The organism is Pseudonocardia sp. (genome assembly GCF_050246655.1).
Classification (GTDB): domain Bacteria; phylum Actinomycetota; class Actinomycetes; order Mycobacteriales; family Pseudonocardiaceae; genus Pseudonocardia.
Window position 1 is genome coordinate 1 of sequence record NZ_JBFWVQ010000040.1, and the last position, 49,685, is coordinate 49,685.

The 49,685-nt window shown below is 75.3% G+C and carries 46 protein-coding genes; 20 read left to right on the top strand and 26 right to left on the bottom strand.

Annotated features, from left to right (window positions below; all coding sequences use genetic code 11):
- From AB7J25_RS14880 to mraZ, 10 genes are all read right to left on the bottom strand, one after another.
- Window positions 1-577 (bottom strand): glycosyltransferase (locus AB7J25_RS14880; protein ID WP_428509386.1); only part of this gene is annotated, 577 nt, incomplete at its 3' end.
- Entirely contained in the window at window positions 505-1,797 is a 1,293-nt protein-coding gene (gene ftsW, locus AB7J25_RS14885) for a putative lipid II flippase FtsW (protein WP_428509296.1), read from the bottom strand. The genes AB7J25_RS14880 and ftsW, both read right to left, overlap by 73 nt.
- Window positions 1,791-3,266: a UDP-N-acetylmuramoyl-L-alanine--D-glutamate ligase gene (gene murD / locus AB7J25_RS14890; protein WP_428509298.1), complete on the bottom strand. Its 1,476-nt coding sequence runs from the start codon at window positions 3,264-3,266 to the stop codon at window positions 1,791-1,793. The genes ftsW and murD overlap by 7 nt, the downstream gene beginning before the upstream one ends.
- A gap of 76 nt (window positions 3,267-3,342) precedes the next feature.
- Window positions 3,343-4,413, bottom strand: a complete 1,071-nt coding sequence (gene mraY, locus AB7J25_RS14895; RefSeq protein WP_428509300.1) for a phospho-N-acetylmuramoyl-pentapeptide-transferase — start codon at window positions 4,411-4,413, stop codon at window positions 3,343-3,345.
- The gene (locus AB7J25_RS14900) at window positions 4,410-5,825 is read right to left on the bottom strand and encodes a UDP-N-acetylmuramoyl-tripeptide--D-alanyl-D-alanine ligase (protein WP_428509302.1); all 1,416 of its coding nucleotides are present in this window, start codon (window positions 5,823-5,825) and stop codon (window positions 4,410-4,412) included. Before AB7J25_RS14900 ends, mraY begins: the two co-directional genes overlap by 4 nt.
- Window positions 5,826-5,896: 71 nt before the next feature.
- Window positions 5,897-7,450: a UDP-N-acetylmuramoyl-L-alanyl-D-glutamate--2,6-diaminopimelate ligase gene (locus tag AB7J25_RS14905; protein WP_428509304.1), complete on the bottom strand. Its 1,554-nt coding sequence runs from the start codon at window positions 7,448-7,450 to the stop codon at window positions 5,897-5,899.
- Between the two features lie 170 nt (window positions 7,451-7,620).
- Window positions 7,621-9,468, bottom strand: a complete 1,848-nt coding sequence (locus AB7J25_RS14910) for a peptidoglycan D,D-transpeptidase FtsI family protein (RefSeq protein WP_428509306.1) — start codon at window positions 9,466-9,468, stop codon at window positions 7,621-7,623.
- Window positions 9,468-10,574 carry a hypothetical protein gene (locus tag AB7J25_RS14915; RefSeq protein WP_428509308.1) on the bottom strand — a complete coding sequence of 369 codons (1,107 nt, stop codon included), beginning with the start codon at window positions 10,572-10,574 and terminating at the stop codon, window positions 9,468-9,470. The genes AB7J25_RS14910 and AB7J25_RS14915 overlap by 1 nt, the downstream gene beginning before the upstream one ends.
- A gap of 109 nt (window positions 10,575-10,683) precedes the next feature.
- Window positions 10,684-11,682, bottom strand: coding sequence for a 16S rRNA (cytosine(1402)-N(4))-methyltransferase RsmH (gene rsmH / locus AB7J25_RS14920; protein WP_428509310.1), 999 nt, complete (start codon window positions 11,680-11,682; stop codon window positions 10,684-10,686).
- 172 nt (window positions 11,683-11,854) lie between these two features.
- Window positions 11,855-12,286 carry a division/cell wall cluster transcriptional repressor MraZ gene (gene mraZ / locus AB7J25_RS14925; protein WP_428509312.1) on the bottom strand — a complete coding sequence of 144 codons (432 nt, stop codon included), beginning with the start codon at window positions 12,284-12,286 and terminating at the stop codon, window positions 11,855-11,857.
- A gap of 404 nt (window positions 12,287-12,690) precedes the next feature.
- On the opposite strand from mraZ, the gene AB7J25_RS14930 reads away from it, so the two are divergent.
- The 3 genes from AB7J25_RS14930 to AB7J25_RS14940 are packed head-to-tail and all read left to right on the top strand — an operon-like array spanning window position 12,691 to window position 17,218.
- Window positions 12,691-13,701 carry an AAA family ATPase gene (locus tag AB7J25_RS14930; RefSeq protein WP_428509314.1) on the top strand — a complete coding sequence of 337 codons (1,011 nt, stop codon included), beginning with the start codon at window positions 12,691-12,693 and terminating at the stop codon, window positions 13,699-13,701.
- 5 nt (window positions 13,702-13,706) lie between these two features.
- Window positions 13,707-14,960 carry a DUF58 domain-containing protein gene (locus AB7J25_RS14935; protein WP_428509316.1) on the top strand — a complete coding sequence of 418 codons (1,254 nt, stop codon included), beginning with the start codon at window positions 13,707-13,709 and terminating at the stop codon, window positions 14,958-14,960.
- A gap of 2 nt (window positions 14,961-14,962) precedes the next feature.
- Window positions 14,963-17,218: a transglutaminase TgpA family protein gene (locus tag AB7J25_RS14940; RefSeq protein WP_428509318.1), complete on the top strand. Its 2,256-nt coding sequence runs from the start codon at window positions 14,963-14,965 to the stop codon at window positions 17,216-17,218.
- A gap of 464 nt (window positions 17,219-17,682) precedes the next feature.
- On the opposite strand, the gene AB7J25_RS14945 is transcribed toward AB7J25_RS14940, so the two are convergent.
- A complete protein-coding gene (locus AB7J25_RS14945) occupies window positions 17,683-18,066 on the bottom strand; it encodes a DUF3040 domain-containing protein (protein WP_428509320.1) in 384 nt (127 codons plus the stop codon).
- 323 nt (window positions 18,067-18,389) lie between these two features.
- On the opposite strand from AB7J25_RS14945, the gene AB7J25_RS14950 reads away from it, so the two are divergent.
- Window positions 18,390-19,328 carry a ParA family protein gene (locus tag AB7J25_RS14950; RefSeq protein ID WP_428509322.1) on the top strand — a complete coding sequence of 313 codons (939 nt, stop codon included), beginning with the start codon at window positions 18,390-18,392 and terminating at the stop codon, window positions 19,326-19,328.
- Between the two features lie 21 nt (window positions 19,329-19,349).
- On the opposite strand, the gene AB7J25_RS14955 is transcribed toward AB7J25_RS14950, so the two are convergent.
- Together AB7J25_RS14955 and AB7J25_RS14960 are read right to left on the bottom strand one after the other, a co-directional pair.
- Complete coding sequence (locus tag AB7J25_RS14955; RefSeq protein WP_428509324.1) at window positions 19,350-19,754, bottom strand: SAV_6107 family HEPN domain-containing protein; 405 nt, start codon at window positions 19,752-19,754, stop codon at window positions 19,350-19,352.
- A 66-nt stretch (window positions 19,755-19,820) separates the two neighbouring features.
- Window positions 19,821-20,234 (bottom strand): hypothetical protein, encoded by a 414-nt coding sequence (locus AB7J25_RS14960; protein WP_428509326.1) that lies wholly within the window; start codon window positions 20,232-20,234, stop codon window positions 19,821-19,823.
- An 86-nt stretch (window positions 20,235-20,320) separates the two neighbouring features.
- Here AB7J25_RS14960 and AB7J25_RS14965 point away from each other — a divergent pair, with 86 nt between their 5' ends.
- The 6 genes from AB7J25_RS14965 (at window position 20,321) to AB7J25_RS14990 (ending at window position 27,093) form a co-directional block, all read left to right on the top strand.
- A complete protein-coding gene (locus AB7J25_RS14965) occupies window positions 20,321-20,941 on the top strand; it encodes a GNAT family N-acetyltransferase (RefSeq protein ID WP_428509328.1) in 621 nt (206 codons plus the stop codon).
- A 103-nt stretch (window positions 20,942-21,044) separates the two neighbouring features.
- A complete protein-coding gene (locus AB7J25_RS14970; protein WP_428509330.1) occupies window positions 21,045-21,743 on the top strand; it encodes an LppM family (lipo)protein in 699 nt (232 codons plus the stop codon).
- 51 nt (window positions 21,744-21,794) lie between these two features.
- Window positions 21,795-22,901: a polyprenyl synthetase family protein gene (locus AB7J25_RS14975; protein ID WP_428509332.1), complete on the top strand. Its 1,107-nt coding sequence runs from the start codon at window positions 21,795-21,797 to the stop codon at window positions 22,899-22,901.
- A gap of 88 nt (window positions 22,902-22,989) precedes the next feature.
- Window positions 22,990-24,510, top strand: a complete 1,521-nt coding sequence (gene crtI, locus AB7J25_RS14980) for a phytoene desaturase family protein (protein WP_428509334.1) — start codon at window positions 22,990-22,992, stop codon at window positions 24,508-24,510.
- Window positions 24,511-24,587: 77 nt separating this feature from the next.
- The gene (gene mptB / locus AB7J25_RS14985; RefSeq protein ID WP_428509336.1) at window positions 24,588-26,153 is read left to right on the top strand and encodes a polyprenol phosphomannose-dependent alpha 1,6 mannosyltransferase MptB; all 1,566 of its coding nucleotides are present in this window, start codon (window positions 24,588-24,590) and stop codon (window positions 26,151-26,153) included.
- Complete coding sequence (locus AB7J25_RS14990; RefSeq protein WP_428509338.1) at window positions 26,131-27,093, top strand: phytoene/squalene synthase family protein; 963 nt, start codon at window positions 26,131-26,133, stop codon at window positions 27,091-27,093. Before mptB ends, AB7J25_RS14990 begins: the two co-directional genes overlap by 23 nt.
- Here the strand turns inward: AB7J25_RS14990 and AB7J25_RS14995 are convergent.
- Window positions 27,062-27,427 carry an Rv2175c family DNA-binding protein gene (locus tag AB7J25_RS14995; protein ID WP_428509340.1) on the bottom strand — a complete coding sequence of 122 codons (366 nt, stop codon included), beginning with the start codon at window positions 27,425-27,427 and terminating at the stop codon, window positions 27,062-27,064. The genes AB7J25_RS14990 and AB7J25_RS14995 overlap by 32 nt on opposite strands.
- A gap of 81 nt (window positions 27,428-27,508) precedes the next feature.
- Between AB7J25_RS14995 and pknB the strand changes: the two genes are divergently transcribed.
- From pknB to AB7J25_RS15025, 6 genes are all read left to right on the top strand, one after another.
- Window positions 27,509-29,221 (top strand): Stk1 family PASTA domain-containing Ser/Thr kinase, encoded by a 1,713-nt coding sequence (gene pknB, locus AB7J25_RS15000; RefSeq protein ID WP_428509342.1) that lies wholly within the window; start codon window positions 27,509-27,511, stop codon window positions 29,219-29,221.
- 7 nt (window positions 29,222-29,228) lie between these two features.
- Window positions 29,229-30,428 carry an SLC13 family permease gene (locus AB7J25_RS15005; protein WP_428509344.1) on the top strand — a complete coding sequence of 400 codons (1,200 nt, stop codon included), beginning with the start codon at window positions 29,229-29,231 and terminating at the stop codon, window positions 30,426-30,428.
- A 106-nt stretch (window positions 30,429-30,534) separates the two neighbouring features.
- The gene (locus AB7J25_RS15010) at window positions 30,535-31,596 is read left to right on the top strand and encodes an alpha/beta fold hydrolase (RefSeq protein ID WP_428509346.1); all 1,062 of its coding nucleotides are present in this window, start codon (window positions 30,535-30,537) and stop codon (window positions 31,594-31,596) included.
- A 228-nt stretch (window positions 31,597-31,824) separates the two neighbouring features.
- Entirely contained in the window at window positions 31,825-32,538 is a 714-nt protein-coding gene (locus AB7J25_RS15015) for an AzlC family ABC transporter permease (RefSeq protein WP_428509348.1), read from the top strand.
- Entirely contained in the window at window positions 32,535-32,834 is a 300-nt protein-coding gene (locus AB7J25_RS15020; RefSeq protein ID WP_428509350.1) for an AzlD domain-containing protein, read from the top strand. Before AB7J25_RS15015 ends, AB7J25_RS15020 begins: the two co-directional genes overlap by 4 nt.
- 1,101 nt (window positions 32,835-33,935) lie before the next feature.
- A complete protein-coding gene (locus AB7J25_RS15025) occupies window positions 33,936-34,874 on the top strand; it encodes a helix-turn-helix transcriptional regulator (protein ID WP_428509352.1) in 939 nt (312 codons plus the stop codon).
- Here AB7J25_RS15025 and AB7J25_RS15030 read toward each other — a convergent pair.
- Window positions 34,822-35,655 carry a 1-aminocyclopropane-1-carboxylate deaminase/D-cysteine desulfhydrase gene (locus tag AB7J25_RS15030; protein WP_428509354.1) on the bottom strand — a complete coding sequence of 278 codons (834 nt, stop codon included), beginning with the start codon at window positions 35,653-35,655 and terminating at the stop codon, window positions 34,822-34,824. The two genes, AB7J25_RS15025 and AB7J25_RS15030, sit on opposite strands and share 53 nt — an antisense overlap.
- Window positions 35,656-35,770: 115 nt before the next feature.
- Complete coding sequence (locus tag AB7J25_RS15035) at window positions 35,771-37,159, bottom strand: class II 3-deoxy-7-phosphoheptulonate synthase (RefSeq protein ID WP_428509356.1); 1,389 nt, start codon at window positions 37,157-37,159, stop codon at window positions 35,771-35,773.
- A gap of 160 nt (window positions 37,160-37,319) precedes the next feature.
- On the opposite strand from AB7J25_RS15035, the gene AB7J25_RS15040 reads away from it, so the two are divergent.
- Window positions 37,320-37,463, top strand: coding sequence for a GPGG-motif small membrane protein (locus tag AB7J25_RS15040; protein WP_428509358.1), 144 nt, complete (start codon window positions 37,320-37,322; stop codon window positions 37,461-37,463).
- Here the strand turns inward: AB7J25_RS15040 and AB7J25_RS15045 are convergent.
- Entirely contained in the window at window positions 37,456-37,959 is a 504-nt protein-coding gene (locus AB7J25_RS15045) for a polyadenylate-specific 3'-exoribonuclease AS (protein ID WP_428509360.1), read from the bottom strand. The two genes, AB7J25_RS15040 and AB7J25_RS15045, sit on opposite strands and share 8 nt — an antisense overlap.
- A 27-nt stretch (window positions 37,960-37,986) precedes the next feature.
- Window positions 37,987-38,709, bottom strand: coding sequence for a lysophospholipid acyltransferase family protein (locus AB7J25_RS15050; protein ID WP_428509362.1), 723 nt, complete (start codon window positions 38,707-38,709; stop codon window positions 37,987-37,989).
- 146 nt (window positions 38,710-38,855) lie between these two features.
- Here AB7J25_RS15050 and AB7J25_RS15055 point away from each other — a divergent pair, with 146 nt between their 5' ends.
- Entirely contained in the window at window positions 38,856-39,386 is a 531-nt protein-coding gene (locus AB7J25_RS15055; RefSeq protein WP_428509364.1) for a hypothetical protein, read from the top strand.
- Window positions 39,387-39,523: 137 nt separating this feature from the next.
- On the opposite strand, the gene AB7J25_RS15060 is transcribed toward AB7J25_RS15055, so the two are convergent.
- The 5 genes from AB7J25_RS15060 to AB7J25_RS15080 are packed head-to-tail and all read right to left on the bottom strand — an operon-like array spanning window position 39,524 to window position 42,905.
- Window positions 39,524-39,940 carry a hypothetical protein gene (locus tag AB7J25_RS15060; protein ID WP_428509366.1) on the bottom strand — a complete coding sequence of 139 codons (417 nt, stop codon included), beginning with the start codon at window positions 39,938-39,940 and terminating at the stop codon, window positions 39,524-39,526.
- Window positions 39,937-41,184: an ArsA family ATPase gene (locus AB7J25_RS15065; RefSeq protein ID WP_428509368.1), complete on the bottom strand. Its 1,248-nt coding sequence runs from the start codon at window positions 41,182-41,184 to the stop codon at window positions 39,937-39,939. The genes AB7J25_RS15060 and AB7J25_RS15065 overlap by 4 nt, the downstream gene beginning before the upstream one ends.
- Before the next feature lie 31 nt (window positions 41,185-41,215).
- Window positions 41,216-41,659 carry an SRPBCC family protein gene (locus AB7J25_RS15070; RefSeq protein WP_428509370.1) on the bottom strand — a complete coding sequence of 148 codons (444 nt, stop codon included), beginning with the start codon at window positions 41,657-41,659 and terminating at the stop codon, window positions 41,216-41,218.
- A 13-nt stretch (window positions 41,660-41,672) separates the two neighbouring features.
- Window positions 41,673-42,458 carry a metallophosphoesterase family protein gene (locus AB7J25_RS15075; protein WP_428509372.1) on the bottom strand — a complete coding sequence of 262 codons (786 nt, stop codon included), beginning with the start codon at window positions 42,456-42,458 and terminating at the stop codon, window positions 41,673-41,675.
- A gap of 9 nt (window positions 42,459-42,467) precedes the next feature.
- Window positions 42,468-42,905 (bottom strand): polyketide cyclase / dehydrase and lipid transport, encoded by a 438-nt coding sequence (locus AB7J25_RS15080; RefSeq protein ID WP_428509374.1) that lies wholly within the window; start codon window positions 42,903-42,905, stop codon window positions 42,468-42,470.
- 133 nt (window positions 42,906-43,038) lie between these two features.
- Between AB7J25_RS15080 and AB7J25_RS15085 the strand changes: the two genes are divergently transcribed.
- Window positions 43,039-44,877: an AMP-dependent synthetase/ligase gene (locus tag AB7J25_RS15085; protein ID WP_428509376.1), complete on the top strand. Its 1,839-nt coding sequence runs from the start codon at window positions 43,039-43,041 to the stop codon at window positions 44,875-44,877.
- Window positions 44,878-44,910: 33 nt separating this feature from the next.
- On the opposite strand, the gene AB7J25_RS15090 is transcribed toward AB7J25_RS15085, so the two are convergent.
- The 3 genes from AB7J25_RS15090 to AB7J25_RS15100 all read right to left on the bottom strand — a co-directional run bounded on the left by AB7J25_RS15090 (window position 44,911) and on the right by AB7J25_RS15100 (window position 47,787).
- Window positions 44,911-46,065: a glycosyltransferase family 4 protein gene (locus tag AB7J25_RS15090; protein ID WP_428509378.1), complete on the bottom strand. Its 1,155-nt coding sequence runs from the start codon at window positions 46,063-46,065 to the stop codon at window positions 44,911-44,913.
- 74 nt (window positions 46,066-46,139) lie between these two features.
- Window positions 46,140-46,406, bottom strand: coding sequence for a hypothetical protein (locus AB7J25_RS15095; protein ID WP_428509380.1), 267 nt, complete (start codon window positions 46,404-46,406; stop codon window positions 46,140-46,142).
- Window positions 46,407-46,497: 91 nt separating this feature from the next.
- Complete coding sequence (locus tag AB7J25_RS15100; RefSeq protein WP_428509382.1) at window positions 46,498-47,787, bottom strand: NYN domain-containing protein; 1,290 nt, start codon at window positions 47,785-47,787, stop codon at window positions 46,498-46,500.
- A 96-nt stretch (window positions 47,788-47,883) separates the two neighbouring features.
- Here AB7J25_RS15100 and AB7J25_RS15105 point away from each other — a divergent pair, with 96 nt between their 5' ends.
- A complete protein-coding gene (locus AB7J25_RS15105; RefSeq protein ID WP_428509384.1) occupies window positions 47,884-49,590 on the top strand; it encodes a DEDD exonuclease domain-containing protein in 1,707 nt (568 codons plus the stop codon).
- Window positions 49,591-49,685 lie beyond the last annotated feature (95 nt).

Consider the following 49,685-nt stretch of genomic DNA (forward strand, 5'->3'; position numbering starts at 1 on the left):
GGTCCAGGGTGGTGACGGCGCGGCGCAGCGGGATGCCGAGCACCTCGGCGTTCGCGAGGCCGCTGCCGGGCACGGCCGCGACGACCCGCCGCGCGAACCGGGCGCCCACCTTGTTCGCCAGGCCCGCCCGCGCGTTCGCCTCGTGCACGACGATCGGGACGCGCCCCCGGGCGCCGAGGTAGGCGGGCAGCGCGACGTACCCCCCGAACCCGACGACGACGTCCGCACCCACGTCGTCGAGCACCCGCCGGACCCGGCCGACCGCGGCCCGCACCTTCCCGGGCAGGCGCAGCAGATCGACCGAGGGCTTGCGCGGCAGCGGGACGGGCGGGATGAGCTCCAGCGGGTAGCCGCGGGCCGGGACGAGCGTGGTGTCGAGCCCGCGTTCGGTTCCGAGCGCGGTGACGCGGGCGTCCGGGACCAGGCGGCGGACGGCGTCGGCGAGGGCGAGGGCCGGTTCGATGTGCCCGGCGCTGCCCCCGCCCGCCACGACGACCGAGAGCGTCACCGGCGCACCCCCCTGCCCTTCGACGGCACGCGGTACGGCCGGGGCGGGCGGATGCCGAGACGGCGCCAGACGCGCTGCTCGCCGGCCTTGTCGGCGCGGCGCAGCACCGCGACGGCCTCGGGCTCGTGGCGCGCGGCGTTGGCGAGCAATCCGAACACGAACATGGTGACCACCAGCGAGGTGCCTCCGGAGGAGATCAGCGGCAGCTGCAGGCCGGTGACCGGCAGCAGCCCCACGACGTACCCGATGTTGATCCCCGCCTGGACGACCAGCCACGTGGTGGACGTCGCGACGACGATCTTGAGCCAGGGATCGGTCGAGCGGGCGGCGATCCGGTAGCCCGTGTAGGCCAGCGTGGCGAACAGGCCGAGGACGGCCAGCGCGCCGACGAAACCCAGCTCCTCTCCGATGATGGCGAAGATGAAGTCGTTGTGCGCGTTGGGCAGGTAGCTCCACTTCGCGCGGCCCTGGCCGAGGCCGACGCCGAACAGGCCCCCGTCGGCGAGCGAGTAGAGGGCCTGGCGGGCCTGGAAGCCCGCGGCGAGCGGGTCCGCGGAGTCCGGGTCGAGGAACGCGGCGATGCGGCTGGCCCGGTAGCCGGCCGTGAGACCGAGCACGACGGCGCCGGCCATGCCGCCGACCGTGATCGCGGCGATGAGCCGCATCGGGGCGCCGCCGAAGTACAGCAGCGCGACGAGCACGATGCCCACGGAGACCGTCATGCCGAGGTCGGGCTGCAGGACGAGCAGCGTGAAGATCAGGACCGTGACCGGGACGACCGGGCTGAGCGCGTACCGCCAGTTGTGGATCACCGCCTGGCGGGACGCCAGGATGTGTGCCCCCCACAGGGTGAGCGCCACCTTCACCGCCTCGGACGGCTGCACCGAGAACGCGCCGAGCGCGAACCACGCCTTGGAGCCGTTGCGCTCGACCCCGACGACGAGCACCGCGACCAGCGCGACGATGCCGACGACCATCAGTGCCGGCGCCGCCTTCCGCAGCGCCTTGGGGCTGATCCGCAGGCCCAGCCAGAACATCGCGAGCCCGGGCACGCAGAACATCAGCTGGCGCGCGAACACCGAGTACGACGAGCCGTCCGCGGTGTAGGAGGTGACCGACGACGCGGACAGCACCATGACCAGGCCGAAGAGCGTGAGGAGCCCGAACACCCCGAACACGAGGTGCAGCGACGTGAGCGGGCGGCGCAGGTACTGCTGCAGGCCCACGACGGCGCGGCCGACGGCCATGCGCAGCCCGCCGGGCGGCGGCGGCTTCACGGACCTCACCACCCGGCCTCCTGCGCCGACCCGGGAAGCCGCCCGACCGCGGCGGCGAACGCGCGGCCGCGCTCCCCGTAGTCGGTGAACTGGTCCATGGACGCGGCCGCGGGAGCGAGGAGCACGACGTCGCCGGGGCGCGCGAGCGCCGCCGCTCGGCGCACCGCCTGCTCCATCACGCCCACCCCGGGTCCGTCCACCGTGCCCTCCACACCGGCATCCTCGCCCGCGACGACCTCCGCCACGGGGACGTCGGGCGCGTGTCGCGCGAGTGCGGCGACGATCTCCCGGCGCTCGGTGCCGATCACCACGGCGGCCCGCAGGCGTCCCGCGTGGCGGGCGACGAGGCCGTCCACGTCAGCGCCCTTCAGCAGCCCTCCCGCGATCCACACGATCCGCCCCGGGGGTTGGGCGGCCAGGGACGCGTCCGCGGCGTGCGGGTTCGTGGCCTTCGAGTCGTCGACGTAGCGGACGCCCGCGACGGTGCCCGCGTCCGCGCAGCGGTGTGCGCCCGGCCGGAAGCCCCCGAGTCCTGCCGCGACCGCCCCGGGCGCCACCCCGTACGCGCGGGCGAGGGCAGCGGCCGCGAGCGCGTCGGTGAGCCCGGGCGGGCCCGCGGGGTGGACGTCCTCGACCGGGCAGAGATCGACCCCGTGCCCGGTGGGATCGAAGGCCCGGTCGACGAGCACGCCGTCGGCGATCCCGAGCCGGCCCGGCAGGGGCGGGGCGAGCGTGATCCCGACCTTGCGCGGCGCCGGTGCCGCCTCCAGCAGCGCGGCCGCGGCGGGATCGTCGATCCCGGCGACGGCGACGGGCGCGTCCAGCACGCGGGCCTTCGCGGCGGCGTAGGCGGCCATCGAGCCGTGCCAGTCCAGGTGGTCCTCGGCGACGTTGAGCACGCAGCCCGCGGCCGGGCGCAGCGACGGCGACCAGTGCAGCTGGAAGCTCGACAGCTCCACCGCCAGCACACCGTGCCCTGCCCGCACGGCGTCCACCAGCGGGTAGCCGATGTTCCCGCAGGCCAAGGCGTCGTGGCCGGCGGCGCGCAGGATCGTGGCGAGCATCCCGACGGTGGTGGTCTTGCCGTTGGTGCCCGTGACGGCGAGCCAGACGGGCGGCACCGGCCGGGCGGCACCGATCCACCACGCGAGCTCCGGCTCACCGACCATGGCGACGCCCGCGGCGGCCGCCGCGGCGACGAGCGGGTGATCCGGGCGGCGACCGGGGCCCGTGACGACGAGGGTCGTGCCGGCGGGGATCTCGCCGTCGCGACCCTCCTCGACGCCCGGCGGCAGGTCCGCGAGCCGCTCCGGGACGGCATCGGACAGGGTGACCCGCGCCCCCAGCTCGACGAGCGCGGCCGCCGCGGCGAGCCCGGACACCCCGGCGCCCGCGACGAGCACCCGCCGCCCCCGCAGGACGTCGAGGTCCAGGGCGGGCAGCGTCCCTTCCGGGGCGTTCGGGATCGGGTTCGCGTGCATCGCCGAAATCCTCCCAGCGCGCGCACCGGAACGGCCGTGCGGCTCCGGCGTACGGGTGATGATCCGCGCCGGGCCGTCAGAACCCGGCCGGGGCGTTCAGCCACTCGCTGTAGAACAGTCCCAGCCCGAGCGCGGCACACATGGCCGCGAGCAGCCAGAACCGGATGATCACCGTCGTCTCCGCCCATCCCGCGAGCTCGAAGTGGTGATGGAACGGGGCCATCCGGAACAGCCGCCTTCGCGTCGAGCGGAACACGGCGATCTGCAGCGCCACCGACAGCGCCTCCACCACGAACACCCCGCCGATGACGACGAGCAGCAGCTCCGTGTGCGTGACGATCGACAGCCCCGCGATCAACCCGCCGAGGGCGAGCGAGCCGGTGTCACCCATGAAGATCCGGGCGGGCGCGGCGTTCCACCACAGGAACCCGATGCAGCCGCCCATCGCCGCGGCGGCGACGAACGCCACGTCCAGCGGGTCCCGCACCTGGTAGCAGCCGGGCAGGTTCGCCAGGGCGCACGAGTTGCGGAACTGCCAGAACCCGATGATCACGTACGTGCCGAGCACCATCGCCGCCGTGCCCGCGGCGAGCCCGTCCAGCCCGTCGGTGAGGTTCACGGCGTTCGACCAGGCCGCGATGACGAGGTAGGCGAACAGGATGAACCCCAGGGCACCGAAGGAGAGCACCGCGATGTCGCGGACGAACGACAGGTTGTCCGAGGCCGGGGAGAGCCCACGTGCGTTGACGAACCGCAGCGCGAGGATCCCGAAGATCACCGACGTGACGAACTGGCCGACCAGCTTCGAGGTCTTGTTCAGCCCGAGGTTGCGCCTGCGGCGCAGCTTGAGGAAGTCGTCGAGGAACCCGACGACGCCCAGCGCCGTGGTGAGGAACAGCACCAGCAGCGCCGATGCGGTGATGTCCTCCTCCGCGACGAGATGCGCGAGGAGGTAGCCCACCCAGATCGCGACGAGGATCGCGACGCCGCCCATCGTCGGGGTGCCCCGCTTGGACTGGTGGCTCTGCGGGCCCTCCGCCCGGATCTCCTGCCCGAAGCCCTGGCGGGCGAAGAACCGGATCAGGTAGGGCGTGAGCAGGATCGACACGGCCAGGGCGACGCCCGCGGCGACGAAGACGCCCCTCACCGGGTCGCTCCGCCGGCCAGCAGGGCCTCTGCGACCCGCTCCAGCCCGGCCGCGCGCGACGCCTTGACCAGCACGACGTCACCGGGCCGCAGCTCCGCCGCCAGCACCTCGGCGGCCGCGGCGGCGTCGGGCACCGTGCGGGCGCCGTACTCGGGCGCGCCGACCGCGAGCACGTGCGCGACCCGCAGCTCCCGCGCGGCGTCCGCGACGGCCGCGTGCGCGGCCGGGGCGAGCGCGCCCAGCTCCGCCATCCGTCCGAGGACGGCCCACGTCCGGCGCGGACCCGCGAGCCCGACCAGCGCTTCCAGCGCCGCGCGCATGGACTCGGGGTTCGCGTTGTAGGCGTCGTTCACGACCGTGACGCCGTCCGCGCGCTCCGCGACCTCCATCCGCCACCGCGACACCGGCGACGCCGCCGACAGCGACCCGGCCACGCCCTCGGGCGTGGCACCGAGCTCCAGCGCGACCGCCGCGACCGCCAGCGCGTTGCCCACGTGGTGCGGGCCGACGAGCTGCAGCGCCACGTCGGCCTCCCCCGCCGGTGCGACGAGCCGGAACCGCGCCCGCCCCCGCTCCAGCCGGACGTCGCTCGCGCGGACGTCGGCCGCGGCGACGCGGCCCACCGTGACGACGCGGGCGGCGGTCCTCGACGCCATCGCGGCGACGAGCGGGTCGTCGGCGTTGAGGACGGCGACCCCGCCCTGGTCAGCGTCGGGCAGCGCCTCGACCAGCTCGCCCTTGGCCGCCGCGATCGCCTCGCGGGACCCGAACTCGCCCACGTGCGCGGAGCCCACGTTGAGCACCACCCCGATCCGCGGCGGCGCCACCGCGCACAGCGCCGCGATGTGGCCCGGGCCGCGCGAGGACATCTCCAGCACCAGGTGGCGGGTGCCCGCGTCCACCCGCAGGGCCGTCATCGGCAGCCCCAGCTCGTTGTTGAACGACCCGGCGGGGGCGACCGTCGGACCCAGCGGCGCGAGCACGGCCGCGAGCAGGTCCTTCGTCGACGTCTTCCCCGAGCTGCCGGTGATCCCGACGACGGCGAGGCCCGCGACGCGCTCGACCGTGGCGCGGGCGAGCGCCGCCAGCGCCGCGAGCACCGCCGCACCCGAGCCGTCCCGGTCGCTCGCGGCGAGGTAGCTGCCGGCGGCCAGCGACCCGGGTGGGGCGGGCGGCACCACGACCGCGGGGGCGTCCACGTCCCGGCCAGCGAGCACCACCGCGCCCTGTGCTGCGGCGGCCGCGGCGAAGTCGTGGCCGTCGACCCGCTCACCGGGAAGCGCCGCGAACAGCCCGCCCGGCCCGACGGCGCGCGAGTCGAACGCGACGGCGGCGACCCGCTCGTCCCCGGTGGCCCGGTGCAGGCGGCCCCCGGTCACCGCGGCGACCTCGGCCAGCCGCATCTCGATCATGTCGTCCTCTCGGTGCTGATGGTCGATTCCGGACTCGCTCCGCTCCTCCCTCGCCAGAGCTCGGTCGATGCTCACTCGCCCTTCATCTCCGTGCTGATGGTCGATTCCGGACTCGCCGCCGTGATCGCCGCGGCGAGCTCGCGGGCGTCGTCGAACGGGTGGCGCACCCCGCCGACGTCCTGTCCGGTCTCGTGTCCCTTGCCCGCCACCACCACGGCGTCGCCCGGCTCGGCGCGGGCGACGGCCGCCATGATCGCCGACCGCCGGTCGCCGATCTCCAGCACCTCACCCACGGCCACCGGGCGGGCCCCGGCGAGCATCGCGGCCCGGATCGCGGCGGGCTCCTCGCTGCGGGGGTTGTCGTCGGTGACGACGAGCAGCTCGGCGCGGCTCGCCGCCGCCGCGCCCATCAGCGGGCGCTTGCCGGCGTCCCGGTCGCCACCGCAGCCCAGCACCACGAGCAGCCGCCCCGGCACCTGCGCGCGCAGCGCGTCCAGCAACGCGGCGACGGCCGCCGGCTTGTGGGCGTAGTCGACGACCGCGAGGTAGGCCTGCCCGGCGTCGATCCGCTGCATCCGGCCGGGGACCTCCGCCGTGGCGAACCCGGCGGCCGCCGCAGCGGGCGCGACCCCGACGAGATCCAGGCAGGCGAGCGCCACCAGCGCGTTCGTCACGTTGTAGGCGCCCGGCAGGCGCAGCCGCACCGGCACCGGGCCGTCCGGGCCCCGGGCGGTGAACGACTGGGCGCCGTCCGCCGCGGTGCGGACTCCGGCCGCGGACCAGACGCCCCCGTCACCGACGGTCACCGCGCCCGGGACCCGGGCCGCCAGCCGCCTGCCCCAGCCGTCCTCGGTGCAGATCACCGCGCGCTCCGCGATCCCGAACAGGCGGGCCTTCGTGGCGAAGTAGTCCTCCATGTCCGGGTGGAAGTCCAGGTGGTCCTGCGACAGGTTGGTGAAGGCGCCGACCGCGAAGCGCGTGCCGTCCACCCGGCCCATCGCCAGCGCGTGGCTCGACACCTCCATCGCCACGTGGGTGACCCCGGCCTCGCGCATCAGCGCGAACGCGGCCTGCAGGTCCGGCGCCTCCGGCGTGGTGAGGCCGCCCGGCAACGGCTCCCCGGCGATCCGGGTGCCGACCGTGCCGACCAGCCCCGGGACACGGCCCGCCGCGGCGAGCCCCGCCTCCACGAGGTGCGCGACCGTCGTCTTTCCGCTGGTCCCGGTGATCCCGACGACCGAAAGCGCTTGCGTCGGGTCCCCGTACACCCGCGCGCTGACCCGGCCGAGGACCTGCCGCGGCGCGGGATGCACGAGCGCCGGCACCCCGTCGTCCAGCCGGGCCGCCCCCGCGGGGTCGGTGAGGATCGCGACCGCCCCCGCCGCGAGGGCGTCGGCGGCGAAGTCCGCGCCGTGGTGGCGCGCACCGGGAAGGGCGGCGAACAGGTCGCCGGGACGGGCGTCGGCGGCGCGCAACGTGATCCCGGTCACCGGCGGCCCGGTGACGGGCGTGATCCCCGCGACGGCGGCCAGCGTGTCCAGGCCGACGGGCGCGACCCCGGCCGGCCGGGGCGTCCCGGACGGAGCCCCTGAGGGGCTGGACGCGGTGGAGCGGGCGGCCGGCACGGTGCGGGAGGTTACCGGCCCTCCCGACGCCCCCCGCGCGCGCCGCGGAGCACCGCGACTGCGGTCGCCGACCGGTCCGAACGGTCCGATCGACGGTCCACTGCGGCGACGGGAACCGCAGGTCAGTGCCTGCAGGGCCGGCCAGCCCCGCCCGGTGCCCCTGCCGCCGATCAGTGCGGCGGCAGCAGCAGGAGCGGCGGCGGCTGCTCGGTGCTCACCGGAAGCCGCTCGCGCTGCGCGAGATAGGCGGCGATGTCCTGGAACAGCGGACCCGCGTGCTCGGCCCCCGGCGGGGCGTCGTACATGACCACGACGACGTAGCGCGGGTGATCCGCGGGCAGGATGCCGCCGAACGTGATCCAGTAGCGGCCCCGGACGTAGCAGCCGCAGCCCGGGTCGACCTGCTGTGCCGTACCCGTCTTGCCGGCCACCTGGTAGCCCGGCACCGCCGCCTCGGGCGCGGTGCCGGTCTGCCCCGGCGCATCCTGGGTGACGCCCGTCATCATCGTCCGCAGCTCGGTGGCCGCCTGCGCCGATACCACCCGCACCGGTGCGGGCGGCGGCGTCTCCGAGCGCACCCCACCTGGCGCGATCGTCGCGGCCACGATCCGCGGCGGAACCCGCACCCCGTCGTTCGCGATCGTCTGGAACATCCCCGCCACCTGCAGCGGCGTCATCGACAGGCCCTGGCCGATCGGCAGGTTGCCGAACGTCGAGCCCGACCACGAGTCGCGCGGCGGCACGCGGCCCGCGCTCTCGCCGGGCAGGCCCACGCCGGTGCGGCTGCCGAGCCCGAACCGCGTGACGATGTCGGACCACCGGTCCTCGCCCAGCCGCTGCGCCAGCATGATCGTGCCCACGTTCGACGACTTCGAGAGGATGCCCGTCACCGTGAACGGCTGGGTGCCGTGGTCCCACGCGTCGTTGATCGTGCGGTCAGCGACCCTGATGTTGCCCGGGACCTCGAGGATCTCGTCCGGGCGCGCCAGGCCGTACTCCAGCACGCCGGCCATCGTCATGACCTTCGCGACGGAGCCCGGCTCGTACGGCGTCGTCACCGCCTCGTTGCCGAGCTGGTCGCCGCTGATGGACGCGGGATCGCGCGGATCGAACGCGTGCTTGTTCGCCATCGCGAGGACCTCGCCCGACCGTGCGTCCAGCACGACGACCGAGGCGCCCTTCGGGTTGATCCGCGCGACCTCCTGGGACAGCAGCCGCTGCACCGTGTACTGCAGGTCGGCGTCCAGGGTGAGCTGGATGTCCGAGCCGGGCACCGCCGGGCGCTCGAAGCGGGTGCTGCCGGGAATGACCGTCGTGCCGTCCTCTGCGGTGTCGACCACCTGCACGCCGTCCGCACCCGCCAGGAGCTTGTCCTGCGCGCTCTCCAGGCCGACGAGCCCCGAGAGCTGGTGGGCGTCGGCGTTCCACGAGGCCATCCCCACGACGCTCGACGCGAGCGTGCCGCCGGGGTACTGCCGCGACTCGCGCTGCTCGATCGCGATCTCCGGGAAGCGCTCGCGCAGCGCGCGCGCCACGTCCGGGTCGACGAGCTTCGCGAGCACCACGTAGCCGCGGTCCGAGGTGAGCTGGGCCAGCAGGTCCGCCTGGTTCTGGCCCGTGGCCAGCGCGATCGCCGCCGCCATCTCCGCCGCGTAGGCCGCCGCGTCCGGGCCCCTGTTCCGCGCGATCATCCGCGGGTTGGCCACGAGGGCCCGCGCCTCGACGCTGAAGGCCAGCGGCGCTCCGGTGCGATCCAGGATCGCGCCCCGTTCCGCCGGGATGCTGATCTCCGTGGTGCGCTGGCGGGCGGAGTCCGCGCGCAGCTCGCCCGACTCCAGCGCCTGCACCACGACGAGCTTGAGCCCCGCCACGGCCAGCATCGCCGCCACCAGTAGGTGCGCGAGGCGCAGCCGCAGCGTCGGCCCGTCGGGGCGTCGCGCCGTACGACCTGCCCGCGCCGCCGGGGCGGCGGGTCCGCGGGTGCCGGACGGCCGCGGGCGGGGTGGGGCGGACGGCATCAGCCGTCACCCGGGGCGGGGGCGCCCGCCCCGGCCCCGGCGGGCCCGGGGGTGTTCGGGGTGCCCGAGCCGGCACCGGACGGGGCGGACCCGGTCGCGCCCGCCGTGGACGTGGCCGTGGTCGATGTCGCCGTGGTCGCCGTGGTCGCCGTGGTCGCCGTGGTCGCGGTGGTCGCAGTGGGCCCGTCCGCGGTGCTGGTGGCGCCGCCCGGCGAGCGGGGCCCGGCGAACGGCACGGCGCCCGGCGTGATCAGCGTGTCCGCATTCTCGCCTGTCGCGCCGGTCGCGCCGGTCGCGCCGGTCGCGCCGTTCTCACTGTTCTCGCCGGTCTCGCCGGTGCCGTCCGCCGTGCCCTCCGCGGTGCCTTCGCCTGCCTGCCCCCCGGCCTCGCAGGTGGACGCGGTGTTGCCCTCGTCCGCCGGTGCCGGGCAGGTGCCGGGATCCGCCGGGACGGGACGGGCGGGCGCCGACCCGGCGGGCGGCGCGACCGGAGCGGGCACGGTGGCGGCCGTGGGCTCGCCGACCACCTCGACCTCACCGCTCGGCTCGACGACGAGCCTCGCGGAATCCTGCACCGCGACCATGCCCAGCTGCCCGGCCCGCTCGGCCAGCGATGTCGGCGAGGCGAGGGAGGCGACCTCGCGGTGCAGCCGCTCGGACTGCTCGGCCATCTCGCGGGCCTTGGTGCGGGCCTCGTCGAGACGGTAGGAGTCCGCCGCGGCCGCCGTGGACAGCCACAGGGTGGCCACCAGGCCCGTGCCGAGCAGCACCATCATGACGAGCACGTAGCGGGACCGGCCCGCCGCGGCCGCCCGCTCGGCGCGGGCGGCGCTGCCCCGGGCGGCGGCCCGGCGCGGCGTGGCGCGCGGGGTGCTCCCGCCCGCCCGTCGCTGCGGGGTGGACGACGGGGCGAGCCCGGTCGACGCGCGCTGCGCCGGAACCGTGGCGGTGCGGGTCGCGCGCGCACGGTCCGCGACGAGGTCGGAGACCCGCTGCTGCCGCCCCGAGCCCGCGGACCCGCGGGTGGAGGTGCGCGTGCCGCCCGTCCGCCCACGCCGTGCCGTCCGGGTGCGCTCGGTCGCCCGCTCGCTCAGCACCGCGCCCATGTGTCCTCCTCGCCGCCGCCCGCCGGGCGGATCTGCCACCGGCCGCGCGGCGTGGCCGCACGTCCGGGATGACTGCCGAGGGCCGCAGGGCCCACGTCCTGGCCGTGGGTCACGCCGCGTCCCCGATCCGCTCCGCGGCCCGCAGCCGCACGGAGGCCGCGCGCGGGTTGTCCGCGATCTCCTCGGGCGTGGCCGGCTCGCCGCCACGGGTGAGCAGCCGCAGCGCCGCGCCGTGCCCCGGCAGCTCCACCGGCAGGTCCACCGGGGTGCGCGACCGGGCGCGCTCGGCCAGCTCGCGCTTGACGATGCGGTCCTCGAGCGAGTGGTAGGACAGGACGACGATCCGCCCACCCGCGCCCAGCGCGTCGAGCGCGGCGGGCAGGGCGGTGCGCAACGCCTCCAGCTCGCCGTTGACCTCGATGCGCAGCGCCTGGAAGGTGCGCTTGGCCGGGTGGCCGCCGGTGCGCCGGGAGGCCGCGGGCACCACCGCGTAGAGCAGGTCGACGAGCTCCCCGCTGCGCGCCCAGGGCGCCGACGCCCGCCTGCGGACGACGGCGGCGGCGATCCGGCCCGCGAACCGCTCCTCGCCGTACTCGCGCAGGATGCGGGCGAGGTCGGCCACCGGGTAGGTGTTGAGCACGTCGGCCGCGGTCGGACCGGTGGTCGGGTCCATCCGCATGTCGAGCTCGGCGTCGCGGGAGTAGGCGAAGCCGCGCTCGTCCGCGTCGAGCTGCAGTGAGGAGACGCCGAGGTCGAACAGCACACCGTCCACCCGGACGATGTCCAGGTCCGCGAGGACGTCCGCGATCCGGTCGTACACCGCGTGGACCAGGTGCGTGCGGTCGGCGAACGCGACGAGCCTGCGTCCGGCGACGGCCAGTGCCTGCTGGTCGCGGTCGAGCCCGACGAGCGTGAGCTGCGGGTGCTCGGCCAGCAGGGCCGCCGCGTGTCCGCCCAGCCCCAGCGTGGCGTCCACGAGCACGGCGGGCCTGCCGGCCAGCGCCGGAGCGAGCAGCTCCGCGACCCGGGGAAGGAGGACCGGGACGTGCCTGGCCCCAGCCGGCGCGCCCTGCACCCCGTCCACCGGGTGCTGAGGGTGTTGCCCCATTCCTCACCTCCGACCCCGCGTCCCCCGAACCGGTCCGCGCTCCCCAGCCGGACCGCCCGTACCCCGTCGATGACCCCTTCGATGACACCGCCCGGCGAACCTGACACCGGGGAAGTGCGCCAGGGTCGCCGGGCGGTGGCACCGGCGGCGAATCGGTTGTTGCTCGGCCCGGCTAGAGCAGCCCGGGCAGTACCTCCTCCTGCGCCTTCGCGTAGGTCTCCTCGTGCTCGTCCTGATAGCGCTGCCAGGCCTGCGCGTCCCAGATCTCGGCCCGGGTGAAGGCGCCGATCACCACGCAGTCCTTGGACAGCCCCGCATACCGGCGCAGCTCAGGGGTGATGGCGATCCGCCCCTGGGCGTCCGGGTGCTGCTCGTCCGTGCCCGAGAAGAGATTGCGCTGGAAGACGCGGGCGGACTCGCTGGTCAGCGGTGCGGAGGCGACCTTCTGGGCCATCTCCGTGAAGGCTTCCCTGGTGAAGACGTAGAGGCAGTGGTCCTGCCCCTTCGTGATCATCAGGCCACCTCGCAGCTCGTCGCGGAACTTCGCCGGCAGCGTGAGCCGCCCTTTGTCGTCCAGCTTGGGGGTGTAGGTGCCGAGGAACATGCCCTCACCTCCACCCGGCCGGGGCCCAACGTCCGCCGCTGCGCCCCAGTGGTCACCACATTACCCCACTTCCACCCACCGTCAACCGGAACGGCGGCGTGATTTCCGCCTGCGAATGTGCATCCGGCCAGGTCAGGGCCGGTGGGGCCGAGTGGGGGGCGGATGGCCTCCACTCCCCCGGGGTACGTCACATCCCGCTTCGACGGCGACGGTTCACCCGTCCGGCCGTCGATATCCGCACGACGGGCGGTGGTTTCGGCACGCCGGACGGCCGGCTGCGGCCCCGGTGGGGCGGTGTGGGGACAGCGGTGGAGCGGTGTGGGGAGGGCGGTGGGGCGGTGTGGGGGCACCGGTGGGGCGACCGAGCGCAGGCACTGTACGTACCGTTTGACAGACTGGCGGCCATGACGACGACGAGCGGGCCCGCGGGCGCGCGCAGCCTGGACGGCGGCCCCGCCGGGCTCGCCGACGTGGCCGACTTCTCCCACCGCGTCGCCGCGAACGTGCAGCGCGTGCTCGTCGGCAAGCCGGAGGTCGTGCGCATCGCGCTGGTGACGCTGCTCTCCGAGGGCCACCTGCTCGTCGAGGACGTCCCCGGTGTCGGCAAGACGTCGCTGGCCAAGGCCCTGGCCCGGTCCATCGACTGTTCGGTGAGCCGCATCCAGTTCACGCCGGACCTGCTGCCGGGAGACGTCACCGGCGTCTCGATCTACAACCGGCAGTCGATGCAGTTCGAGTTCCGGCCCGGCCCGGTGTTCGCGAACGTCATCGTCGCCGACGAGATCAACCGGGCGTCGCCGAAGACGCAGTCCGCGCTCCTGGAGTGCATGGCCGAGCACCAGGTCACGGTGGACGGCGTGACGTACGCGCTGGCCGAGCCGTTCATGGTGGTCGCCACGCAGAACCCGATCGAGATGGACGGCACCTACCCGCTGCCCGAGGCGCAGCGCGACCGGTTCACCGCCCGGGTCAGCGTCGGCTACCCGGACGCGGTGGCCGAGCTGGCCATCGTGGACGAGCACTCGGCCGCGGACCCGCTCGCCACCCTGCGCTCCGTCGTCGACGTGCAGCGGGTGCGGCTGGCCATCGAGGCGGTGCGCCACGTGCACGTGGGCCAGGAGGTGCGCCAGTACTGCGTGGACCTCGTGGCCTCCACCCGCAGGCTCGCCGAGCTGCGGCTCGGGGCGTCACCGCGCGCCACCCTGCACCTCGTCCGGGCGGCGCGGGCCCAGGCGGCGCTCTCCGGGCGGGGGTTCGTCGTGCCCGACGACGTCCACGCGATCGCGGTCCCGGTGCTCGCCCACCGCCTGCTGCTCACCTCGGACGCCCAGGCCGCCCGCCGCTCCGCGGCCGACCTCGTGCGTGCCCTGCTCGCCCGGCTGCCGGCGCCCACCGCGCCGGGCGGCGGGGCCTGACGGGCGTGCAGCAGGGCGCGCCCGGACTGTTCTCCGGCATCACGGGGCGCGGGCGCTGCCTGCTGGCCGGCGGGATCGCGACGATCGGCTGCGCGGTCGTGCTGAACGAGCGCGACCTGGTCCGGGTCGGGGTGTTCGTCGCGGCGCTACCGCTGCTCGCGCTCGCGCTCACCGCATGGACGCGGCGCGCGATCGAGGTGCAGCGGCAGGTCACGCCCGAACGGCTGCCCGTGGGTACGGACTCCGGCGTCGCGCTGCGGTTGTCCGGTGGCCCGCTCATCGGCTCGATGCAGCTGATCGACACCGTCCCGGACTCCGCGGGGCCCCAGGCCGACGCCCCACCCCGGTTCACCGTCCACCGCCTGTCCCCGCGCACGGGCGTCGAGCTGCGCTATCCGCTGCGGCCGGTGCGCCGTGGCGTGCACCGGGTCGGACCGCTCACCACACGCGTCACGGACCCCCTGGGGCTCACCGAGCTCGAACGCGAGGTCCGCGGCACCCGGGGGCTGCTCGTGCTGCCGCGGGTGACACCGCTGCAGGGCACTCCCCCGGCGCTCGGCGCCGGCGAGGGCACGCCAGGGGCGTCGCTGTCGCACCAGGGCATGGGCCAGTCGGACGTCCTCGTGCGTGAGTACCGGCTCGGCGACGAGCTGCGTCGCGTGCACTGGCGCAGCACCGCCCGCCACGACGAGCTCATGGTGCGCCTCGAGGAGCGGCCGTGGCGCGGCGCGATCACCGTGCTGCTGGACCGGCGCGACATCGCGCACCGCGGGCGCGGCACGGGGTCCAGCCTGGAGTTCGCCGTCGAGCTGACCGCGAGCATCTGCGTGCATCTCATCCGCCGCGGCGAGCCCGTCACGCTCGTCTTCGAGGACGGCAGCTTCCCCACGGGCACCGAGCCGTCCTCCGGCGCGGCCGCCGCGGACGCGATCCTGGACGTGCTCGCCGCCCTGCGGCCGTCGGCCCGAAGCGAGCTCGGCGGCCCCGCGCTCGCGCACGGCGACGTCCTCGCCGTCCTCGGCGCGGCCGAGCCTGCTCAGCTGGACGCCCTGGTCGCGTCCTGCCCCGGCGCCGGGCACGCGGTGCTCCTCGACGTCGCCACCTGGGATCCGGCCACCACGACGGCGGCGCCGCCGGTCGACCCGGCCGCGTCGGCGCTGCGGCGCGCGGACTGGCACGTCACCGTGGCCGGTGCGGACAGCACGCCGGGCCGGGCGTGGGAGGACCTGCTGCACACCGCCGTCCGCGCGGGGGGCTGACGATGGCCCTCTCCGCTCCCGCCCGTCCCCGCAGGGCCCCGGCCCCGGAGTCCGTGCGGCCCGAGCTGCCGTGGCTGCCGTCGCTCGCGGTGGCACTCGCCGTGCTGCTCGCGTCCTCCCCGATCGCGGCCGTCGTCCAGGGCGTCGGCTGGATCGGCTACGCCGCCGCCGCAGTGCTCCTGGTGGCCGCGATCGGCACGGTCGTCGCGGGGCTGGGCGCCCCCGTCGTCGTGATCGGGCAGGTGGCGGGCCTTCTGCTGCTGGTCACGGGCCTGTTCTGCGACGAGGCCGTGCTCGGGGTCCTCCCCGGCCCCGAGGCGTTCGGGGAGATGGCCGCGCTCGCGGGCGGGGCGGTCGCGCAGATCCAGACCGCACCGTCACCGGTCCCGCTCACGCCCGAGATCGCCTTCCTCGTCACGCTCGCGGTCGGGCTGATCGCGGTGGCGGCACACCTCGCGGCGGTCGTGGCGGGCGCGCCCGCGACCGCCGGAGTGGCCCTGCTCGTCGCCTTCGCCGTGCCCACCGCCCTGGCCGACGACCTCCTGCCCTGGTGGACGTTCGCCGCCGGTGCCGCCGCGTTCGGGCTCCTGCTCGTCGTCGGTGCGAACAGCCGCCGCCTGCCGGGCGCCGTCGCCGTCACCGCGGCGGGTGTGGGGATCGCGCTGCTCGCCGGGGTCGTCGCGAGCCCGGTCGGGACGGACGGCCGCTTCGCCGAGGGCCCCCGCGCGGGCGCCGACATCGGCCTGGACCCGTTCACCGCCCTGCGCGGGCAGCTCACCCGCGCCCAACCCGAGGATCTCCTGTCGGTCAGCGGCCTGCCACGACCCACCTACCTGCGGGCGCTGACGCTGCGCGACTACGTCCCGGACACCGGCTGGCAGGCGGGCCGACCGGACCGCGGCGTCAACCTCACGGGGCCGCTGCCGGTGCCCGCGGGGCCGGGTGAGAAGGCCGTCGTCGAGGTGGAGAACATCGCCTACCGGGACTACTGGCTGCCCCTCTACGGGGATCCGCTGCTGGTCACGGGGGTGGACGACGAGGCGTGGGCCTACGACCCCGAGAGCGGCATCGCCTACACGTCCCTGCCCCGCGAGGAGGGCGGCTGGGAGCAGGAGGCGTCGTTGCCCTCGCCCACGGCGGCCGAGCTGCGCGCCGCGGGCCGGGGCGGGGTGGACGGGGACAACCTCGTCACCAGCGGCGTCGATCCCCGCGTGCGCGACCTCGCCGAGCAGGTCGCCGCGGGCGCCACGACGGACTTCGACCGCGCGATGGCCGTCCTGGACTGGTTCACCGCACCCGGCTCGCCGTTCCGCTACAGCCTGCAGACCGCGCCCGGCAACGGCGACGACGCCCTCGTCGAGTTCCTCACGGTCGGGCGGATCGGCTACTGCGAGCAGTACGCCTCCGCCATGGCGATCATGCTCCGCACCCTGGGCGTGCCCGCGCGCGTCGCGATCGGGTTCACCGGCGGCAGCCCCGGCGCGGACGACCCGGACGCCCGCACGATCCGCACCTCGGACGCCCACGCCTGGGTCGAGGTGTGGTTCGAGGGTCAGGGCTGGCAGATGTTCGACCCCACGCCGCTCTCGGACGGCCGCACCATCGAGCCGCCGTACGTCCAGGAGGCCCGCGCGGAGAGCGGCTCCGGCGACGCCGGGGAACAGCAGGAGCCCGAGCAGCCGCAGCCCGACGGCGCGGCCTCCCCGCCGCAGCAGCCCGAGCCACCAGAGCCGGCGCCCGGCGAGGCATCGGCCCCGGAGGAGACCGGTCTCGACATCCCGGTGTGGCCGTTCGTGCTGGTCGCCGTCCTGGGCGTGCTCGTCGCCGCGCCCGCCGGCTGGCGAGCCCTGCAGCGTAGGCGCCGCCTCTCCACCGTCGCGACCGGCGGAGCTGCCGCGGCGACGGCGGCCTGGGAGGAGCTGCTCGCCGAGTCCGCCGATCGCGGCGTGCAGGGGCATCGCAGCGACACCGTCCGCTCCGCCGCCCGCCGGATCGTGCGCGAGCACCGCCTCGACGACGCCGCGCAGGCGTCGATCCGCCAGCTCGTCGGCGCCGTGGAGGCGAGCTGGTACGGCCTCGCGCACCCCGCACCGCACCAGCTGGACGCCGCGATGCAGGGGTTGCGCACCGGGATCGAGGCCAGGGACCCGCTGGGCTGGAAGCGCATGCTGCTGCCACGGTCGGTGTTCAACGGGATGCGTGCCGCGCGGGGTGCGTCCCGGCGCACTCCGAGCATGATCGCCAAGAGTGGGACATGACGCTCACCTATGAGCCCGTCGCCACAGTTTTGGTGATCATGGCCGCGTAACGACCGGGCCGGGGCCGAGACGGGCCTGACTTGGGCCTGGGTCGGGGCCGGCCCGGGGCCTGCCTGGGGCGTGGCTGGATCGGCGTGCGGGGAGCCGCGGCGCCTGGCATCGGGGCCCGCGCGAACGGCACGTACGGGAAATAGGTCTTCCCGTACGTGCCGTTCGCGCGCACGGGGGCGGGAGTCAGCGGCCGGCGGGGCGACGTGCCCGACCGGCCCCGGACGCGACGGCCCCTGCGCCGGCTCCCCGCGCGGACGACCGCCCGCGCGCCGACCCGCACCGCCGACCCCACGCTACGGCCCCGGACGCGACGGAGCCCCACCGGAGCATGGGTGCTGCGGTGGGGCTCCGTCGTCGAGCCGTTCGGCGCGGTCAGCCCGTCTGACCTGCGCGGAATGTGGCGACGGCCTGGCTCACTCCTGCTCGAAGCGGCGCCGGAAGCGCTCCTCCATGCGGCCGGTGAAGCGGTTCTTGTCCGGTTCGGCCGACTTGGCGGGACCGGCACCCTTCGAGCCGGCACCGACGGAGGTGATGGCCAGTACGGCGCCGCCCAGCATCACCAGGAAGCCGATCACGCTGAGTACGGGAAAACTACCCAGCCACAGCATCGGCAACGCGACGCCCAGCACGAGCATCACGAGGCCGACGGCGAACAGGGCGAAGCCCTGCACGCGGCGCCGCTTCGTCGGGGGGCGCATCCGGCCGCCGCGCACGGTGGACGCGAACTTGGGGTCCTCGGCGTAGAGAGCACGCTCGATCTGGTCGAGCAGTCGCTGCTCGTGCTCGGAGAGGGGCATCGGCTTCCTCCGGCACTCAGTCATTTCCTGTCGGGTCATCTTCCATAGTGCCGGAACGACACGACGAGCGCCCGGGGTGGGCGTCTGCCGGCAAGGATACGAGTCTCGGGCCGAGTCGACTAGCCGGACCTGAAGACTGGCCGTTCCGATCTTCATCCCCGGGCCAAGTAGCCCCGATCGGAGTACTCCCGGATCCGGGGTGTGACCGCTTGGCGCACGGCTCGACCGGTCGCCCGGCCGGCGAGCGGTCGCACCACCCGGTCGATCGGCGTTTCGCCCGGATCCGGGGATCCGGGCGGGATGCGGCGCGGTACGTTGCCCTTGTGCTGGTCGTCGCGGTTGTGAGCCTCAAGGGCGGTGTGGGCAAGACCACGGTAGCGCTCGGGCTCGCGGGAGCCGCTGAGCAGCGCGGTCTGCGCACGCTCGTCGTCGATCTCGACCCGCAGGCGAACTCCACCGTGGCACTCGATCCTGGGCCGACGAGCGCCACGGTCGCGGACGTCCTGGAGGAGCCACGCCGCTCGGTCCTGATGCGGGCGATCTCGACGAGCAGCTGGGGCGAGAGCCTGGACGTGGTCGTCGGTTCCGAGGAGACCGAACGGCACAACCGTCCGGACCCGGAGGGCAAGCAGCTCGCGGCGCTCGCGCGGGCCCTCGAACGGTTGAAGGCCCGCAGCGGCGGATCGGGCCGGGGCAGGGACCCGGGGCACGAGACAGCCGGTTCCGGCGACGGACGGGCGGTGTCCGCGAGCTCGGCCGGGGACCTGCACGACGACCCGCTCCTCGCCGATCCCGACGGGACGCCCTACCGGCTCGTGATCGTGGACTGCCCGCCGTCACTCGGCCAGCTCACGCGCAGCGCACTCACCGCGGCACAGCGCGCCATCCTCGTGACCGACCCGACGATGTTCGCCGTCGCCGGCGTGCAGCGGGCATTCGACGCCGTGCAGTCCGAGCGCCAGCGTGCCAATCCGGACCTCCAGCCGCTCGGGGTTCTGATCAACCGCGTGCGCCCGCGCAACGCTGAGCACCAGTTCCGCATCAACGAGCTCCGGGAGCTGTTCGGCCCGCTGGTCTTCAGCTCGACCGTCCCGGACCGCTCGGCGATCCAGCAGGCACAGGGCGCCTGCCTGCCCATCCAGCAGTGGGACACCCCGGGCGCGAGAGAGGTGTCCGCGCTGTTCGCGTCCCTCCTCGGCCGCGTCCTGCGCAGCGAGCGGTCGGGCCTGGCCCGGCGGCTGCTCGCCCGCACCGGCGCCTGACACCGGGCGCGGAACGTCGCGTCAGCGGACCGGCACGACGGTCCGCACGATCCCGACGAACTGCTCGGCCTGCCGCAGCAGGTCGTCCGCCTCCCGCTGCCCGACCAGGCGTGCGATGCCGGCCTCGGCCGCCGCTCGGGTGGCCGAGCACGAGGCGAAGAACGCCGCCCACTCCCCCAGCTCCGGCGCGACCTCGGCCAGCAGGTGCCAGGCGTTGCGGTCCGCCCGCCTGCGCCGCCCGGCCGACTGCGGGCGTGCCCGCACCGCGAGCACGGCGGCCGCCGCACGCAGCGCCGCGAGGTAGGCGGCCGGATACCGACGCAGTGGGTCCGCCTCCCGATGCGCCTCGGCCAGAGCCCCGTTCGCCTGCCTCAGCAGGCCTACCGCGGCCCGCGCCACCGGCGGGCCCTCCACCACGACCGTCATCCCCACTCCCCGCTGGTCCCGGATCCGATCCCCGATGCCGCCCGCGCGAGCGGCCCCGTCGCGCCCTCACTCGGCGACGCGCACGAGGTCCCACACCCCCGGCCCGGCACGCATCCGCAGGACGAACTCGCGCTCGGGGCCGTCCAGGTCCTCCGCCGACCGGGCGGTGACCCGCCAGCAGCGCAACCGGTCGCCCCCGACCGGCATCGGCGACGGGAACGGCCACGCGGACTCCTCGATCCACCGCTCGCGCACGTCGATCACCAGGAAGCGCGTGCCCCGCCGGGCCGGGCGGCGTTCGAACTCGACCGGCTCGCCGTCCTGGTAGCGGACCTTGATCGGCGTGGGCTGGCGCGAACCGAAGACCCGGCTGAAGGTGCCCACCCGCGTACGCTCCTCGACGTCGGCGCCGGCCCGGGCGGCGGCGGACGCTTCCCCGCCCGCCACCGCCGTGGGATCGAACAAGTGTTCGATCCCCACCAGTAGAACGTGCCACCCGGCGCCGAGTCAAGTCGAACGCCGACGAACGCTCGGCCGCCACGCCGTGCCCGTGTTCTCATTGACCGGTGACGGCCGCCCCGCCCCGGTACCGGCTCGTCGAGCTCGGTCACGCCACCCTCGTCGAACGCCTCGACGAGGCGCTCGACATCTACGTGTCCGCCATGGGCTACCCGCCCGGCACCGCCCGCGCCCGCCGCTCGCTGTGGCTGGACCACGCGCGTCGTCCCGGCTGGCGGTCGGTCGGCTGGATCGGCGACGGCGGCCGGCTGCTGGGCATCGCCTACGGCTACCGCGGCGGGCCCGGCCAGTGGTGGTTCGAGGAGGTCCGTCGCGGGCTGCGGGCCGAGGCCCCGGAGCGGCAGAGCTGGCTCACCGACTACTTCGAGCTGACCGAGCTGCACGTGCGTCCCGACGCGCAGGGCGGCGGGCTCGGCGAGGGCCTGCTCCGCGCGCTCACCGCGGGCGCCGACAACGCCCGGGTGCTGCTGTCCACGCCGGAGCACCGACCGCGCCCGCCGAGCCGAGCCTGGCGGCTCTACCGCAGGCTCGGGTTCGTCGACGTGCTGCGCGAGCACCGGTTCACCGGCGACACGCGCCCCTTCGCCGTCCTCGGCCGCCCGCTGCCGCTGGACGCGCCGGCGACGCCGGTTCCGGGGATCACCGCGCTCCCACCCGGCGCGTCCTGACGCCACGTCGCGGCGCCTGCGGCGACCCACGACCACCGCTCCGCTCCGGCGCGCCGCCCCCACCGCAGCGGCCCGCCCGGCCGTGGCTGGCACCATGGCGGCCGTGCCCTCCCCGCACCCGCCCGCCGGTGCCGCACGGCCCGGCCGGCATCCCGCCCGCCGGTGCGTCGCGGCCCTGCTCGCCCTGCTCGCGCTCCTCGCCCTGCTGAGCGGCTGCTCGCGCGTCCGCGCCGCCCTCGCCGTGCAGCCCGACGACACCGTGCGGGGCGAGCTGGTCGTGGCCACCCCCGCGATCGGCCCGGAGGACAGCGGCCCGGTGATCACCGTCCCGCCGGACCTGGACGTGGACGTGCGCCCGTACCGGATCGACGGCTACACCGGGACGCGGCTGACCTTCTCCGACCTGACGTTCGAGGAGGTGTCGCGGCTCACGGAGGTCGCGGCCCTGCCCGACGGACGGGTGCAGTTCGCGATGCGGCGGGCAGGCAACCGGGTCCTCGCCGAGGGCTCGGTGGACCTCGCGGGCGTATCGGCCAACCGGGCCGACTTCCAGCTCAAGATCACGTTCCCCGGCCAGATCCTCGAGACCGACGGTGACGCCGAGGGCAGCACGGTGACCTGGACGTTCGAGCCCGACGAGAAGGGCGAGATCCGCGCGGTGACGAGCTACGTCGACCCCCACGGGCCGTCGCTGCTGCTGTGGGCGACGCTGCTGGCGGTGCTCGTCGTGGCGGCTGCGGGTGCCGTCGTGTGGCTTGCCCACCAGGAGCGCAACCCGCCCGTCGTCCGCATCCGACGCTGACGGCCGGGGCTGGCTAGGCTCGGGCACCGTGATCTCCCCCGAGGACCACCGGTGACCGGCGCCGTCGGCACCCAGCCGGCCGGGCTCGACGACCGGGTGCGCGACGCCGTCGAGGAGACGCTGCGGGCCTACCTCGACCGCCGTGCCCTGGAGGCAGCGGCGATCGATCCGGCGTTCGGGGAGGCGGCAAGGGCGCTGGCGGAGTTCGTGACAGGCGGCAAGCGGGTGCGCCCGGTCTTCGCGTGGTGGGGGTGGCGGGGCGCGGGCGGCGACCCGGACGGCCCGGACGCGCCCGCCGTGCTCACCGCCGTGAGCGCGCTGGAGCTGGTGCAGGCGTGCGCCCTGGTCCACGACGACCTGATGGACGACTCGGCGACCCGGCGCGGTGCCCCGACCGTCCACGTGCGGTTCGCGGCGCGCCATGCCGGGGCCGGGTGGACGGGCCGGGCGGAGCGCTTCGGCGCCGCGGCGGCGATCCTGCTGGGCGACCTGGCCCTGGCCTGGGCGGACGACATGCTGCGCTCGTCGGGGCTCCCGGCACCGGCCGCGGCCCGGGCCTCGGTGCCCTGGGAGGCGATGCGGACCGAGGTGCTCGGCGGCCAGTACCTCGACGTGCTGCATCAGGCCGCCGCGGACACGACGGCGGCGGGGGCGCAGCGCGTGAACCGCTTCAAGACCGCCGCCTACACCGTCGAGCGGCCGCTGCACCTCGGCGCGGCCGTGGCGGGCGCGGAGGACGCCCTGATCACGGCCTACCGCCGCTTCGGCGCGGACGTGGGCATCGCCTTCCAGCTGCGGGACGACCTGCTGGGCGTGTTCGGCGACCCGTCCGTCACCGGCAAGCCCGCGGGCGACGACCTGCGCGAGGGCAAGCGGACGTTCCTGCTCGCGCTCGGGATGCAGCGCGCCGAGGAGCGCAGGGACGCGACGGCCCGTGCCGAGCTGGAGTCGGCTGTCGGCGACCCGGGGCTGGACGACGCGGCGGTCGATCGCGTCCGCAGCCTGCTCGTCGAGCTCGGGGCGGTGGCGGCCGTCGAGGAGCGCATCGCCGAGCTCACCGGGACGGGGCTGCTGGCCCTGGAGGGGGCGGGGATCGCCGAACCGGCCGCGACGCGGCTCGCTGAGCTGGCGGTGGCGGCCACGCGCCGGCAGCGGTGACTCCCACGATGGGGCGCGTGGTGAGCGGCCCGCCCATGCCCGCTCGAGGCGCCCGGCCCGCGGCGGACGTCGTCCCGGCGGACCGGCCGTGACCCGGACGATCCCCGGCCCGACCGATCACGTCGTGGTCGTCGGAGCCGGCCTCGCCGGGCTGTCCGCCACGCTCCACCTGCTCGGTGCGGGCCGCCGCGTGACGCTCGTCGAGCGGGCCGACCATCCGGGCGGCCGGGCCGGGCGCCTGGACCTGACGACGCCGCGCGGCACCTACCGGCTGGACACCGGCCCGACCGTCCTGACGATGCCGGAGCTGCTCGACGAGGCGCTCGCCGCGGTCGGCGAGCGCCTCGCGGACCGCCTGGACCTCGTCGCCCTCGATCCCGCCTACCGGGCGTGCTTCGCCGACGGCTCCACCATCGACGTCCGCACGGACGCCGCCGCGATGGAGGCCGAGGTGCGGCGGGTGTGCGGGCCCGCCTCGGCGGCCGGGTACCGGGAGCTGCGGGACTGGCTCACGCGCCTGTACGAGGTGGAGATCGACGCGTTCATCGGCCGCAACTTCGACTCCCCGCTGGACCTGGTCGGGCGGGATCTGGTCCGGCTGGCCGCGCTCGGCGGGTTCGGGCGGCTGGGACGCAGGGTCGCGACGCTGCTGCCCGACGAGCGGCTGCGGCGGGTGTTCTCCTTCCAGGCGCTGTACGCAGGGGTCCCTCCGCACCGGGCGCTGGGGGCGTACGGCGTGATCGCCTACATGGACACGGTGCGCGGCGTGTTCTTCCCGCGCGGCGGGATGCGGGCGATCGCCGACGCGCTGGCCGGGGCCGCGTGCGCCACGGGCGCGACGCTGCTCACCGGCCGGACCGTGACGGGGCTGGAGCGGCGCGCGGGGCGCGTCGTCGCGGTCCGCCACGGTGCCACCGGGGACGGCCCGACGGGCCCGACCGAACGGCTGGCGTGCGACGCCGTCGTCCTCACCCCGGACCTGCCGGTGGTGCACCGCCTCGTCGGCAGGGCGCCGCGGCGGCCCGTGCCGCTGCGCTGGTCGCCGAGCGCCGTGGTCGTGCACGCGGGCGTGCGGCGGGCCCGCCCCGAGCTGGCCCACCACACGATCTCGTTCGGCGCGGCGTGGGACCGCACCTTCACCGAGATCATCTCCGAGGGCAGGCTGATGAGCGATCCGTCGCTCCTGGTCACCCGCCCGACGGCGACGGACCCGTCGCTCGCCCCGCCCGGCGCGGACGTGCTGTTCGTCCTCGCGCCGTGCCCGAACACCCGCACCGGTCCGATCGACTGGCCGCGGGTCGGTCCCGCCTACCGCGACGAGATCCTCGCCGTCCTGGAGAAGCGCCATCCGCAGCTGTGCGGGCTCGATGCGGACGTGGAGGTGTCCCGCCTGGTCACCCCCGCCGACTGGGCCGCGGACGGGCTCGCGGCCGGGACGCCGTTCTCGGCGGCGCACACCTTCGCGCAGACGGGCCCGTTCCGCACCGCCAACCTGGTGCGGGGGCTCGACAACGCGGTGCTGGCCGGGTGCGGCACCACCCCCGGGGTGGGCATCCCCCCGGTGCTGATCTCCGGGCGGCTGGCTGCGGCGCGTGTGACGGGTGGGTGACGGCACGTGACATCGAACGCGCGTGGGCAGGGCCCGGTCAGCCCGCTCACAGGGCTCGTGCCACGATGGCCCCTGCCATGACGACCCACGCCGTCCCCCAGCCTGCGCCCGCGGCCCAGCCGCGTCCCGCGTCGCCGCGCCCGGAGCGGACCGTGCTCCGCCGCCTCGGCGCCCCGCCGCGCACGCCGCTGCTGCTCGGCCTGGCGGCGTCGGTGCTGCTCGTCGTGGGCGGGTTCGGCGCGGGCGGCACCCTGGTCCACGACCCGGTGCTGACGAACTCCGCGCTCGGGTTCTGGCGCTACGGTCACGGCCGCGAGATCGCCACGGCGCTGATGTACATCGGCCTCGCGCTGATGGCCTACGCGTGGGTGCGGCTGGGCCGGGGCGTCCTGGCCGGGCAGGTCGGCGGCCGGGCGGTGCTGACCACCGCCCTGACGTGGATGACCCCGGTGCTGTTCGGGCCGCCGCTGCTCACCCGGGACATGTACAGCTACCTGGCGCAGGGCGCGCTGCCCCTGGCCGGGCTCGACCCGTACGCGGTGGGCCCGGAGGCGCTCCCTGGGCCGCTCGCGGACAACGTGCACTCCTTCTGGCAGGACACCCCGGCGCCGTACGGCCCGCTGTTCATCCTGGTCGCCAAGGCCGTCGCCTGGGTCGCAGGCGAGGACATGATCCCGGGCATCCTGCTCATGCGGCTGGCGCTGCTGCCGGGTCTGGTGCTCCTCGTCTGGGCTTTGCCCGAGCTCACCAGGCGGATGGGCGGGCGCATCCCGGTCGCGCTGTGGATCGCGGTCGCGAACCCGGTGATGGTGGTGCACCTCGTGGGCGGCGGGCACAACGACCTTCTGGTCATGGGCCTGCTCGCGACGGCGGCGCTGCTCACCCTGCGTGGCCAGCACGCAGGCGGCATCGCGCTGGCCACGCTCGCGATGGCGGTCAAGGCGAGTGCCGGCCTCGCGCTGCCGTTCCTGGTCCTGATCTGGGCGGCCCGGCTGCCGGGGTCGCAGCCGGCGCGCATCGCCCGTGCGGCCGCTCAGGGCGTCGCGGTGTTCCTCGTGGTCTTCACGGCGTGCACCCTCGCCGCCGGCGTGGGGCTCGGCTGGCTGCCCGCGCTCAGCGCGCCGTCCATGATCGTGAACTGGCTCTCCCTGCCCACCGGCGTCGGGCAGCTGCTGCACTCGATCGTCGGCATCGTGGTGAACGTGTCGGCCCAACCGTTCATCACCACCATGCGGGTGATCGGCGGCATCGCCCTCCTGGCGCTGGCGGCGCGGCTGTGGTGGCAGTCCCGCGACGGCGGGCCGGACGCGGTGCGGCGCGCCGGCATCGTGCTGCTCGCCGCCGCCGTGCTCGGCCCGGCGATGCTGCCCTGGTACCCGGCGTGGGGGATGGCCCTGCTCGCGATGGCGGCGTGGAGCGCCCGCTGGCTCGCCGTCATGGTGTTCAGCTCGCTGATGCTGCTGGTCGTCTTCTACACCAATGGCGAGGCCGCGGTGGAGAACGTGCCGTACCTGCTGGTCTGCGGCCTGCTGAGCCTGCTCGCCGCGGTCTCGCTGCTGCGCCCGGACCCCCTGCGCCTGCGTGAGCGCTGGTCCGCCCCGCACCACCTCGTCGTGGCCGATGCGCGGACCCGGGGCCGCTGAGCTGGACGCCGCAGGCGTCACCGAGCCCGCGCTGCGGGCCGCGTACGCCACCTGCCGCTCGCTGAACGCCGCGCACGGCCGCACGTACTTCCTCGCCACCCGGTTGCTGCCGCCCGCGCGCCGGCCCGCGGTGCACGCCCTCTACGGCTTCGCGCGCCGTGCCGACGAGATCGTGGACGACGTCGAGGACCTTCGGCCGGTCGCGGCGAAGGCCGCCGACCTGGACGAGCTGGGATCGCGGCTGTCGACCGCGCTCGACGACGGGCACGCGGCAGACCCGGTGCTGGCGGCGGTCGCCGACACGGCCCGCCGCCACGCGATCGACCACCGCCACTTCACGGACTTCCTGGCGTCGATGCGGATGGACACCCACGTCACCGAGTACGCGACGTTCGACGACCTCGCGGTCTACGTCCACGGCTCGGCCGCGGTGATCGGGCTGCAGATGCTGCCGGTCCTCGGAACGGTCGTGCCCCGCGCCGAGGCCGAGCCCGCGGCGGCCGCGCTCGGGGTGGCGTTCCAGCTCACGAACTTCCTGCGCGACGTCGGCGAGGACCTGGACCGGGGTCGCGTCTACCTGCCGGCCGAGGAGCTGGCGGCCTTCGGGGTGGACCGCGAGCTCCTGACGCGGTGCCGTCGGCTCCGGCGCGCCGACCCGCGGGTGCGCCGCGCGCTCGCCCACCTCGTGGCGCACACGCGCGCGGTCTACCGGCGGGCCGAGCCGGGGATCGCCTTGTTGGAGCCGGTGTCGCGCGCCTGCGTGAGCTGCGCGTTCGTGCTGTACCGGGGCATCCTCGACGAGATCGAACGAGCGGGGTACGACGTGCTGCACCGGCGGGTCGCGGTGCCGCGCAGGCGCAGGCTCGCGGTCGCGGCCCCCGGGTTCGCGCGGGCTGTGGCGGCGCGGCTCAGAACGCCATCGCCTGAGCGCGCCGCTTGACCTCGCGGTGGCGCCCCGCGCGAAGGGCCTCGATGGGGGCACCGGGCAGGGACTCGTCGTCGGTGAACAGCCAGCGCAGGATGTCCGGGTCGTCGTAGCCGCCGTCGCGCAGCACCGTGATCGTGCCGGGAAGGCCCTTGACCACCGCGTTCCCGGAGAGGAAGTCCGCCGGGACCACCACGTCGCCCTCGCGGCGCAGCGACAGCAGGTGACCGTCACGGACGAGCTGGTGGACTCGCGAGACGGGCAGCGAGAGCCGCTGCGCGACCTCGGCGACAGGCAGCACAGCCACGTCCGGAGACAGCGACGCGGAGGCGCCGGGGGCGTCGTTCACGGTGCGACACCCTGCCACAGCTGCGGGGGTGCACGGCAGGGGTACGCGGTGACGGGGTGCGGCGGCGGTACGGTCACGTTCGTGAACGCCGCTCCCCCCGCAGGCGCGCTGCTCGACGGCCGGTACCGGCTGGGCGCGATGATCGCGCGGGGCGGCATGTCGACGGTCCACCGGGGCACCGACACCCGGCTGGACCGGCCGGTAGCGATCAAGGTGATGGACCCGCGGCTGGCGGGCGATCCGGCGTTCCGCACGCGGTTCGAGCGGGAGGCGCGGTCCGCAGCGCGGATCGACCATCCCGCGGTCGTCGACGTGCACGACCAGGGCGCCGATCCGCCGGACGGCCCGGAGTCGGTGCTCTTCCTCGTCATGGAGCTCGTCGAGGGGTGCACGCTGCGCGACGTCCTACGCGCCCGCGGCGGGCTGGGCGTCCCGACGGCGTTCACCGTGCTGGAGCACGTCCTCGCCGGGCTCGCGCAGGCCCACGGGCTCGGCCTCGTCCACCGCGACGTCAAGCCCGAGAACGTGCTCATCGGGCGCGGCGGCGAGGTGAAGGTCGCGGACTTCGGGCTGGTGACGGCGTCCGCCGCGGCCGGGGCGAGCCACGCGGGGATGATCCTCGGCACCGTCGCCTACCTCTCGCCGGAGCAGGTCGTCACCGGCGCAGCGGACGCCCGCAGCGACGTCTACGCGGCGGGGATCGTGCTCTACGAGATGCTCACCGGCGCCCCGCCCTACGTCGGCGACACGGCGATCTCGGTCGCCTACCGCCACGTCAACTCGGCGGTGCCGGCCCCGTCGCTCATCGCGGGCGACGTCCCGCCGGAGCTGGACGCGCTGGTCGCCCGCGCCACGGACCGCGACCCGGCCGCCCGGTTCGCGGACGCGAACGCGATGCTCGCGGCCTTGCAGGAGCTGCGGGTGCTCCTCGGCGTCCCGCACGTGCGGATCCCGGTCCCGGCCGCGGCCGCGCCGCCGCCGCGCCGCACGGCCACGCTCGTGGCGCCGCGCCCGGACACCGACGGTCCCGTGCCGGCCGGAGACCGGGCCACGCCGCACCGCCACCGCCCGACGGGAGTGCTGCCCGCGACGCCGTCGGGCGGCCGCAGCAGGCGGGTGCTCGCCGCCTGGATCGCGGTCGTCGCGGTGCTCGGCGTGCTGGTGGCATCGGTGGCGTGGTGGCTCGGCACGGGCCGGTGGACGGTGACGCCGTCGGTCGTCGGGCTGGAGCGGGCGGCCGCCGAGCGGCTGCTCGGGGAGGCGGACCTGTCGGTCACGGTGGCGACGGCACTGTCCGACGACGTCCCCGCCGGGATCGTCTCGGCGGTCGATCCGGCGGCGGAGTCGGAGGTGCTGCGCGGCAGCACCGTGCAGCTCACGGTCTCCGCGGGTCGCCCGGCCGTCCCCCCGATCGCGGCCGGCACCGCGGTCGACGAGGCCGAACGGATCGTGCGCGAGGCGGGGCTGACCCCCGTCCGGCGGGAGGCCGACCGGCACGATCCCGCCCACCCCGTCGGCGCGGTGCTGCGCACGAACCCCGCCGCCGGCACGGTGCTGCCGGTGGGGGCCGAGGTGGCGCTCGTGCGGAACGTCGAGAAGAACTCGGTGACGGTGCCGTTCCTCATCGGCCGCGACGAGGACGACGCCCTCGACGAGCTGGAGGATCTGGGCCTGGAGGGCGAGGTCTACTCGCGGTTGCCGTTCGGCTTCGACGGCGGCCGCGTCGTCACCCAGGATCCCCGGCCGGGCTCCGAGGTCGAGCCGGGCTCGACGGTCGAGCTCGGCACGCTGTGACGCCCGCTTGACGCCACGCCCACGCCCGCTCGACGCGGTCCGGGTCGGGCTCCTGGCGCTGGGCCTGCTGTGCGTCGCGACGGGCCTGCTCCCGGTCGCCGACGCCGCGGCGAGCCTGGCCCGCATCGGGCCGCTCCTGTTGTTCCTCGCGAGCGTCATCGTGCTCGCGAGGCTCGCCCGCGTCGCGCAGCTGTTCGACGTCCTCGCGGTGCGGATGGCGATCGCGGGGAGCGGCCGGTACGCGGCGCTGTTCGTGGGCTGCGTGGCGTTCGCGTCCCTCACCACGGCGTTCCTGAACCTGGACACCACCGCCGTGCTGCTCACACCCGTCATGCTGGCGCTCGCCGCGCGTTGCGGCATCGCCGCCCTGCCGCTCGCGATGACCACGATCTGGCTGGCGAACACGGCGAGCCTGCTCCTGCCCGTCTCCAACCTGACGAACCTGCTGGCCGCGGACCGCGTCGCGCTGACGGCGCCCGAGTTCGCGGCCCGGATGTGGCTGCCGCAGCTCGTGGCCCTCGCCGCCACCACGGCGTTCCTGTGGGCGTTCTACTGGCGCGCCGGAGCCCGCGGCGCCGACTCCTACGTCCCGCCCGAGCCGGTGCGGCTCGCCGGGCGCCGCGAGCGGGCCCTGTGCACGGTGGCCGCCGTCGCCTGCGGCGGGTTCATCGTCGCGATCCCCCTCGTCCACGACCGGATCGGGCTCGCCGCGCTCGCCGCCGCGCTCGTCGTCGTCGCGGCGTTCGCCGTCCTGGACCGTCGGCCGCTGCGCCCGGGCCTGGTCCCCTGGCACCTGCTGGCGTTCGTGACGGGCCTCTTCCTCGTCGTGCCGACGCTGGGCCGGTTCGGGCTCGGCGAGGTGATGACCGCGCTCGTCGGCACCGACCCGGGGGCGGCCGGGGCGTTCCGGGCCGCCGCGGCCGGGGCGGGCCTCTCGAACCTCCTGAACAACCTGCCCGCCTACGCCGCCGGCGAGGCGGCGGTGCCCCCGGGGAACCAGACGCAGCTGCTGGCGCTGCTGGTCGGCACGAACGCCGGCCCGCTCGTGACCCCGTGGGCGTCGCTCGCGACCCTGATCGGCCTGGAGGCGTGCCGCGACCACGGCCTGCGCGTCCCGATGCGCGCCTTCGTGCTCACCGGGCTCGGGCTGGCCGTGGTCGCGTGCGCGGGCGGCGTGGGCGCGCTGCTGCTCACGGCCGGGTCGTGACGACCGCGGTCCGTCGACGGTCCCGTTCGCGGAGGGCTCGGTAGGCTCGACACGGCCGACCGCGCCCGGCCGCGGCGCGAGCCGTTACCGCGCGGGAGGGTGACGGGTGGAGCAGCACATCCGGTTCTGCACCGGCCGTGACGGCGTCCGGCTGGCCTACGGCACGCACGGGCGCGGGCCGGTGATCGTCAAAGCCGCGAACTGGGTGACACACCTGGAGCACGACTGGGTCAGCCCCGTGTGGCGGCACTGGTGGACCGACCTCGGGCGCGAGCACCGGGTGGTCCGCTACGACCAGCGGGGTTGCGGCCTGTCGGACCGCGACCCACCCCGGTTGAGCCTGGACGACTTCGTCGACGACCTCGCCGCGGTGGTCGACGCGGCGGAGCTGGAGCGGTTCGTCCTCGTCGGCATCTCGCAGGGCGGGGCCGTCGCGACGACCTACGCGGTGCACCACCCGGAGCGGGTCAGCCACCTCGTCGTCTACGGCGGGTACGCCAGGGGCCGGCGGCTGCGCGACCTCACTCCCGAGCAGGAGGCGGAGGTCGACCTGCTCGACCGCATCGTGCGCGTCGGCTGGGGTCGGGCCGACCCGGTGTTCCGCCGGGTGTTCACCGCCCGGTTCCTCCCGGGCGCGACCGAGGCGCAGATGGCCCGGTTCGACGAGATGATGCGGGTCTCGGCCACTCCGGACCTGGCGGAGCGGCTGCGCGCCGTCTGGGGCGGGATCGACATCCGCCCCCAGCTCGCCGCGGTGACCGTCCCGACCCTCGTCGCGCACGCCCGCGACGAGCGGGTCATCCCGTTCGAGGAGGGTCGGATCCTCGCCGCCGGGATCCCGAGTGCCCGGCTGCTGTCCCTGGACAGCCGCAACCACCTGCCGCTCGCCGACGAGCCGGCGTGGCCGGTGTTCGTGCGCGAGCTGTACGCCTTCCTCGGCGCGGCCGCACCGTCGCCGGTCGGCGCGGTCGACCAGCTGAGCGCGCGGGAGCGGGAGGTGCTGCGGCTCGTCAGCAGCGGGCTGAGCAACGCCGAGATCGCGCAGCGGCTGTACCTGTCCCCGCGCACCGTCGAGCGGCACCTGTCGAACAGCTACGCCAAGCTCGGCCTCACCGGCCGCAGCGCCCGGGCTGCGGCGGCCGCCTTCGTCTCCCGCACCGACGGGTGACCGCCACCGCGCCCGCCCGGGATGGGTGGTGCGACGGAGGGCGGCGGCCCCGCGGGTGACCTAGCGTTTCGCCACGTCCTCCGGACGGCCTGGCTCGCAGGACACGACGGGCTCCCAGCCGCGCCCGCCCCCGACCGGTCCGGGAGCGCACCACACCGTCCTCGCCGGCACTCCCGACGAGCCGGCGGATCGCGCACGCCACGAACCAGAGAGAGAGGTGAAGGGATCATGACCACGCGCAGGGGCAGGTCCGCCGTCCGGAGCATCCCCGGGGGGCCGGGCCGCCGCGCCGTCGCCGACGTCGCTCCCGTCGTGCTCGGCGTCCTGCCGCTCGGGATGGTCGTGGGGATGGCCGTTCGGACCGCGGCGGTGCACCCGCTCCCCGGGCTCGGCACCGCGCTCCTGATCTTCAGCGGCGCGGGCAACCTCACCGCCCTCTCGGTGGCCGGGGCCGGGGGTGGGACGCTCGCGATGGTCGGCGCCGTCGCGATCGTCAACGCCCGGCTCGCGCTGTACGGGGCGCTCCTGGAGCCGCGGTTCCGCAGCCAGCCCTTATGGTTTCGCGTGCTCGGGCCGCACACGATCGTCGACCAGACCTACGGCCTGGCCGCCGCCCGGCCCGAACTCGGCGACGGCGCCCGCTTCCGCCGCTGGTGGCTGACGGTCGGGGCCGTCCTGGCCGCCGGCTGGTGCAGCGCCGTCGCACTGGGCCTCGCGCTCGGGCCGGTGCTCCCCGCCGGGTCGCCGCTCGCGATCGCCGGCCCCGCCTGCCTCGTCGCGCTCCTGGTGCCGCGACTGAGGGAGCTGCCGGGCCTGGCCGCGGCGGTGGTCGCCGCCGGCGTCGCGGTGGCCTGCGCCCGGCTGCCGGGCTCGACCGGGCTCGTCGCCGGAGCCGTCGCCGGGCTGCTGGCCGCAGCGGTCACGCAACGGGTGCGGCGGTGAGCGCGGCCGTGGGCCTGGCGGCGGCGGGAGTGGTGAGCTGGGTGCTGCGGGTGCTGTTCATCGCGGTCGTCCCGGTCCGCCGGCTGCCCGACCGGCTGCGCGCGACCCTGAACCACGCCGGCACCGCCGTGCTCGCCGCGCTGGTCGCCGGTGGGCTCGCCCGGCCGCCCGGCGGCGGCGTCCCCGTCGGGGCGGTGCTCGCGCTGCTGGTCGGCGCGCTCGCCGCGTGGCGCACGCGCTCCCTGCTGGTCAGCGTCGCCGCCGCGGTGGGTACGTTCGCGCTGCTCGGTCCCTGATCCGCCGCCGCGTCCGGTCGCGGCCGTGCGCGCCGCGCGTCCGGTCCCAGCCGGGTCCCGTCCCAGCCGTGCACAGGGCCGAGTCCCGCCCCAGTCGTGCACACCGTGGCGTCACGGTGCACACCGCCCACCGTGTGCACGGCGACGGCAGCCTGTGCACCGTCCCGCTGTCGAGCGACACCGGGTGCCGTTCCGCACCTCCCGGACCCGTGGCCGTCCGGTCCCGGGACCGCGCCACCGGCCAGCAGCCACGGCACCGGTGCCGCCCACGGGCTCGGGTCGAGCCGCGTGGCCGAGCGGGCCCCGTCGGCAGGGGGTGCCGACGCACTCTCGTCCGTCGTGGTCGGGCCGGGCGCCGTCGGCGGGGGTCACGACGGCACCCGGCCCTGCATGTGTGCGCGCCGCTCGGCATCCAACGCGATCCCGGCGAGCACGCACGGCCAGCGCGCACCCGGAACGCCGTACCCCGGCACCCGCAGCGGGCGCTCCCGTGCTCGCGCACTGGTCGGCGGCGGGATTCCACCTCGGTGCTCGCGCTTCTCGGTCCCTCACCCGCAGGCGCCGCCGTGTCCCGTCCCAGTCGTGCACACCGTGGCGTCGCCCTGCACACCGCCCACCGTGTGCACGGCGACGTCAGCCTGTGCACCGTCCCGCTGTCGAGCCACACCCGGTGCCGCCCGTCCGCACCTCGAACGCCGGCCCGCCACACCGGATCGTCCGGCACCCGGTCACATCGGACCGTCGCGCGTCGCCGGGTCGGACGGACGAGACCGTCCGTTCCCGCCGTTGGCGATGCACCGCGCACGAGCCGCGGCGCAGTACAGGGTGCACGGCCAGCGGCCGCCCGATCCGGCTGCGGTTCGGCAACCACCACACCGCCCGTCGGGCAGGCACACGTGGTCGGCGAGCAATCGCCGCCACACGTCCGGCATCCCGGCGAGGACCAGCGGCAACGACCACCCTCCTGCGGTCTGCTGGACGTTGTCCTGCCCATCTGCTTCCACGGGTTCAGCCTTGCGTTGTCGATCAACACCGGACACCCCACGACGGCTCGACCTCCTCGCGGAACTCCCTGTTCGACGGGGAGTACGGTGCGCCAGCATGGCGATCTCTCGTCAGCGGCGGGAACAGGTCGAGCTGAGTCGCGCGCTTCGTGACGAGGGCTCCAGTTGGCCCACCATCGCCTCGACCCTGCGCACGCACTACGGCCTCAACGGCCGTGTTGCGATGAGACTCGCCCGTGGCTGGAGTCAAGCCGACGCCGCCGCCCAGTGGAACCGGCGGTGGCCGGACGACCCCAAGACGTTCAAGTCGATCTCCTACTGGGAGAACTGGCCGGGGAGGACCGGCCACGCGCCGTCGCTAATCGTGCTGGACCGGTTAGCACGGATGTACGAATGCGATGTCGCCGACCTTGTTGCCGGGTGGGGTGAGCATCGCAGCGACCGTGAGCCCGACGAACCACACGACGCCGACGAGCGTGCACTCATCTGGAGGATTCAGCACCTCGGGCTGCACCAGCTCACACGGGCATTGACCGACGTCGCGTCCCGGTGGCCGCCACGACGGCGCGGGGCACTGCTGCTCAAACTCGGTACCGCAGCCTCACTCGCTGCGACATCGAGCACGACGAACCCGTGGCCGACCTCCACGGTCGGTGCGCTCGACGCGCTCGAGGGCCGATGGACGAGCGTCTACGGATACCACAGCACGAGCAGGACCCTGGATCTCGAGGGCATGCACGAGATCGTGCTCCGAGCGGAGCGCGGACGGCTCCGTGGCCGCAGCGACCCGCATCCGGACGGCAGCGAACTCGACCTCGTGCTGTCGATCGACGGGAATCTCGCGACCGGTCGGTGGACCGAGCGGACGTCCCCGCACGGTCACTACCGCGCGGCGACCTACCACGGCGTTGTGCAGTTCGTGGTCGAGCCGACCGGACGATCGATGGATGGGCGCTGGCTCGGGGTCAGCAAGAGATTCACGATCAAGTCTGGACGATGGACGCTGCGCTGGTCGGGCCCGGCTCCGAACCCGTGATCAACGCCACCACGCGCCGACCAGCGGGCAGCTCCCCATCAGCGACCATCCTGAAGAGCCCGTACAGCATCTTCCCGACGTACACACGATCCGGGGTGAAGCCGTGGCGCCCTCCGAAGTCCGCGCAGAACTCGGCGAGAGCGGGTGTCGAGCGGGCAAACCCGCCGCAGTGGAACCGATGATCGATCCGCCAGTTACCGAGCGAGCGTCCGAGGGCCTCGCGATGGAGCCGATCGACGTCACCGTCGAGGGACCTCGCGCCGCGCAACACGCTGAACCCGATGGCGTCCTGACCGGGACCGAGACCGGCGGCGAGGCCCGCGAGCGTGCCTCCCGTTCCCACCGGGCACACAACGGTGTCGAACGGCACGTCGATCTCGCCAATCGCCTCAGCGCAGCCGCGCACCGCATGGACGGTCGTCCCACCCTCCGGGACGAGGTAGAAGTCGCCGAACGTGCGCCGGAGGGCGTCGAGCACGTCCGGGGCATGCTTGCGGCGGTACGTCGCACGGTCGAGGTAGTACAGCTGCATCCCGTCTGCGGCCGCAGCCTTCAGTGCGGGATTGGTCGGTCGCTCCTCGCCCCGGATCACGCCGACCGTTGCGAACCCATACCGGCGCCCCGCCGCCGCGACCGCACGGACGTGGTTCGAGTAGGCCCCGCCGAACGTGAGCAGCGTGGCCGCGCCTGCGCGCTGCGCGTCGGGCAGGAGATACCGGAGCTTGCGCCACTTGTTGCCGGTGACGACCGCGTCGATCAGGTCGTCGCGCTTGAGCCACACACGCACACCGCCGAGGCGTTCGTCCGCCAACTCAACCAGCGGCGACGGCAGCCGCGGGAGCCCGTCCGCAGCCGGGGACCCTGCACAGGACGTCGGTGCAGGGCGCTGCCGCATGTCAGCCCCGCAGCATCTCCGCGACGAGGAAGGCCAGCTCCAGGGACTGCTGGGTGTTGAGCCGCGGGTCGCACGCCGTCTCGTAGCGGCCGGCGAGGTCGGCGTCCGAGATCTCCTGCGCCCCACCCAGGCATTCGGTGACGTCCTCGCCGGTGACCTCGACGTGGATGCCGCCCGGGTGTGTGCCCAGCGCCGCGTGGACCTCGAAGAACCCCTGCACCTCGTCGACGATCCGGTCGAAGTGGCGGGTCTTGTAGCCGGTGGTGGACTCGACCGTGTTGCCGTGCATCGGGTCGCACTGCCAGATGACCTTGTGCCCGGAGGCCTCGACCTTCTCGACGATCCCCGGCAGGACGTCGCGCACCTTGGAGTTGCCCATCCGGCTGATCAGCGTGAGCCTGCCGGCGACGGCGTTCGGGTCGAGCCGCTCGACGTACTCGACGGCCAGCTCCGGGGTGGTCGTGGGACCGATCTTGAGCCCGATCGGGTTGGCCAGCAGCTCGGCGAACGCGACGTGGAACCCGTCGAGCTGGCGGGTGCGCTCCCCGATCCACAGGAAGTGGGCGCCGACGTTGTACAGGCGGGGGTCGCCCGTGCGCGTGTCGAGCCGCAGCATCGACCGCTCGTAGTCCACCAGCAGCGCCTCGTGCGAGGCGTAGAACTCGGTGGTGTGCATGCGGTAGTCCTCGACCCCGCAGGCGTCCATGAACCGCAGCGCCCGGTCGATCTCGGCGGCCAGCGCCTCGTAGCGCTCCCCCGCGCGGGACTGGCGTACGAAGTCCTTGTTCCAGTCGTGCACCATCGACAGGTCCGCCATGCCGGTGGCGGTGAGCGCCCGCACGAGGTTCATCGCCGCGCCCGCGTTCGCGTACGCGCGCACCATCCGCGACGGATCCGGCACGCGGGCGGCGGCGTCCGGCTGCAGCGCGTTGACGATGTCGCCCCGGTAGGACGGCAGGCCCAGCGCGTCCACCGGCGAGCTGCGCGGCTTCGCGTACTGCCCGGCGATCCGGCCCACCTTCACGACCGGCAGGCTCGCACCGTAGGTGAGCACGATGGCCATCTGCAGCAGCGTGCGGATGGTCGCCCGGATGCGCGGCTCGGTGTTGTCGACGAACGTCTCCGCACAGTCCCCGCCCTGCAGCAGGAACGCGCGTCCCTGCGCGACGTCGGCCAGGCGCTCCTGCAGCCGGTCGACCTCCGGCGGCAGCGTCACCGGGGGCACGCTCTCCAGGACTGTGCGCACGTGGGCCACCTGCTCGGTGTCCGGCCAGTCCGGCTGCTGCGCGGCCGGGCGGGCCAGCGCGTCGTCGAGGCGGGCCCGCAGGTCGCCGGGCAACGGGGGCAACTCGGGCAGGACGTCGACCGGGGCGTCGATGGACCAGTTCACAAGGTCAGAGAGTACTGCGCGGCCCGGCCTCGGCGGAGCGGCCACCGGGCGGCCCGTGCCCTCCGTCCGCACGACGGCATGGGCCATCAGGCCCAACCCGCGACGCCGGTCTCACCCCGATGGACGCCATCACCACCTGGTCTGCAGGGAACCCGCGGCCATGGAAACAATCCTGTGGATCCTCGCGGTCGTCCTCGTGGTGTTCGGCGTCGTCTCGCTGGTGCGCGGTCAGCTCCTCGCCGGCATCGCGCTGATCGTCGTCGGCCTGCTCGTCGGGCCGGGCGGCGTGAGCCTCTTCACCTGACGGCCGTGTCGGCGCCCGCCCGAGCCTCCTCGATCACCTGCCAGCGACGCAGGTTCAGGCGGGCGTCCGCCAGGGCGTCGTGGGCGTCCGCCCCGTGCTGCGGCAACGGCGGGCGCCCCACGTCCTCCCAGCGCTGGCGCAGCTCGCGGGTGAACCGCGGCAGCGACCGGGGCAACGCCGTCATCGGCCCCCAGAGCTGGCACAGCGCCACATGGTCGTACGCGGCGATCCACGCCCACAGCTCCACCTCACCCGGCGCGCGGTTGAGGAACGTCAGCAGGTCGGCGCGCAGGCGGTCGCGACCTCGCCAGGCCCGGTCCGCGGGCGACGGCAGCTTCGGCAGCACGTGCGCCCGCACCCAGGGCCCGGCCCGTCCCGGGTCGAACTCGGTCGAGACCGCGTAGAACTCGCGCCCGTCCTCCCCGACCACACCGATCGAGACCAGGTCGATGGTCGTCCCGTCCTCGATGAACTCGCAGTCGTAGAAGAAGCGCACCCACCCAGGCTAGGCGTCCGGTGCGCCTCAGCCCGCGCGGGTGTGCGCGACGCGGGCGGGCTCGCGGCCGTCCGCGGCGGCCCGTTCCTTCACTGACGCGGCATACATGTCCACATAGGTCTGACCGGAGAGCTCCATCAGCTCGTACATCAGTTCGTCGGTCATCGACCGCTCGATGAACCGGTCGCCCGACAGGCCCGCATACCGCTCGAAGTCCAGCGGCTCGCCGATCTTGATGTGCACCTTGCGGGGGCGCCAGACCCGCGAGCCGATCGGGTTCACCCGGTCGGTGCCGATCATCGCCACGGGGATGACCGGGACGCCGGCCTCCAGCGCCATCCGCGCCACGCCGGTCTTGCCCTTGTAGAGCCTGCCGTCGGGCGAGCGCGTGCCCTCCGGGTAGATGCCCAGCAGGTGACCCTCACGCAGCAGCCGGATGGACGTCTCCATCGCCGCCATCGCGGCCGAGCCGACGGAGCGGTCCAGCGGGACCTGCCCCATCCCCGTGAAGAAGATCTTCTTCAGCTTCCCGACCAGGCCCGGAGCGGTGAAGTACTCGCGCTTGGCCAGGAACGTGACCTTGCGGGGCAGCAGCAGCGGCAGGAAGAAGGAGTCCGCGACGGCGAGGTGGTTGCTCGCCAGGATCGCCCCGCCGTCGGCCGGGACGTGCTCGGCACCTTCGATGGTGGGTCGGCACAGGAGCCGCATGAACGGTCCCATCAGGACGTACTTGCACCACCACCACATCACCCGGCAATCCCGCCTTCCACCCTCGACCCATCCATCAGGGTAGGGAGGTCGCCGGGGTCGGACAACGCCAGCACCCCGGTGTTCTCGTCACGGACATGCCAGGATGACGCCGTCGTCACACGAGGTCCCGGGCGGGAGGAGGCGGTGTGCAGCGCGACGCGGGCGAGCCCGACCCAGCCGACGAGTTCGAGCGCATCGTCGCGGGTTGGCGCCGGGAGAAGTCGGTGCCGGCGTGGCCCGACGATCTCCCCCCCGACGGCGGGACGCAGGGCGGAGCCGCCGGCCCGGGTTCGCCCGAAGCGACCGAGCCCGCCGGGGACGCCCGCCCGCCAGGCCGGAGCGCCCGCGAGGACCCGCCGTTGCCGGACGCGCACCCTGCCGTGCCGGCCGCCGGCCGCGACCCCGACGACGGGGCACCGGACGCCGACCACTTCGTCCCGCCCGAGCCGCCGCCGTTGCCCCCGGTCGGGCCACCCTTCCTCGTCGGGGTCGGGCTGCTGCTGCTCGGGGTCGTGCTGATCGCGGCGCCGTGGTGGATCGGCATCCCGGACGTCTACGGCCTCCCGCTCGGGCTGGTCACCCTCGCGGGCGGTCTCGGCTGGCTGGTCCTGCGGCTCTGGCCGGACCCGCCGACGCGCGGCGGCGGCGACGGTCACGACAACGGCGCGGTGCTCTGATCCCGGACCCGCTCCCCCACGGTAGGGCGTCAGGTCGACCCGGGCCCACCGCACACTCGGCGTGGCGACGTCGCGCCGAGCGTGCAGTCCCTCAGGACGCAACCTGACTCACTGCACACTCGGTGGGTGAGCCGGGTTCAGCGGCGGACGGTGATCCGTTGCACCGGTCGGCCCGGCGGGCGGTCCGACGGTGGACGGCGATGCGTGTCCGCCGACCCCGTCGGCGCGGGCGCGGGCGTCCCGGCAGACGGCGCCGCCCCGAGCCCTTCGTCCAGGGCGGCCCGCAGCACCGCGAGCAGCCCCGCCGCGTGGTCAGCGGCCTTGGCTGCGAGCTCGGATCGCTCACCGCGCAGGACGGCGACCACCGCGCAGACCGGGCACACACCGCAGGCCGCCGCCGCACCCGCCGGGACGGCCCCGTCCGCGCCCGGCGCGGGTGCCGACCGCTGCTGGCCCTGGATCCGCTCGATCACCGGCTCGATGCGGTCCAGCGCCCCGTCGAGCAGCGCCCGGAACTCGGCCGGGAGCGCCGCATGGCCCTCGCACGCCGTCACGTGCGGCCCGCCGCGGGCCACACGGACGGATCGGGCCGGAACGTGATGCACAGGTCGTCGCCCTCGAGCCGCGCCCCGGTGACCGCGCAGCGCACCAGCACCGACGGCAGCGCCACCAGCCTGCGCGTGCCCCCCGCGGAGATCGCCAGGTCGTCCCCGACCCGGGTGAGGTCGAGCGGGGCGTCCGCGGCACCGGGCAGGCGCAGCGCCAGCTCGAACTCCGAGTCCGGCGACACGCCCGAGCCTGCGGTGCGCCGCACCGTCAGCAGCGGGGCCGGGTGGGCGTCCCCGGGGGTCGCGGCCGGATCGACGTTGCCGTACAGCCCGCGCGCCACGCGCAGCAGCGCCATGATCCCGACGGGCTCGCCCGCGGCATGATCCGCGGTGCGCAGCGGCAGGTCCAACCCGCCGAGCTCGGCGAGCACCGCCTGCTGCTCCGTGTGCCGCTGCCGCAACCAGCGGGCGGCGGGCCCGCGCAAAGACGGCGGCGGGCCGGGCACCACCCGGTTCGCCACCACCCCGTCCACGTGCAGGCCGTGCAGGGCCAGGGCGGTGATCGTGCGCCTGGTCTCGGCGGCGACCACGCGTTCGGGGGTGAGGACGAGCCGGATGCTGGTGCGCTCGTGGTCGGCCAGCATCGAGCGCAGGGCCGCGAGCTCGACGGCGAGCGTGTCGAGGGCGTCCACGGTGGCGTCCCAGGCCGCCGCGGGCTTCGAACCGCGGGTGGCGCCCGCCAGGCCCGCGAGCATCCCGCGGACGGCGCGGCGGTGCGCCGGGAACAGCCGCTCCAGGTAGCCGGAGATCGCCTCGGGCAGGCCGAGCAGCCGCAGCGTCTCCGCGGTGGGCCCGCAGTCGACCACCACGACGTCCCACACCCCGGACTCCGCCGCCCGGCGCACCTCGCCCAGGGCGAGCAGGTCCTCCACCCCGGGCACGACGGTCAGCTCGTCGGCGACCAGCTCGTCCACCCCCGCACCGGCGAGGATCGTGCGCAGGTGGCCCTGCAGGCCGCCCCAGGCCTCGTCGAGCAGCATTCGGGTGTCGACGTGCGCGGCGAACAGGCCCGGTTCCAGCTCCCGGGGCTCGCCGTCCAGCTGGGCCGCGAGCGCGTCGCCGAGGGAGTGCGCCGGATCGGTGGAGATGACGAGGACCTTGCACCCGTTGCGGGCGAGCAGCGCAGCCGTCGCCGCCGCGAGGGTGGTCTTGCCGACGCCACCCTTCCCGGTGAACAGCACGACACGCACGCCGGGAAGGGTAGCCATCGGATCGCCTCTGCTATCGGGCGGCGCGTTCCACCCGCCGCTTCAGGCCGTTCAGCGCCGTCTCGATGATCACCTTCTCGGCCTTGCGGCGCAGCATGCCGATCATCGGGATGTTCAGGTCGACCGCCAGCGCGTACGTGACGGTGGTCGCGCCCCCGTCGCCGACGAGCGTGTAGGACCCCTCCTGCGCCTTCTGCATCTGGCCCTTGACCAGGTGCCAGCTCACCGACATCCCGTCGGGGGCCCATGTGTAGTCCAGCGTGTAGGAGTCCTTGATCGGGCCGGCGTCCATCGTGAAGCGCACCCGCTCCGCGCGATCGTCCGTCCCGGTCGCGAGCACTTCGACCGTCTTGACCTGGTTCGCCCATTCCGGGTACGCCTCGAAGTCGGCGATCACGGCCATCACCTCGTCCGGCGGTGCGGCGATGGCGATCGAGGAGGTCGTCTGGTCGGCCATGCGTGCAGGCTAGCTACCAGCGCAGGACGTACGGCGTGGCGGTCCGGCGGAAGTAGCCGACGTTCACGCACTCGGTGCGCCCGACGCGCACCCGTGCGGCGAGGGGCTGGTGGACGTGGCCGAACAGCGCCGCCCGCGGCCGGTCGCGGTGCACCACCTCCAGCAGCGCGGCCGCCGACGACTCCGACGAGCGGGACCTCACGTCGTAGGCCAGCTCCGGCACCGCGGGCGGCACGTGGCTGCACAGCACGTCGACCTGCGACAACGCGCGGGTGGCCGCCTCGAACTCCTCGTGCGGGCGCAAGTAGGGCTGCCACGGACCGCGCCGCCGCACGAACCCGGCCCGCAGCGGCGCCCCGCCCACGAACCCGAACCGCAGACCACCGATGGTGACGACCTGCCCGTCCACGTGGTGCAGGTCCGGGCGGACGTACTCGTCCCACAGCTCGGGCATGTCGACGTTGCCCGCGATCGCGTAGGTGGGCGCGGTCATGGCGGCGAACATCACGTCGTACTGCTCGCGGACGGCGTCGGCGATCACCGCGGCCGGGTCCGGGAAGCGCGACCAGGCCTGCCTCGCGAACGCCATGAGCTCCCCCGGCGCCCCCGACGCGCGCAGCCGCCCGAACTCGGCGCTCGCGTCCGGCCCGAGGACGCGCCCGAGGATGCCGCCGGCAGGGTTCGCGTAGTCCACGAAGTCGACGAGATCGCCCAGCACCACGAGCGCGTCCGCGCCGTCCCCCGCCCGGGCCAGGGCCTCGGCGTGGCCGTGCACGTCGGAGACCACGTGCACGCGCATGTCCCGACGCTACCCGGGCGGCTCGCCCGGTGCCCGTCCCGCCTCCAGGCGGTGCTTCAGCGCGAACGCCAGCGCCTTCGCCGCATGCTGGCGCCTGCGCGCCTCGGCCGCGACCCGCCGGGCCGTCCGATCTCGACCCGGCCGGCCCGCCGGCAGCTCGGCCCGCAGGTAGTAGTGCAGGAGCGTGCCGTCGAGCACCGGCTCCAGCCACACCTCCATGCTGCCGACCAACGCACCCGTGGCCGTCCAGCGCAGGCCCTGCGCGCCGCGGTCGGCGACGACCTCCAGGTCGAGGTCCGGCCACAGCTCCCGCCAGCGCGCGGGGCCCGCGAACTCCGCCGCCACCACCTCGGGCCGTGCGACGACGAACAGCTCGTCCACCACATCGATCGTCGCGTTCGCCGTCTCCTTCGACCTCGCCTTCGACCTCGCCCTCAACCCAGCCACGGGCGCCATCCTCGCGAAACGGTCACGGCGATCGCGTCCGACCTGCCCGGAAGTGGTTTCCGGCCGGTAGGTTCCTCACGGGGTACCGGAGCGCGGCACGGATCGGTGCCGCAGGGTGGTGGGGAGGACGGGCGTGGCGGTTCGGGAGTTCAGCGTGCCGGCGGTGGTGACGGTCGGGGACGGCGAGTCCCTCTGCGACGCCGTGTTCGACCACGCGGGCAACCACCCCGGCGCGGTCCTGTTCCGCCGCCACGGTCCGGACGGCTGGTCCGACGTCACCGCGGCCCGGTTCGCCGCGGAGGTCACCGACATCGCGTCGGGGCTGCTCGCCGCCGGCATCGGGGCGGGCGACCGCATCGCGCTGCTCTCGCGCACCCGCTACGAATGGACGCTGCTCGACTACGCGGTCCTCACCGTCGGGGCCGTCACCGTCCCGATCTACGAGACCTCCTCCGCCGACCAGATCGAGTGGATCCTGTCGGACTCGGGCGCCGTGGGCGTCGTCGTCGAGACCGACCGGCACCGGGCCCTCGTCGAGGAGGTCGCGGGGTCGCTCGCCGAGCTCAAACACGTCTGGCAGATCGAACCGCGGTCCACCGGCGACACCGAGGTTCCCGGCGTCGTGGACGAGCTGACCGCGCTCGGTGCAGACGTCTTCGAGGACGAGGTCATGGCCCGCCGGCGCGCCCTCCGCGCGGACGATCTCGCCACGCTCATCTACACCTCCGGCACCACCGGGCGCCCCAAGGGTTGCGAGCTCACCCACGGCAACCTGCTGTCCGAGGTCAAGATCGTCGCCCAGTGCCTGCCGGACCTGCTCACCGTGGGCGGGTCGGTGCTGCTGTTCCTGCCGCTGGCGCACGTGTTCGGCAAGGTCATCCAGTGCGGCGCCCTCCACACCCGCACCGTCGTCGGGCACACGGCCGATGTGAAGGAGCTCCTCGGCGACCTCGCCGCGTTCAAGCCCACGTTCCTGCTGGCCGTCCCCCGCGTGTTCGAGAAGGTCTACAACGGGGCCCGCCAGCGCGCGCACAACGACGGCAAGGGCGCCATCTTCGACACCGCGGCCGACACCGCGGTCGCCTGGAGCGAGGCCCAGGACACGGGCGGCCCGGGGGTGGTGCTGCGGCTCAAGCACGCGCTGTTCGACAAGCTGGTCTACGGCAAGCTGCGCGCCGCCGTCGGCGGGGAGGTGCGCGCCGCCGTGTCCGGCAGCGCCCCGCTCGGTGCTCGCCTCGGGCACTTCTTCCGCGGCATCGGCCTGCCGATCTACGAGGGCTACGGCCTCACCGAGACCTCAGCGGGCATCACCGTCAACATGCCCGGCGCCCAGCGCATCGGGACGGTCGGGCGCCCCGTGCCCGGCTGCGGTGTCCGCATCGCCGAGGACGGGGAGATCCTGCTCACCGGCCCCATCCTCTTCCGCGGCTACTGGCGCAACGAGCAGGCGACGGCCGACGCCGTCGAGGACGGCTGGTTCCACAGCGGCGACATCGGGCAGCTCGACGACGCCGGCTACCTCACGATCACCGGCCGCAAGAAGGAGCTGATCGTCACCGCGGGCGGCAAGAACGTCGCGCCCGCCGTGCTGGAGGACCGGCTGCGGGCCCACCCGCTGGTGGGGCAGTGCATGGTCGTCGGCGACCAGAAGCCGTTCATCGGCGCGCTCATCACCATCGACCCGGAGGCGCTGCCCGCGTGGCGCGAGCGCAACGGCAAGCCCGCCGGGGACAGCGCCGCCGACCTCGTCGACGATCCCGACCTGCGCGCCGAGATCGGCGCCGCCGTGCACGAGGCCAACAAGGCGGTGTCGCGCGCCGAGCAGATCCGCGAGTTCCGCATCCTGCCCGCGGACTTCAGCGAGGCAGGCGGCGAGATGACACCGACGATGAAGGTCAAGCGCAACATCGTCGCGGAGAAGTACGCCGGCGAGATCGAGTCGATCTACACGGGAGCGAGGAAGCCGGCCTGACCCGACGAGGCCGCCCGCGTGCAGGCTCGGCGGTCAGGCACCGGCCCGGGCGCCGGCCAGGAGTCGGTGCAGCCGCTCGACCAGCACCGGCCACGTCCATTCCTGCCGCATCCACTCCCGCCCGGCCGCACCCATCACGCCGGCCCGGTCCGGGTCGGCGAGCAGGCCCGCCACGGCATCGGTGACGGCGTCCAGGTCGCGCCCGCCGACGACGTGCCCGGTGCGCCCGTCGCGCACCGTCTCCGGGGCACCGCCGGAGTCGCCCGCCACCACCGGCAGCCCGCTCGCGGCGGCTTCGAGCAGCACGATGCCCAGGCCCTCGACGTCCAGCCCGCCGCCCCGGGTGCGGCAGGGCAGCGCGAACACGTCCCCGACAGCGTGGTGGGCGGGCAGCTCGTCCGCGGGCACGGCGCCGGTGAACACGACGTGGGCGGACACGTCGTGCTCGGCCGCGAGGCGGCTCAGCCGGTCCCGGTACGGCCCGTCGCCCACGATCAGCAGGCGCGCACCCGGCACCCGCTCCCGCACCCGCGGCAGGATCCGGACCAGGACGTCCTGGCCCTTGCGCGCCACGAGCCGTGACACGCACGTCACGACCGGAGCGTCGCCCAGGCCGTAGCGGCGGCGCAGCTCGACGCGGGCACCCGCGTCCGGCCGGAACACGTCCGTGTCGATCCCCGACGGCAGCAGCTCCAGCGCGGCACCCGGGCCGAACGCGCCCGCGAATCGGGAGCGTGTGTACCGGGAGACGACGGTGATCGCGTCCGCGTCGCGCCCGATGCGCCGCAGCGCCTGCCGCGCCCCGGGCAGCATCGACCAGCCGACCTCGTGGCCGTGGGTGCTCGCCACCACCCGCCCGATGCCCGCGTGCCGGCGCAGGTGGGGGCCGAGCAGGGCGAGCGGGGCGGCCGCGCCGAACCACACCGTCGTCGCGCCGTGCTCCCGGGCGAGCGCGACGGCGCGGCGCGCGACGTCCGGGACGGGCAGCATCAGCGACGTCGGATGGCGATGTACCGGATAGCCACGGGTGGCGTCGAACTCCGCCGCCCCCGCCCACGCGGGTGCGTAGACCGCCAGCTCATCGGGCGGGAGCCGGTCGGCCAGCCGGTCGACGAGGCCCTGCAGGTACTGCTGGATGCCCCCGGCGCGCGGCGGGAAGTCGTTGGTCACGAGCAGGGTGCGCGGCACCCGGCGACGCTAGGGCATCCGCCGCGGCCGCTCCCGACCTGGTCCGCCGACCGGCGACGCCGGGACGTCCCTCCTCACCCGGCCGCCGCCCGTCGCTCCTCCTCCCCGTCGTCCGAGTCCACCGCGGCCTCCGACTCCTCGGGGCGGCAGGCTCGGGGGGCCACCAGCCGCAGCCGGGGAACGAGCCCCTGGTCGGCCAGGACGTCCAGCGCGCGGCGCTCGGACACGTCCAGCTGCACCACGGACGTGCCCTCCGTCCCCGGCACCCCCAGCAGCACGCCGACGACACAGTCCCCGCACGCGACCGGGCGGACGTCGCAGCTCTCGCAGTCGATGATCACGTCGCTTCCTCCAGCGGTCGGTCGATCACTGGAGCGGACGCTACGACGCCCCACCGACAATCCTGGTTGCCTGCGCCCGGTGGACCAGGGTTCAGGGCCGGACGAGCCTGGCGAGCAGCACCGTCGACGGCACGGCGTGCGCGCCGCGCCTGCGCACCGACTCGACGACGGCCCGGTCCGACGTCGCCACGACCACCGGGCGGCCCTCCGGCTCGGCCGCGACGAGCGAGCGGATGACGTCGTCGGCCAGCACCCCCTTGTCGCTGAACAGCACGCGCACCCCGCGTGCACCGCGCACCGGCGCGCTGACCAGGCCCGCACCGTCGAACACCACGGTGACCTCGACACCGGTCCGGGCGGCGAGCGCCCCGAGCTGGCCCACGAGCCTGGCCCGCTGATCGGCGAGCGGGAGCTCCGGATAGCCGGTCTTCGAGACGTTGTAGCCGTCCACGACAAGGTGCACCGACGGGATGGCGAGCAGCGCGTCGAGCGCGGCGAGGTGGTCCGACGCGGTCTCGGCGCCCGCGGCGCGCACGCCCGCGACGAGATCTGCCGGGCGCGGGCCCCCGCCACCCAGGGCGAGCTCGCGGCGCAGCCCCGCGACCGCGCCGCCGAGCGTGTCGATCAGCAGCCCCAGCCGGACCTCGTCGGCCTGGCGGGCCTCGCGCGCGGCCTGGCGCGCCGCAGCGACCTCACCCGCCGCCCGGTCCGCGCGGCGCCGCTCGCCATCCGCGCGCTCGCGCTCGCGCCGCAGCTCCTCGCGCATCGCGGCCAGCTCCTCGTCCGCCACCCGGCGGGCGTGCTCGGCCGTCTGCTCGGCACCCGCCTGGGCGTCCAGCGCCGCGCGCAGGCGGGCCCCCTGCTCGGAGACCCGTCTGCGGAGCTGCTGGTAGTCGGCGTCGCGGCGGCCGTCGACCGAACGCACCTGCGAGCGCGCCTCCGCGAGCTCGGACCGCAGCCGCTCCAGCTCCGTCGACAGCTTGTCGACCCGGGCGAGTGCCGTGTCGCGCTCGGCCCGCAGCTCCGCGGCGTCCGCACGGCGGGCCGTCGCGGCGACGGCATCCGCGGCTTTCTCGTCGCCGGCGAGCACCGCGGCCGCCGCGGCGGTGAGCGGATCGTCCGCGCCGACCGTCAGCTCGCCGGGGCGGTGCTCCGCCCACCACGCCAGGACGGTGGCCCGGAACGCCGCCGACGAGGTCAGCTCGGCGAGCAGCAGGGCCGCCCCCAGCCGCGCGCGCTTCGCCGGGGTGAAGCGGGCCAGCCTGCGCAGCGGGACCGGGACGTCGGACTCGGGCAGCGCACCGACCGCCGTCGCGGCGACGTCGGCCAGCCGCGCGCGCAGCGGCTCGGGGAGCCCGTCCCACGCCACCGACTCGGACATCGCACCAGGTTACGGCCGCGCCCGCGGGGACGGACCGCTGGCGGTCGCGGTCGCGCCACGCACGGACTGTCGGTGGGCCCCGCTAGCGTCCGCGCCGTGCTCCCCGCCCCGACCGCCCAGCTCACCTTCGACGAGATGGGCACGCCCCTGCGCGAGGTCACCTTCGTCGTGCTCGACCTGGAGACCACCGGCGGCTCGGCGGGCGAGGACGCGATCACCGAGGTCGGCGCGGTGAAGGTGCGCGGCGGCGAGATGCTGGGTGAGCTCTCGACGCTGGTGGAGCCCGAGGGCCCGATCCGCCCGGGGGTCGTCGCGCTCACCGGCATCACGAGCGGCATGGTGCGCGGCGCGCCGCCACTCGCCGCGGTCCTGCCCACCGTGCTCGAGTTCCTCGGCGGTGCCGTCCTGGTGGCGCACAACGCCCCGTTCGACTCGGGGTTCCTCCGCGCGGCCTGCGAACGGCACGGCTACCCCTGGCCGCGCCCGCCCGTGCTGTGCACGGCCCGGCTGGCCCGGGCCGTGCTGTCCGTCGCGGAGGCGCCGAGCGTGTCGCTGGGGTCGCTCGCCCTGCTCTTCGGCTGTGCGTCGCGGCCGGTGCACCGCGCGCTCGCCGACGCGCGCGCCACCGTCGAGGTTCTCCACCACCTGCTCGAACGCATCGGCAACCTCGGGGTGCAGAGCCTGGAGGAGCTGCTGGCGCTGGTGCGGGACTCGGCGCGGCACCGGCCTTCGCAGCGGGTCCGCGCGCGCCGCCACCTCGCGGAGGCGCTGCCGTCGGCGCCCGGGGTCTACCTGTTCCGCGGGGCCCGCGACGAGGTTCTCTACGTGGGCACCAGCGGGGACGTGCGCAGGCGGGTGCGCAGCTACTTCACCGCGGGCGAGCGACGGCGCCGGATGCGCGACATGGTCGCCCAGGCCGAACGCGTGGACGCCGTGGAGTGCGCGCACGCGCTGGAGGCGGCCGTGCGTGAGCTGCGGCTCATCGCGGCGCACCGGCCGCGGTACAACCGGCGCTCCCGCAATCCCGGACGGACGTGGTGGGTCGCGCCGACGGTCGAGCCGTTCCCCCGCCTGTCGGTGGTCACCACGCCCCGCGCGGGCGCGCTCGGCCCGTTCCCGCACCGGCGGTCCGCCCTCGCGGCAGTCGACACGCTGCTGGACGCGCTGCCCCTTCGCCCCTGCACCCAGCGGATCCCGGCCCGGGACGCGGCGGCGGGTCCCTGCGCCATGCACGAGCTGGGCCGCTGCGCCGCGCCGTGCGCGGGGCGGCAGACGGCGGCGGAGTACGCCCCCGCCGTGGCCGCGCTCGCCGCGCTCGTCGAGGGCCGGGAGGACGCGCCGCTGCACGCGCTGGCCGCCGAGGTCCACGCGCTGGCCGGACGGGAACGCTTCGAGGCGGCCGCGCGCCACCGCGACGGGCTCGCGGCGCTCGTCCTGGCCCTCGGACGGGCACAGCGCCTCGCCACGCTCGCGGGCCTGCCCGAGGTGGTCGCCGCCCGCCCGGACGGCGACGCGGGCTGGGAGATCGCCGTCGTGCGCCACGGGCGGCTCGCGGCGGCGGGCACGGCGCCCCGCGGCGTCCCCCCGCGCCCGGTCGTCGCCGAGTTGTGCCGCGGCGCCCAGGTCGTCCTGCCGGGGGACGGGCCGCTGCGCGGCGCACCCGCGGAGGAGGTGCGGCTGCTGCACCGGTGGCTCACCGAGGGCGGCACCCGGCTGGTCGCCTGCGACGCCGCATGGGCCGAGCCCGCGCGGGGCGCCGCCTCGTGGGAGGCGTGGGCCGAGCGCGCCCGGCCGCTGGGGTGAGCGCATGCACTAGAGTCACGGCCGTGATCACGGCGATCGTCCTGGTGCACACCGCTGCCGACCGGATCCCCGAGGCCGCGCAGGCCATCGCCGAC

Coding starts and splice junctions, on each gene's coding strand:
- murD (WP_428509298.1), bottom strand. CDS start 3,266: ATGCACGCGAACCCGATCCCGAACGCCCCGGAAGGGACGCTGCCCGCC.
- AB7J25_RS14900 (WP_428509302.1), bottom strand. CDS start 5,825: ATGATCGAGATGCGGCTGGCCGAGGTCGCCGCGGTGACCGGGGGCCGC.
- AB7J25_RS14910 (WP_428509306.1), bottom strand. CDS start 9,468: ATGCCGTCCGCCCCACCCCGCCCGCGGCCGTCCGGCACCCGCGGACCC.
- AB7J25_RS14915 (WP_428509308.1), bottom strand. CDS start 10,574: ATGGGCGCGGTGCTGAGCGAGCGGGCGACCGAGCGCACCCGGACGGCA.
- rsmH (WP_428509310.1), bottom strand. CDS start 11,682: ATGGGGCAACACCCTCAGCACCCGGTGGACGGGGTGCAGGGCGCGCCG.
- mraZ (WP_428509312.1), bottom strand. CDS start 12,286: ATGTTCCTCGGCACCTACACCCCCAAGCTGGACGACAAAGGGCGGCTC.
- AB7J25_RS14930 (WP_428509314.1), top strand. CDS start 12,691: ATGACGACGACGAGCGGGCCCGCGGGCGCGCGCAGCCTGGACGGCGGC.
- AB7J25_RS14940 (WP_428509318.1), top strand. CDS start 14,963: ATGGCCCTCTCCGCTCCCGCCCGTCCCCGCAGGGCCCCGGCCCCGGAG.
- AB7J25_RS14945 (WP_428509320.1), bottom strand. CDS start 18,066: ATGCCCCTCTCCGAGCACGAGCAGCGACTGCTCGACCAGATCGAGCGT.
- AB7J25_RS14955 (WP_428509324.1), bottom strand. CDS start 19,754: ATGACGGTCGTGGTGGAGGGCCCGCCGGTGGCGCGGGCCGCGGTAGGC.
- mptB (WP_428509336.1), top strand. CDS start 24,588: ATGACGACCCACGCCGTCCCCCAGCCTGCGCCCGCGGCCCAGCCGCGT.
- AB7J25_RS14990 (WP_428509338.1), top strand. CDS start 26,131: ATGCGCGGACCCGGGGCCGCTGAGCTGGACGCCGCAGGCGTCACCGAG.
- AB7J25_RS15015 (WP_428509348.1), top strand. CDS start 31,825: ATGACCACGCGCAGGGGCAGGTCCGCCGTCCGGAGCATCCCCGGGGGG.
- AB7J25_RS15025 (WP_428509352.1), top strand. CDS start 33,936: ATGGCGATCTCTCGTCAGCGGCGGGAACAGGTCGAGCTGAGTCGCGCG.
- AB7J25_RS15040 (WP_428509358.1), top strand. CDS start 37,320: ATGGAAACAATCCTGTGGATCCTCGCGGTCGTCCTCGTGGTGTTCGGC.
- AB7J25_RS15070 (WP_428509370.1), bottom strand. CDS start 41,659: ATGGCCGACCAGACGACCTCCTCGATCGCCATCGCCGCACCGCCGGAC.
- AB7J25_RS15075 (WP_428509372.1), bottom strand. CDS start 42,458: ATGCGCGTGCACGTGGTCTCCGACGTGCACGGCCACGCCGAGGCCCTG.
- AB7J25_RS15100 (WP_428509382.1), bottom strand. CDS start 47,787: ATGTCCGAGTCGGTGGCGTGGGACGGGCTCCCCGAGCCGCTGCGCGCG.